54 protein-coding genes and 3 riboswitches (1 of these 57 running past the window's edge) are annotated in these 57,671 nt (G+C 37.1%); of the genes, 39 read left to right on the plus strand and 15 right to left on the minus strand.

Translation table 11 applies throughout. The annotated features are described in order from the left end of the window. The first annotated feature begins 367 nt into the window (after positions 1–367). Positions 368–469, plus strand: a riboswitch (purine riboswitch). Between the two features lie 111 nt (positions 470–580). From purE to purD, 12 genes are all read left to right on the plus strand, one after another. Further along, the gene (gene purE / locus COL05_RS23530; protein WP_000839367.1) at positions 581–1,066 is read left to right on the plus strand and encodes a 5-(carboxyamino)imidazole ribonucleotide mutase; all 486 of its coding nucleotides are present in this window, start codon (positions 581–583) and stop codon (positions 1,064–1,066) included. Continuing rightward, positions 1,063–2,214 carry a 5-(carboxyamino)imidazole ribonucleotide synthase gene (gene purK / locus COL05_RS23535; RefSeq protein WP_098670345.1) on the plus strand — a complete coding sequence of 384 codons (1,152 nt, stop codon included), beginning with the start codon at positions 1,063–1,065 and terminating at the stop codon, positions 2,212–2,214. The genes purE and purK overlap by 4 nt, the downstream gene beginning before the upstream one ends. Then, positions 2,211–3,518, plus strand: a complete 1,308-nt coding sequence (gene purB / locus COL05_RS23540) for an adenylosuccinate lyase (RefSeq protein WP_000625683.1) — start codon at positions 2,211–2,213, stop codon at positions 3,516–3,518. Before purK ends, purB begins: the two co-directional genes overlap by 4 nt. 88 nt (positions 3,519–3,606) lie before the next feature. Further along, on the plus strand, positions 3,607–4,326 hold the full coding sequence (gene purC, locus COL05_RS23545; RefSeq protein WP_098347368.1) for a phosphoribosylaminoimidazolesuccinocarboxamide synthase: 720 nt from the start codon (positions 3,607–3,609) through the stop codon (positions 4,324–4,326). Beyond that, entirely contained in the window at positions 4,319–4,573 is a 255-nt protein-coding gene (gene purS / locus COL05_RS23550; protein WP_000278826.1) for a phosphoribosylformylglycinamidine synthase subunit PurS, read from the plus strand. The genes purC and purS overlap by 8 nt, the downstream gene beginning before the upstream one ends. Then, positions 4,570–5,253 (plus strand): phosphoribosylformylglycinamidine synthase subunit PurQ, encoded by a 684-nt coding sequence (purQ, locus tag COL05_RS23555; RefSeq protein WP_000666779.1) that lies wholly within the window; start codon positions 4,570–4,572, stop codon positions 5,251–5,253. Before purS ends, purQ begins: the two co-directional genes overlap by 4 nt. Further along, positions 5,237–7,456 carry a phosphoribosylformylglycinamidine synthase II gene (gene purL / locus COL05_RS23560; RefSeq protein ID WP_098670346.1) on the plus strand — a complete coding sequence of 740 codons (2,220 nt, stop codon included), beginning with the start codon at positions 5,237–5,239 and terminating at the stop codon, positions 7,454–7,456. The genes purQ and purL overlap by 17 nt, the downstream gene beginning before the upstream one ends. Beyond that, positions 7,441–8,856, plus strand: coding sequence for an amidophosphoribosyltransferase (gene purF, locus COL05_RS23565; protein WP_098670347.1), 1,416 nt, complete (start codon positions 7,441–7,443; stop codon positions 8,854–8,856). The genes purL and purF overlap by 16 nt, the downstream gene beginning before the upstream one ends. Positions 8,857–8,957: 101 nt before the next feature. After that, positions 8,958–9,998 carry a phosphoribosylformylglycinamidine cyclo-ligase gene (gene purM / locus COL05_RS23570; protein ID WP_098670348.1) on the plus strand — a complete coding sequence of 347 codons (1,041 nt, stop codon included), beginning with the start codon at positions 8,958–8,960 and terminating at the stop codon, positions 9,996–9,998. Beyond that, positions 9,995–10,582, plus strand: a complete 588-nt coding sequence (gene purN, locus COL05_RS23575) for a phosphoribosylglycinamide formyltransferase (protein ID WP_098670349.1) — start codon at positions 9,995–9,997, stop codon at positions 10,580–10,582. The genes purM and purN overlap by 4 nt, the downstream gene beginning before the upstream one ends. Positions 10,583–10,606: 24 nt before the next feature. Further along, on the plus strand, positions 10,607–12,142 hold the full coding sequence (purH, locus tag COL05_RS23580) for a bifunctional phosphoribosylaminoimidazolecarboxamide formyltransferase/IMP cyclohydrolase (protein ID WP_098670350.1): 1,536 nt from the start codon (positions 10,607–10,609) through the stop codon (positions 12,140–12,142). 224 nt (positions 12,143–12,366) lie between these two features. Continuing rightward, positions 12,367–13,638, plus strand: a complete 1,272-nt coding sequence (gene purD / locus COL05_RS23585) for a phosphoribosylamine--glycine ligase (protein ID WP_098670351.1) — start codon at positions 12,367–12,369, stop codon at positions 13,636–13,638. Positions 13,639–13,674: 36 nt separating this feature from the next. On the opposite strand, the gene COL05_RS23590 is transcribed toward purD, so the two are convergent. The 3 genes from COL05_RS23590 to COL05_RS23600 form a co-directional block, all read right to left on the minus strand. Next, the gene (locus tag COL05_RS23590; protein WP_001085171.1) at positions 13,675–13,839 is read right to left on the minus strand and encodes a type II toxin-antitoxin system antitoxin; all 165 of its coding nucleotides are present in this window, start codon (positions 13,837–13,839) and stop codon (positions 13,675–13,677) included. A gap of 16 nt (positions 13,840–13,855) precedes the next feature. After that, on the minus strand, positions 13,856–14,701 hold the full coding sequence (locus COL05_RS23595; protein WP_088231847.1) for an SPFH domain-containing protein: 846 nt from the start codon (positions 14,699–14,701) through the stop codon (positions 13,856–13,858). Positions 14,702–14,921: 220 nt separating this feature from the next. Next, complete coding sequence (locus tag COL05_RS23600) at positions 14,922–15,299, minus strand: YgaP family membrane protein (protein WP_098670352.1); 378 nt, start codon at positions 15,297–15,299, stop codon at positions 14,922–14,924. A 336-nt stretch (positions 15,300–15,635) separates the two neighbouring features. Between COL05_RS23600 and pcrB the strand changes: the two genes are divergently transcribed. The 7 genes from pcrB (at position 15,636) to COL05_RS31515 (ending at position 24,704) form a co-directional block, all read left to right on the plus strand. Further along, positions 15,636–16,325, plus strand: a complete 690-nt coding sequence (gene pcrB, locus COL05_RS23610) for a heptaprenylglyceryl phosphate synthase (RefSeq protein WP_098670353.1) — start codon at positions 15,636–15,638, stop codon at positions 16,323–16,325. Positions 16,326–16,337: 12 nt separating this feature from the next. Beyond that, the gene (gene pcrA / locus COL05_RS23615; RefSeq protein WP_142337634.1) at positions 16,338–18,587 is read left to right on the plus strand and encodes a DNA helicase PcrA; all 2,250 of its coding nucleotides are present in this window, start codon (positions 16,338–16,340) and stop codon (positions 18,585–18,587) included. A 15-nt stretch (positions 18,588–18,602) separates the two neighbouring features. Further along, positions 18,603–20,612 (plus strand): NAD-dependent DNA ligase LigA, encoded by a 2,010-nt coding sequence (ligA, locus tag COL05_RS23620; RefSeq protein ID WP_098670355.1) that lies wholly within the window; start codon positions 18,603–18,605, stop codon positions 20,610–20,612. Between the two features lie 16 nt (positions 20,613–20,628). Next, on the plus strand, positions 20,629–21,810 hold the full coding sequence (locus COL05_RS23625; protein WP_098670356.1) for a CamS family sex pheromone protein: 1,182 nt from the start codon (positions 20,629–20,631) through the stop codon (positions 21,808–21,810). 95 nt (positions 21,811–21,905) lie between these two features. Further along, positions 21,906–22,676 (plus strand): TSUP family transporter, encoded by a 771-nt coding sequence (locus tag COL05_RS23630; RefSeq protein ID WP_098670357.1) that lies wholly within the window; start codon positions 21,906–21,908, stop codon positions 22,674–22,676. Between the two features lie 153 nt (positions 22,677–22,829). After that, complete coding sequence (gene pruA, locus COL05_RS23635; protein WP_098670358.1) at positions 22,830–24,377, plus strand: L-glutamate gamma-semialdehyde dehydrogenase; 1,548 nt, start codon at positions 22,830–22,832, stop codon at positions 24,375–24,377. Between the two features lie 177 nt (positions 24,378–24,554). Continuing rightward, a complete protein-coding gene (locus tag COL05_RS31515) occupies positions 24,555–24,704 on the plus strand; it encodes a hypothetical protein (protein ID WP_098670359.1) in 150 nt (49 codons plus the stop codon). A 231-nt stretch (positions 24,705–24,935) separates the two neighbouring features. Here the strand turns inward: COL05_RS31515 and COL05_RS23645 are convergent, their stop codons facing one another. Next, a complete protein-coding gene (locus tag COL05_RS23645) occupies positions 24,936–25,499 on the minus strand; it encodes a cysteine hydrolase family protein (RefSeq protein ID WP_098670360.1) in 564 nt (187 codons plus the stop codon). Between the two features lie 241 nt (positions 25,500–25,740). After that, positions 25,741–25,846, plus strand: a riboswitch (SAM riboswitch). A 123-nt stretch (positions 25,847–25,969) separates the two neighbouring features. Between COL05_RS23645 and COL05_RS23650 the strand changes: the two genes are divergently transcribed. From COL05_RS23650 to COL05_RS23660, 3 genes are read left to right on the plus strand one after another with little or no spacing between them, the layout of a single operon-like run. Continuing rightward, on the plus strand, positions 25,970–26,989 hold the full coding sequence (locus COL05_RS23650; protein ID WP_098670361.1) for a methionine ABC transporter ATP-binding protein: 1,020 nt from the start codon (positions 25,970–25,972) through the stop codon (positions 26,987–26,989). Continuing rightward, positions 26,979–27,644 (plus strand): methionine ABC transporter permease, encoded by a 666-nt coding sequence (locus COL05_RS23655; RefSeq protein WP_098670362.1) that lies wholly within the window; start codon positions 26,979–26,981, stop codon positions 27,642–27,644. The genes COL05_RS23650 and COL05_RS23655 overlap by 11 nt, the downstream gene beginning before the upstream one ends. Before the next feature lie 21 nt (positions 27,645–27,665). Then, on the plus strand, positions 27,666–28,520 hold the full coding sequence (locus COL05_RS23660) for a MetQ/NlpA family ABC transporter substrate-binding protein (RefSeq protein ID WP_098670363.1): 855 nt from the start codon (positions 27,666–27,668) through the stop codon (positions 28,518–28,520). Between the two features lie 166 nt (positions 28,521–28,686). On the opposite strand, the gene COL05_RS23665 is transcribed toward COL05_RS23660, so the two are convergent. The 4 genes from COL05_RS23665 to COL05_RS23680 all read right to left on the minus strand — a co-directional run bounded on the left by COL05_RS23665 (position 28,687) and on the right by COL05_RS23680 (position 31,140). Continuing rightward, entirely contained in the window at positions 28,687–29,154 is a 468-nt protein-coding gene (locus COL05_RS23665; RefSeq protein ID WP_142337638.1) for an HXXEE domain-containing protein, read from the minus strand. Positions 29,155–29,215: 61 nt separating this feature from the next. After that, on the minus strand, positions 29,216–29,407 hold the full coding sequence (locus COL05_RS23670; protein WP_098670365.1) for a DUF3926 domain-containing protein: 192 nt from the start codon (positions 29,405–29,407) through the stop codon (positions 29,216–29,218). Next, positions 29,400–30,581, minus strand: a complete 1,182-nt coding sequence (locus COL05_RS23675; RefSeq protein WP_098670366.1) for an ArsA family ATPase — start codon at positions 30,579–30,581, stop codon at positions 29,400–29,402. The genes COL05_RS23670 and COL05_RS23675 overlap by 8 nt, the downstream gene beginning before the upstream one ends. A gap of 76 nt (positions 30,582–30,657) precedes the next feature. Continuing rightward, positions 30,658–31,140 carry a MarR family winged helix-turn-helix transcriptional regulator gene (locus COL05_RS23680; protein WP_098670367.1) on the minus strand — a complete coding sequence of 161 codons (483 nt, stop codon included), beginning with the start codon at positions 31,138–31,140 and terminating at the stop codon, positions 30,658–30,660. Between the two features lie 295 nt (positions 31,141–31,435). Here COL05_RS23680 and COL05_RS23685 point away from each other — a divergent pair, with 295 nt between their 5' ends. From COL05_RS23685 to COL05_RS23730, 10 genes are all read left to right on the plus strand, one after another. Beyond that, positions 31,436–31,672: a YiaA/YiaB family inner membrane protein gene (locus tag COL05_RS23685; RefSeq protein ID WP_001254393.1), complete on the plus strand. Its 237-nt coding sequence runs from the start codon at positions 31,436–31,438 to the stop codon at positions 31,670–31,672. A 141-nt stretch (positions 31,673–31,813) separates the two neighbouring features. Next, positions 31,814–32,104, plus strand: a complete 291-nt coding sequence (gene gatC, locus COL05_RS23690; RefSeq protein WP_071729694.1) for an Asp-tRNA(Asn)/Glu-tRNA(Gln) amidotransferase subunit GatC — start codon at positions 31,814–31,816, stop codon at positions 32,102–32,104. A gap of 15 nt (positions 32,105–32,119) precedes the next feature. Next, entirely contained in the window at positions 32,120–33,577 is a 1,458-nt protein-coding gene (gene gatA / locus COL05_RS23695) for an Asp-tRNA(Asn)/Glu-tRNA(Gln) amidotransferase subunit GatA (protein ID WP_000051441.1), read from the plus strand. Positions 33,578–33,591: 14 nt separating this feature from the next. Next, on the plus strand, positions 33,592–35,019 hold the full coding sequence (gatB, locus tag COL05_RS23700; protein ID WP_098670368.1) for an Asp-tRNA(Asn)/Glu-tRNA(Gln) amidotransferase subunit GatB: 1,428 nt from the start codon (positions 33,592–33,594) through the stop codon (positions 35,017–35,019). A 471-nt stretch (positions 35,020–35,490) separates the two neighbouring features. Next, positions 35,491–36,396 (plus strand): diacylglycerol kinase, encoded by a 906-nt coding sequence (locus tag COL05_RS23705; protein WP_002174630.1) that lies wholly within the window; start codon positions 35,491–35,493, stop codon positions 36,394–36,396. A gap of 137 nt (positions 36,397–36,533) precedes the next feature. Further along, complete coding sequence (locus tag COL05_RS23710; protein ID WP_098670369.1) at positions 36,534–37,280, plus strand: HAD family hydrolase; 747 nt, start codon at positions 36,534–36,536, stop codon at positions 37,278–37,280. Between the two features lie 154 nt (positions 37,281–37,434). Then, a complete protein-coding gene (gene gabT, locus COL05_RS23715) occupies positions 37,435–38,799 on the plus strand; it encodes a 4-aminobutyrate--2-oxoglutarate transaminase (RefSeq protein WP_098670370.1) in 1,365 nt (454 codons plus the stop codon). A gap of 117 nt (positions 38,800–38,916) precedes the next feature. Further along, positions 38,917–40,284 carry a sigma-54 interaction domain-containing protein gene (locus tag COL05_RS23720; RefSeq protein WP_098670371.1) on the plus strand — a complete coding sequence of 456 codons (1,368 nt, stop codon included), beginning with the start codon at positions 38,917–38,919 and terminating at the stop codon, positions 40,282–40,284. Then, positions 40,277–41,728, plus strand: coding sequence for an NADP-dependent succinate-semialdehyde dehydrogenase (gene gabD, locus COL05_RS23725; protein WP_098670372.1), 1,452 nt, complete (start codon positions 40,277–40,279; stop codon positions 41,726–41,728). The genes COL05_RS23720 and gabD overlap by 8 nt, the downstream gene beginning before the upstream one ends. Before the next feature lie 47 nt (positions 41,729–41,775). Further along, positions 41,776–42,099, plus strand: coding sequence for a DMT family transporter (locus tag COL05_RS23730; protein WP_000263262.1), 324 nt, complete (start codon positions 41,776–41,778; stop codon positions 42,097–42,099). Between the two features lie 40 nt (positions 42,100–42,139). Here COL05_RS23730 and COL05_RS23735 read toward each other — a convergent pair whose 3' ends face one another. From COL05_RS23735 to COL05_RS23745, 3 genes are all read right to left on the minus strand, one after another. After that, positions 42,140–43,369 carry an aminopeptidase gene (locus COL05_RS23735; RefSeq protein ID WP_098670373.1) on the minus strand — a complete coding sequence of 410 codons (1,230 nt, stop codon included), beginning with the start codon at positions 43,367–43,369 and terminating at the stop codon, positions 42,140–42,142. A gap of 116 nt (positions 43,370–43,485) precedes the next feature. Next, the gene (locus COL05_RS23740; RefSeq protein WP_098670374.1) at positions 43,486–44,568 is read right to left on the minus strand and encodes a polysaccharide deacetylase family protein; all 1,083 of its coding nucleotides are present in this window, start codon (positions 44,566–44,568) and stop codon (positions 43,486–43,488) included. A gap of 175 nt (positions 44,569–44,743) precedes the next feature. Then, a complete protein-coding gene (locus tag COL05_RS23745) occupies positions 44,744–45,940 on the minus strand; it encodes a NupC/NupG family nucleoside CNT transporter (protein ID WP_098670375.1) in 1,197 nt (398 codons plus the stop codon). Between the two features lie 202 nt (positions 45,941–46,142). Further along, a riboswitch (purine riboswitch) is annotated at positions 46,143–46,244 on the minus strand. 121 nt (positions 46,245–46,365) lie between these two features. On the opposite strand from COL05_RS23745, the gene rlmD reads away from it, so the two are divergent. The 4 genes from rlmD to COL05_RS23765 all read left to right on the plus strand — a co-directional run bounded on the left by rlmD (position 46,366) and on the right by COL05_RS23765 (position 50,496). Continuing rightward, complete coding sequence (gene rlmD, locus COL05_RS23750) at positions 46,366–47,742, plus strand: 23S rRNA (uracil(1939)-C(5))-methyltransferase RlmD (RefSeq protein WP_098670376.1); 1,377 nt, start codon at positions 46,366–46,368, stop codon at positions 47,740–47,742. Between the two features lie 96 nt (positions 47,743–47,838). Next, positions 47,839–48,828: a tRNA dihydrouridine synthase gene (locus tag COL05_RS23755; RefSeq protein WP_098670377.1), complete on the plus strand. Its 990-nt coding sequence runs from the start codon at positions 47,839–47,841 to the stop codon at positions 48,826–48,828. Between the two features lie 347 nt (positions 48,829–49,175). After that, on the plus strand, positions 49,176–49,694 hold the full coding sequence (locus COL05_RS23760; protein ID WP_084065566.1) for a YehS family protein: 519 nt from the start codon (positions 49,176–49,178) through the stop codon (positions 49,692–49,694). 94 nt (positions 49,695–49,788) lie between these two features. After that, on the plus strand, positions 49,789–50,496 hold the full coding sequence (locus COL05_RS23765; protein ID WP_098670378.1) for a M48 family metallopeptidase: 708 nt from the start codon (positions 49,789–49,791) through the stop codon (positions 50,494–50,496). A 103-nt stretch (positions 50,497–50,599) separates the two neighbouring features. Here COL05_RS23765 and COL05_RS23770 read toward each other — a convergent pair whose 3' ends face one another. Together COL05_RS23770 and COL05_RS23775 are read right to left on the minus strand one after the other, a co-directional pair. Next, positions 50,600–51,295 carry a GNAT family N-acetyltransferase gene (locus COL05_RS23770; protein ID WP_098670379.1) on the minus strand — a complete coding sequence of 232 codons (696 nt, stop codon included), beginning with the start codon at positions 51,293–51,295 and terminating at the stop codon, positions 50,600–50,602. Between the two features lie 14 nt (positions 51,296–51,309). Continuing rightward, complete coding sequence (locus COL05_RS23775; RefSeq protein ID WP_098670380.1) at positions 51,310–52,419, minus strand: mandelate racemase/muconate lactonizing enzyme family protein; 1,110 nt, start codon at positions 52,417–52,419, stop codon at positions 51,310–51,312. Between the two features lie 92 nt (positions 52,420–52,511). Between COL05_RS23775 and COL05_RS23780 the strand changes: the two genes are divergently transcribed. Further along, complete coding sequence (locus tag COL05_RS23780; protein WP_098670381.1) at positions 52,512–53,783, plus strand: transcriptional regulator; 1,272 nt, start codon at positions 52,512–52,514, stop codon at positions 53,781–53,783. Here the strand turns inward: COL05_RS23780 and nhaC are convergent. Then, positions 53,772–55,193 (minus strand): Na+/H+ antiporter NhaC, encoded by a 1,422-nt coding sequence (gene nhaC, locus COL05_RS23785; protein WP_098670382.1) that lies wholly within the window; start codon positions 55,191–55,193, stop codon positions 53,772–53,774. The genes COL05_RS23780 and nhaC overlap by 12 nt on opposite strands. Positions 55,194–55,471: 278 nt before the next feature. On the opposite strand from nhaC, the gene COL05_RS23790 reads away from it, so the two are divergent. Both COL05_RS23790 and COL05_RS23795 read left to right on the plus strand, forming a co-directional pair. Beyond that, complete coding sequence (locus tag COL05_RS23790; RefSeq protein ID WP_098670383.1) at positions 55,472–56,587, plus strand: M20 peptidase aminoacylase family protein; 1,116 nt, start codon at positions 55,472–55,474, stop codon at positions 56,585–56,587. A gap of 149 nt (positions 56,588–56,736) precedes the next feature. Further along, positions 56,737–57,345 carry an SAM-dependent methyltransferase gene (locus COL05_RS23795; RefSeq protein WP_098670384.1) on the plus strand — a complete coding sequence of 203 codons (609 nt, stop codon included), beginning with the start codon at positions 56,737–56,739 and terminating at the stop codon, positions 57,343–57,345. Between the two features lie 48 nt (positions 57,346–57,393). Here COL05_RS23795 and ahpF read toward each other — a convergent pair whose 3' ends face one another. Then, positions 57,394–57,671, minus strand: the 3' end of a protein-coding gene (ahpF, locus tag COL05_RS23800; RefSeq protein ID WP_098670385.1) for an alkyl hydroperoxide reductase subunit F. The gene runs 1,249 nt beyond the window's last position; only the last 278 of its 1,527 coding nucleotides appear in the window; the start codon falls outside the window, past its right edge; the stop codon is at positions 57,394–57,396.

The raw sequence follows: 57,671 nt of genomic DNA on the forward strand, positions 1-57,671 counted from the left end.
TTTATTCTTATGTGCCAAATATCATAATTCATATATTCAATAACCTGAAAGAAGAAAAAGAATGAAAATGAGGCTATTTAAAGGAATAAATATGAAAAGAGTGTTGATATTCTTTCATTATTATCCTTAGTATAAATAAAAGGAATGAAAATGATATGCTTATATTAAAGCGTACCGAATTAGTATATAAACTGCTATGTGTATGATAGATCTCTAGAAATACATATTCTAATTTCCGATCCTTCTTGTATATAGTTACAATTATTCTTTTGAATATAACTAAAACACGAACGTTATTAATGAGTAATAAAAAAACATTCGATTATTTGTTGACATTGTTTATGAAATATTGTTAATATAGCCATAGAAAGAATAATATATAAGACCTCATATAATCGCGGGGATATGGCCTGCAAGTCTCTACCTAACGACCGTTATTCGTTAGACTATGAGGGAAAGTCACTCGGTATTTTTCTATTCACAAGGGATACGTATGCCTGAGTAGAGCACTTTCTCTCATAGTAAAAAGAGAAACTGTTCTATTTCAGGCTTTTTTTATTTGAATCGGGGGGATTCTAATATGAAATCACTAGTTGGAGTCATAATGGGAAGCACGTCAGACTGGGAAACAATGAAATATGCTTGTGACATTTTAGATGAATTAAATATACCGTATGAGAAAAAAGTTGTATCCGCTCATCGGACTCCGGATTATATGTTTGAATATGCAGAGACGGCTCGTGAACGTGGATTGAAAGTTATTATTGCTGGAGCTGGTGGAGCAGCACATTTACCAGGAATGGTTGCAGCGAAGACGAATCTTCCTGTAATCGGAGTTCCAGTTCAATCAAAAGCGTTAAACGGCTTAGATTCATTATTATCCATCGTCCAAATGCCAGGAGGGGTTCCAGTTGCAACTGTTGCAATCGGTAAGGCTGGTTCAACAAATGCTGGTTTACTTGCTGCACAAATACTTGGATCATTCCATGATGATATACATGATGCATTAGAATTGAGAAGAGAAGCAATTGAAAAAGATGTGCGTGAAGGTAGTGAGCTAGTATGACGAGAATCATTTTACCTGGAAAAACAATCGGCATTATTGGAGGCGGCCAGCTAGGAAGAATGATGGCATTGGCAGCTAAGGAGATGGGATATAAAATTGCTGTTTTAGATCCTACAAAACATTCACCATGTGCACAAGTTGCTGATATTGAAATTGTTGCATCATATGACGATTTAAAAGCAATTCAGCATTTAGCGGAGATCAGTGATGTCGTCACATATGAATTTGAGAATATTGATTATAGTTGTTTACAATGGCTTGAAAAACATGCTTACTTACCGCAAGGCAGTCAGTTGTTAAGTAAAACGCAAAATCGTTTTACAGAAAAGAATGCGATTGAGAAGGCGGGGCTACCAGTAGCAACGTATAGATTCGTTCAAAATCAAGATCAGCTTACTGAAGCAATCACTGAGTTATCATATCCTTCCGTATTAAAAACGACGACAGGCGGATATGATGGGAAAGGTCAAGTTGTTTTAAGAAGTGAGGCTGACGTTGATAAAGCGCGAGAGCTTGCGAATGCAGCAGAGTGTATTTTAGAGAAATGGGTGCCTTTTGAAAAAGAAGTATCAGTTATTGTCATTCGTAGTGTAAGTGGTGAAACGAAAGTATTCCCGGTAGCGGAAAATATTCATGTAAATAACATTTTGCATGAATCTATCGTTCCGGCTCGCATTACAGAAGAACTTTCTCAAAAAGCAATTGCTTATGCAAAAGTGCTCGCGGATGAACTAGAACTTGTGGGAACACTAGCGGTAGAGATGTTTGCTACAGCTGATGGTGAGATTTACATTAATGAACTGGCACCAAGACCTCACAATTCAGGACACTATACACAGGATGCATGTGAAACGAGTCAATTCGGTCAACATATTCGAGCAATCTGTAATTTACCTCTTGGAGAAACAAATTTGTTAAAACCAGTTGTCATGGTAAACATTTTAGGCGAACATATAGAAGGGGTCCTAAGACAAGTGAATAGATTAACCGGGTGCTATTTACACTTGTATGGAAAAGAAGAAGCAAAAGCGCAGCGAAAAATGGGGCATGTTAATATTTTAAATGATAATATTGAAGTCGCTCTAGAAAAAGCGAAGAGTTTGCATATTTGGGACCATCAAGAACAACTGTTGGAGGGAAAAAGATGATTAGTCGTTATACACGCCCAGAAATGGGTGCAATTTGGACGGAAGAGAACAAATTTAAAGCGTGGTTAGAAGTTGAGATTTTAGCTTGTGAAGCATGGGCTGAGCTTGGCGATATTCCAAAAGAAGATGTTAAGAAAATTCGTGAGCATGCATCATTTGATATTGATCGTATTTATGAAATTGAAAAAGAGACACGTCATGACGTAGTTGCATTCACTCGTGCTGTATCAGAAACACCAGCATTAGGCGAGGAACGTAAATGGGTTCATTACGGTTTAACATCTACAGACGTAGTAGATACAGCGTTATCTTATATTTTAAAACAAGCGAATGAAATCATATTAAAAGACTTAGAAAACTTTGTAAGCATTTTAGCTAACAAAGCAAAAGAGCATAAATACACGATCATGATGGGAAGAACACATGGTGTTCATGCAGAACCAACAACATTTGGTTTAAAACTTGGTCTTTGGTATGAAGAAATGAAGCGTAACGTAGAGCGTTTCAAGCAAGCTGCTAATACAGTTCGCGTTGGTAAATTATCTGGTGCGGTTGGTACATATGCAAATATCGATCCATTCGTAGAAAAGTATGTTTGTGAGAACTTAGGATTAGAAGCAGCACCAATTTCAACACAAACATTGCAACGTGATCGCCATGCTCATTACATGTCAACACTTGCATTAATCGCAACATCTATCGAAAAGATGGCAGTTGAGATTCGTGGTTTACAAAAGAGTGAAACACGTGAAGTTGAAGAAGCTTTCGCCAAAGGTCAAAAAGGTTCTTCTGCAATGCCACATAAGCGTAATCCAATTGGATCTGAAAATATGACTGGTTTAGCTCGTGTTATCCGCGGTTATATGATGACAGCTTATGAGAATGTTCCATTATGGCATGAGCGTGATATTTCTCACTCTTCAGCAGAACGCGTAATTTTACCAGATGCTACAATCGCGTTAAATTACATGCTAAACCGCTTTGGTAATATTGTTAAAAACTTAACTGTATACCCAGAGAATATGAAACGCAATATGACAAGAACATACGGCTTAATTTATTCTCAGCGCGTAATGCTTACATTAATCGATAAAGGTATGGTACGAGAAGAAGCTTACGATATCGTACAACCTAAAGCGATGGAAGCTTGGGAAACACAAGTACAATTTAAAGAGCTTGTAGAAGCTGATGAGCGTATTACAAGCAAGTTAACACAAGAAGAAATTAATGAATGCTTCAACTATGAGCATCATATGCAACACGTTGATACAATCTTTGAACGCCTAGGATTAAACGAAGCGTAAAATTTCATATGGCACAGAATAGAGTCATTCTGTGCCATTCTTTATAAAAACATTATTCACATTTTTCAAACTACAGGGGGCTTGCGAAATGCAAAAGCTAGAATTGCTGTATGAAGGTAAGGCAAAAAGAATTTATCGTACAGAATCAGCAGATATGGTTTGGGTAGAGTACAAAGATAGTGCGACTGCTTTCAATGGGGAGAAAAAAGAGACGATTACAGGAAAAGGTCGTTTGAACAATGAGATTACAACCTTATTGTTCAGAAAGTTACAAGAAGTGGGAATTAAAACGCATTTTGTTGAGAAGTTATCTGAGACAGAGCAACTTGTTAAAAAAGTGAGTATTATTCCTTTAGAAGTTGTCACAAGAAATGTAATTGCAGGAAGTCTTTCAAAACGATTAGGAATGGAAGAGGGAACTGTACTTGCAGAACCAATCGTAGAATTTTACTTCAAAGATGATGATTTAGGAGATCCGCTTGTAACGGAAGATCATATTCGTGTATTAAACGTTGCGTCGCCAGAGCAAGTAAGCGTATTACGAGAGATGGCTCTACAAATCAATCAAGTGTTGATTGATCATTTCGCAAGCTGTCGTGTAAGATTAGTAGATTTCAAATTAGAGTTTGGTGTAACGGAAGCAGGAGAAATTATTTTAGCGGATGAAATTTCACCAGATACTTGCCGTTTATGGGATGAAACGAGCAATGAAAAGTTCGATAAAGACGTATTCCGTCGCGACCTTGGAAATTTAACAGATGCTTATGAAGAAATTTTAAAACGTTTAGGGGGAATTTCACATGTATAAAGTTAAGGTATATGTAACATTAAGAGAAAGCGTATTAGATCCACAAGGAACAGCCGTAAAAGGAGCACTTCATAGCCTTTCATTCACAGAAGTACAAGATGTTCGAATTGGAAAGTACATGGAACTAACAATTGATAAATCGGTAACTGACTTAGATAGCAAGGTAAAGGAAATGTGTGAAAAACTATTAGCAAACGTTGTAATGGAAGACTTCCGTTATGAAGTTGAGGAGGTTGTCGCACAGTGAAATTTGCCGTAATAGTATTTCCAGGTTCGAACTGTGATGTTGATATGTTCCATGCAATTAAAGATGAGCTTGGCGAAGAAGTAGATTACGTTTGGCACGATACAGAGAATTTAGATGAGTATGATGCAATTCTACTACCTGGTGGATTCTCTTACGGTGACTACTTACGCTGCGGTGCTATCTCTCGCTTTGCAAATGCAATGAAAGCAGTGCAAAAAGCCGCTGAGCAAGGAAAGCCAATTTTAGGTGTATGTAATGGATTCCAGATTCTTGTTGAATCAGGATTACTACCAGGAGCGTTAATGAGAAACGAAAACTTAAAATTTATGTGTCGCACTGTTCAGTTACGTGTTGAAAATAATGAAACGATGTTTACATCACAATATGAAAAAGATGAAGTAATCAATATTCCAATTGCACATGGTGAGGGGAATTACTATTGTGATGAAGAGACTCTTAAACAATTAGAAGAGAATAATCAAATCGCATTCCGTTACGTGGAAAACCCGAATGGTAGCGTTTCAGATATTGCAGGTATTGTGAACGAAAAAGGAAATGTACTTGGTATGATGCCACACCCAGAGCGTGCTGTAGATGAATTACTTGGCGGTGCTGAAGGGTTAAAAGTCTTTCAATCTATCTTAAAACAGTGGAGGGAAACATATGTCGTTAATGCTTGAACCAAATCCAACACAAATTAAAGAAGAGCGCATATATGCGGAAATGGGGCTAACAGACGAAGAGTTTGCCATGGTTGAAAAGATTTTAGGTCGTCTGCCAAATTATACAGAAACAGGTTTATTCTCTGTAATGTGGTCAGAACATTGTAGTTATAAAAATTCAAAACCAGTGCTTAGAAAATTCCCAACAACAGGTGAGCGCGTCTTGCAAGGACCTGGGGAAGGTGCTGGAATTGTAGATATCGGTGATAATCAAGCGGTTGTATTTAAAATGGAAAGCCATAACCATCCTTCTGCTATTGAACCATATCAAGGAGCAGCAACAGGCGTTGGTGGTATTATCCGTGACGTATTCTCTATGGGAGCACGTCCAGTAGCTCTATTAAACTCACTTCGATTTGGGGAATTACAATCACCACGTGTGAAATATTTATTCGAAGAAGTAGTAGCAGGGATTGCAGGATACGGTAACTGTATCGGTATTCCGACTGTTGGCGGCGAAGTACAGTTCGATCCATGTTATGAAGGAAATCCACTTGTAAATGCAATGTGTGTAGGTTTAATTAACCACGAAGATATTAAAAAAGGGCAAGCACACGGTGCTGGAAATACAGTAATGTACGTAGGAGCATCAACTGGTCGTGACGGTATTCACGGTGCAACATTCGCATCTGAAGAGTTATCTGAAAGCTCAGAAGCGAAGCGTCCAGCAGTTCAAGTAGGAGACCCATTTATGGAGAAACTTCTTATTGAAGCTTGCTTAGAACTTATTCAATCAGATGCACTTGTTGGAATTCAAGATATGGGTGCAGCTGGTTTAACATCATCTTCTGCAGAAATGGCAAGTAAAGCAGGAATGGGTATTGAAATGTACTTAGATGATGTACCACAGCGTGAAACAGGAATGACACCATATGAAATGATGCTATCTGAATCACAAGAGCGTATGTTAATTGTTGTGAAAAAAGGTAGAGAGCAAGAAATAGTAGATTTATTTGAGAAGTATGGTCTTGCAGCCGTTACGATGGGGAAAGTAACGGAAGACAAAATGCTTCGTTTATTCCATAAAGGTGAAATGGTAGCTGAAGTGCCAGCAGATGCCCTTGCAGAAGAAGCGCCAATTTATCATAAACCATCAAAAGAAGCAGCATACTTTGCTGAATTCCAGCAGATGAAAATGGAAACACCAAAAGTAGAAAATTATAAAGAAACGTTATTCGCTCTATTACAACAACCGACGATTGCAAGTAAAGAGTGGGTTTATGATCAATATGATTATCAAGTTCGCACAAGCACAGTTGTTACACCAGGTTCAGATGCAGCGGTTGTACGTGTACGCGGTACAGAAAAAGGATTAGCAATGACGACAGACTGTAACTCTCGCTACATTTATTTAGATCCAGAAATGGGCGGTAAAATTGCAGTAGCAGAGGCAGCACGTAATATCGTATGTTCTGGAGGAGAGCCACTTGCAATTACAGATTGCTTAAACTTCGGTAATCCAGAGAAACCAGAAATCTTCTGGCAAATTGAGAAATCAGTAGATGGTATGAGTGAAGCTTGTCGCACATTACAAACACCAGTTATTGGCGGAAACGTATCAATGTATAACGAACGTAGTGGTGAAGCGGTATATCCAACACCGACAGTTGGGATGGTCGGACTAGTACATGACTTAAAACATGTAACAACACAAGAGTTTAAGCAAGCTGGCGATTTAGTTTATGTTATCGGAGAGACGAAAGCCGAGTTTGGTGGAAGTGAATTACAGAAAATGATCCACGGAAAAATTTTCGGCCAATCACCAAGTATCGATCTAGACGTAGAATTAAAACGTCAAAAACAAGTATTAGCAGCAATTCAAGCTGGCCTTGTTCAATCTGCTCATGATGTTGCTGAAGGTGGTTTAGCAGTTGCAATTTCAGAAAGTGCAATTGGTGCTAACGGCTTAGGTGCTACTGTGAAATTAGGTGGAGAAGAAACAGCAGCATTATTCGCTGAATCACAATCTCGCTTCGTGATAACAGTAAAACGTGAAAATAAAGAAGCGTTCGAGAAAGCGGTAGAAGCAATTCAAGTTGGAGAAGTGACAAATACAAATGAAGTAACAATTCATAATGAAGAAAATGAAGTATTACTTACAGCAAATGTAGATGAAATGAGAAAGGCTTGGAAAGGGGCAATCCCATGCTTGCTGAAATAAAGGGGTTAAATGAAGAATGTGGCGTTTTCGGAATTTGGGGGCATGAAAATGCGGCACAAGTTTCATACTACGGATTGCATAGTTTACAGCACCGTGGGCAAGAAGGCGCGGGCATCGTCGTAAATAATGGGGAAAAAATCGTCGGTCACAAGGGGTTAGGTTTAATATCGGAAGTGTTTTCAAGAGGTGAGCTAGAAGGATTGAACGGAAAATCAGCAATCGGACACGTACGATACGCGACGGCTGGTGGAAGTGAAGTAGCTAACGTTCAACCGCTATTATTCCGTTTTTCTGATCATAGTATGGCATTAGCTCATAACGGGAATTTAATTAATGCAAAAATGCTTCGCCGCGAATTGGAGGCAGAGGGAAGTATTTTTCAAACAAGTTCAGACACAGAAGTACTTTTACATCTTATTAAACGTAGTACGAAAGATTCATTAATTGAAAGTGTAAAAGAGGCTTTAAATAAAGTGAAGGGTGCGTTTGCGTATCTTTTACTAACTGGAAATGAAATGATTGTTGCGTTAGATCCAAATGGGTTCCGTCCTCTTTCAATTGGAAAGATGGGTGATGCTTACGTTGTAGCATCAGAAACATGTGCTTTTGATGTAGTAGGTGCAACATACATTCGTGATGTAGAACCGGGTGAATTACTTATCATTAATGATGAAGGAATTCACGTAGATCGTTTCACAAATGATGTAGAACATGCAATTTGCAGTATGGAATACATTTACTTCGCACGCCCAGATTCAAATATTGCTGGTGTTAACGTCCATGCAGCACGTAAAAACATGGGAAAACGTTTGGCGGCAGAAGCTCCTATTGAAGCTGATGTTGTTACTGGTGTACCAGACTCTAGTATTTCAGCAGCAATTGGTTATGCGGAAGCGACAGGCATTCCATATGAGTTAGGATTAATTAAAAATCGTTATGTCGGACGTACATTTATTCAACCTTCGCAAGAACTGCGAGAGCAAGGGGTTAAGATGAAGCTTTCAGCAGTAAGAGGTGTAGTTGAAGGAAAACGGGTTGTTATGATTGACGATTCTATCGTACGAGGAACAACGAGTAAACGAATTGTTCGTATGCTTCGTGAGGCTGGAGCGACAGAAGTTCACGTAAGAATAGCTTCACCACCTTTGAAATATCCATGTTTCTACGGCATTGATATTCAAACGAGAAAAGAATTAATTGCAGCAAATCATACAGTAGAAGAAATTCGTGAAATGATTGGTGCAGACTCATTAACATTTTTAAGTGAAGATGGATTAGTAGATGCAATTGGACGTCCATATGAAGGGAAATACGGCGGCCTATGTATGGCGTACTTCAATGGAGATTATCCAACAGCCCTTTATGATTATGAGCAAGAGCTTTTTGAAAGTATGAAATAAGAAGGAAAAAGCTTCTACTTCTTTTGAGGTAGAAGCTAGCTTCTTTCTTAAAATGTCCCGCACAGGATAGGGAGAAATTAAAAGACGAGGTGTAGATAACGATGGCGAATGCATATAAGCAAGCAGGAGTAGATATTGAAGCTGGATATGAAGCGGTATCTCGCATGAAAAAACACGTACAAACAACAATGAGAAAAGAAGTACTAGGCGGTTTAGGCGGTTTTGGAGGTATGTTTGATCTATCAAAATTTGCATTAGAAGAACCTGTATTAGTATCTGGAACAGATGGCGTGGGAACGAAATTGATGCTCGCTTTTATGGCAGATAAACATGACACAATTGGTATTGATGCAGTAGCGATGTGTGTAAATGATATTGTTGTCCAAGGAGCAGAGCCGCTTTTCTTCCTTGATTATATTGCTTGTGGTAAAGCTGAACCTAGTAAAATTGAAAACATCGTCAAAGGTATATCAGAGGGCTGTCGCCAAGCTGGTTGTGCATTAATCGGTGGGGAAACAGCTGAAATGCCAGGAATGTATTCTACGGAAGAATATGATTTAGCTGGTTTTACAGTTGGGATTGTTGATAAAAAGAAAATTGTAACAGGTGAAAAAATTGAAGCTGGTCACGTGCTAATTGGCTTAGCATCTAGCGGTATTCATAGTAACGGTTATTCTTTAGTACGAAAAGTGTTACTAGAAGATGGAGAACTATCTTTAGAGCGTATTTATGACCGCTTAGAACTACCTCTTGGTGAAGAGTTATTAAAACCAACGAAAATTTATGTCAAACCTATTTTAGAACTATTGAAAAAATATGAAGTATACGGTATGGCGCATATTACAGGTGGCGGATTTATTGAAAATATTCCACGTATGTTACCAGAAGGAATCGGTGCAGAAATTGAATTAGGATCTTGGGAAATTCAACCGATCTTTAGTTTACTTCAGGAGATTGGAAAACTAGAAGAGAAAGAAATGTTCAATATTTTTAACATGGGTATTGGTATGGTAGTAGCGGTGAAGGAAGAAGATGCAAAAGATGTTGTTCGTCTTCTTGAAGAGCAAGGAGAAATTGCTCGTATTATTGGACGTACTATACAAGGAGCTGGCGTTACCTTCAATGGGGGCACAGCACTATGAGTAGATTAGCAGTTTTTGCTTCTGGAAGCGGATCTAACTTTCAATCTCTCGTTAATGCGGTAGAAGAAAAAAGATTGGATGCAGAAATTAGTTTATTAGTATGTGATAAACCAGAAGCACGCGCTGTTGGACGGGCAAATTATCATCATATTCCGTGTTTTGCTTTTTCAGCGAAAGCATATGAGTCAAAAGAAGCGTTTGAAAAAGAGATATTAAAGAAGCTAGAAGAATATGAAATTGATTATGTTATTTTAGCTGGATATATGCGTTTAATCGGGCCGACGTTACTAGAAGCATATGGCGGGAAGATTATTAATATTCATCCATCATTACTACCGAGCTTTCCGGGTAAAGATGCTGTCGGTCAAGCGTTAGAAGCAGGTGTGAAAGTAACTGGAGTAACAATTCATTATGTAGATGCAGGTATGGATACAGGGCCAATTATTGCGCAAGAAGCAGTGGTTGTTTCTGAAGGGGATACGAGAGAAAGTTTACAAAAGAAAATTCAACAAGTTGAACATAAATTATACGTAAATACAGTGAATCAAATCGTTCAATCTGTGAAAGAACCAACTGTTAACTAACATACAACCAGGGGTGAAGGATAAATGAAGAAGCGTGCATTAGTAAGTGTTTCAGATAAAACAGGAGTAGTAGAATTTGTTAAAGGGTTACTAGAACAAGGGATTGAAGTTATTTCAACAGGTGGTACGAAAAAGTTACTAGAAGAAAACGGTTTACAAGTAATTGGTATTTCTGAAGTAACTGGTTTCCCTGAAATTATGGATGGCCGTGTGAAAACATTACATCCAAATATTCATGGTGGTCTATTAGCAGTTCGCGATAATGCAACGCATGTAGCACAAATGAATGAGTTAGGTATGGAGCCGATTGATTTTGTTGTTGTTAACTTATACCCATTCAAAGAAACAATCGCTAAGCCTGATGTAACATTTGCTGATGCAATTGAAAATATTGATATCGGTGGTCCAACAATGATTCGCTCTGCTGCGAAAAATCATAAATTTGTATCGGTAATTGTAGATCCAGTAGATTACGATGTTGTATTAGCAGAACTGAAAGAGAACGGTGAAGTAAAAGAAGAAACAAAACGTAAATTAGCAGCAAAGGTATTCCGTCATACAGCGGCATATGATGCGTTAATCTCTAACTACTTAACAGAGCAAATGGGTGAAGAAAGCCCAGAAACATTAACAGTGACATTTGAGAAAAAGCAAGATTTACGTTATGGCGAGAACCCACATCAAAAAGCAACTTTCTATAAAGCACCATTCGCAGCAACTTCTTCTGTTGCGTACGCAGAACAATTACACGGTAAAGAATTATCTTATAACAATATTAACGATGCAGATGCAGCGCTTAGTATCGTGAAAGAATTTACAGAGCCAGCAGTAGTAGCAGTAAAACATATGAATCCATGTGGTGTTGGAGTAGGAACTGATATTCATGAAGCATACACGCGTGCTTATGAAGCAGATCCAGTATCAATCTTTGGAGGTATTATCGCAGCAAATCGTGAAATTGATAAAGCTACAGCAGAAAAGTTACATGAAATTTTCTTAGAAATTGTTATCGCACCTTCGTTCTCGCAAGAAGCTTTAGAAGTGCTACAAAGTAAGAAGAACTTACGCTTACTAACTGTAAATATTGAAAAAGCGACAAATGCAAGCAAAAAACTAACTTCTGTACAAGGTGGACTTCTCGTTCAAGAGGAAGATACGTTATCGTTAGATGAAAGTACAATTTCAATTCCAACGAAACGTGAACCTTCAGAGCAAGAATGGAAAGATTTAAAACTAGCTTGGAAAGTTGTAAAGCATGTGAAGTCAAATGCAATTGTTTTAGCGAAAGATGATATGACAATTGGTGTCGGTGCGGGACAGATGAACCGTGTAGGTTCTGCAAAAATCGCAATTACACAAGCTGGTGAAAAAGCACAAGGTAGCGCGCTTGCATCTGATGCTTTCTTCCCAATGCCAGATACATTAGAAGAAGCAGCAAAAGCAGGGATTACAGCAATCATTCAACCGGGTGGATCAATCCGTGATGAAGATTCTATTAAAGTGGCAGATACGTATGGGATTGCTATGGTGTTCACTGGCGTACGTCATTTTAAACATTAATAGAGGATGTTTAAAAAGTCCGGTCAAGATAACAGTCGCATGTCGTCGTTGCATTGCCAGTGCGGTACTCATGTAGGAAAACTACACTCCGTGTCCTCCTGTCAAATGCGCCTCGACCTGCTCGGTTCTCTTGATCCTCTTTTTTAAACTTTTATTTATATGAAAACAAACTAGGAGCAGCATAGCTTCTAGTTTGTACTTATTTAAGTATCGGGGGATGAAATATGAATGTTTTAGTAATCGGTCGCGGTGGGCGTGAGCATGCTTTAGCTTGGAAGTTCGCGCAATCTGAAAAGGTAGAAAAGGTATATGTAGCACCGGGTAACGAAGGTATGCGCGATGTTGCAACGCCAGTTGATATTGATGAAAATGATTTTGATGCATTAGTTTTATTTGCTAAAGAGAATCATGTAGAATTAACTTTCGTTGGACCAGAAATTCCACTTATGAATGGAATCGTTGATCGTTTTAAAGAAGAGGGGCTTCGCGTATTTGGTCCGAATAAAGCGGCTGCTGTTATTGAAGGTAGTAAAGCTTTTACGAAAGAATTGATGAAAAAGTATAATATTCCAACTGCGGCATATGAAACTTTTACAGATTATGAAGAAGCAGTACAGTACATTCAAAAAGTTGGTGCACCAATCGTTATTAAAGCGGATGGCCTAGCTGCTGGTAAAGGTGTAACAGTAGCGATGACGCTTGAAGAAGCATTACAGGCTACGAAAGAAATGCTACAAGATGTAAAGTTCGGCGAAGCAAGTAAAAAGGTTGTTATTGAAGAATTTTTAGATGGACAAGAATTTTCATTAATGGCATTTGTGAATGGAACAACTGTGTATCCGATGGTAATCGCTCAAGATCATAAACGAGCTTTTGATGGTGATAAAGGTCCAAATACAGGCGGAATGGGTGCGTATTCTCCGGTACCACAAATTCCGGAATCAGCAGTTGAAGAGGCGATAAAAACGGTATTGCATCCAACTGCTAAGGCGATGATCCAAGAAAATCGATCGTTTACAGGAATTTTATATGCGGGACTTATTTTAACAAATGATGGTCCGAAGGTAATTGAATTTAATGCACGCTTTGGTGATCCTGAAACAGAAGTTGTATTACCCCGCTTAGAAAATGATTTAGTTGATGTATGTAACGCCATATTAGATGAAAGTGAGTTAACGTTACAATGGTCAGAGGAAGCGGTAATTGGTGTTGTACTTGCTTCGAAAGGATATCCGGAAGCATATAAAAAAGGTGACATTATTAACGGGTTAGATGCATTGCAAGATGTGATTGTTTTCCATGCGGGTACAGCAATGAAACATGGTGATTTTGTAACAAACGGTGGCCGTGTACTATTTGTTGCTTGTAAGGCAAATAGTTTACAAGAAGCGAAAGATAAGGTGTATAAAGAAATCGGTAAAATTGAGAGTGATGGTCTGTTTTACCGAAGTGATATAGGATATCGTGCAATTGGTCATGAGATGATGAGAAGCTAATATGTAAAAATCCCGCTGATTTCTCAGCGGGATTTTTTATGCATCTTTATCTTTCTTCAATTTCCCTTTTTGCTTTGCCATTTCTCGAAGTAAATATTCGATGTGTGCATTGACGCTACGAAACTCATCATTCGCCCATTTTTCGATGACTGCGTGTAATTCAGGATCAATACGTAATGGAAAGCTTTTCTTTTTAGCCATAATGATTTACAACCTTTTAGTATAGGCTTCCTGTATTAATAACCGGTTGCGCACCTTTATCTGAAACGATGGCAACTAATAAGTTGTTTACCATATTTGCTTTACGCTCGTCATCTAATTCCAGTACGCCTTCTTCATCTAGCATATGGATTGAATCTTTTGCCATCTTCACAGCACCTTCAACAATCTCTTTTCTAGCAGCTAATACTGCTTTTGCTTGTTGACGTTGTAGCATTGCATGGGCAATTTCTGTTGCATAAGCTAAATGTGTTAAACGAGTTTCTAATACTTCTACGCCAGCAATTTCAAGGCGTGCTTCTAATTCACGTTTTAATTCTTCAGAGACTTCTTCAGTATTTCCACGCAATGTAACGCTGGTTTCATCTTGGAAATTGTCATAAGGATATTTCGTTGCAACGTGGCGGATTGCCGTTTCACTTTGAATTTCTACAAATCGATCATAATGTTCAACGCCGAACATCGCTTTTGCAGAATCAACAACCTTATAGACGATAACAGCTGCAATTTCAATTGGATTTCCGTCAACATCATTTACTTTTAATTTCTTACTATTAAAGTTTTCAACACGTAACGATACAGTTTGACGGAATGCGAACGGAATCGTTAAAAATAAACCGTTTTGACGAATTGTTCCTAAATAATTACCGAAAAACGTAATGACTTTTGCTTGATTTGGTTGAACAATACCAATACCTGTAGCAAGAACTGCAGCTAAAATAATAGTTAATGCTGCTCCTATGAAAATTTCTTGCGCGAGGAAAAATACACCGATAGCGGCTAAAATTAAAATGCCAATAATCCCAAGAAAACCATTAACATAAAATACTTGTTTTTCTTTCATATGATCGCCTCCTGATATAAAAATGATATCACTTTTATATTATTTTAAGCAAGAGGTTTACACCTAATTTTCTGAATTTTATTGATTAGGTATATCTTATGTATATTTTAAGGATTAAGATAAGAATGTACGTTCTGTTTTGTGGTAAAATAAAGAAGACTTAACCGCCCACTGCAGCAGCTAAGTCCCTTTGAGAGCATCTTACATCGTGACAAATGATTCAAAGCGGTTTTGCCAGGATTATATCTTCAATCGCTGACTCAATCTCTTTGTCAGAAGCGTCATAACTTCCATTTGACCGTGGTTTGTCATGATTGGAAGTTTGGTTCACTTCTTCTTTAGTATGTCCCTTTTCAGCGAAATTCATGCTAGGCATTTTAAATGCCCCCATATTCATGTATTTTCCGAATTTCCACATTTCAACAACAGGGCAGAAACGAACAATTCCCTCTGCAATTTTCATTGCACCAATCCATAGCAAAATGTTAGACCAAGTGCACCAAGGTTTGCGTACGAGTTTCGTGGCACTACAACCGAAGAGGACAAGTCCGAGTGTAATTCGAATTAGGGCATTTATTGTACCGATATTTTGCTTCATTAGAAAAACACTCCTTTTTATGAAAGTTGAAATAGATAATACTATTTCTCTTATTAGTATCCCGTTTGATTTTTGGGATATGTAATCCAACATTTGACGTGGAAAAAGATGTTGGATTGTGCGTGTGTGTAAGTAGCTTTTTTTGTTATAATGAAAGAATGCATAAAAGGAAGTTCAAAATTAAATCCTCTCGTTTAAAAAATGCGGAAAAGGGAATTCCAAACTTAATTCTCCGTTTTAAACAAATATTTAAAATGAAGTTAAAAAATCCTAATGAAAATAAACTGTTATTTTGAACAGAAATATATACAACTTGAGAAAAGAAAGGGTGTTTTCATGTACGATATTTCCGGGTGGAAACATGTATTTAAGCTTGATCCAAATAAGGAGCTAAGTGACGAACATTTAGAAATGATTTGTGAGTCTGGAACAGATGCTGTTATTGTAGGCGGAAGTGATGGAGTGACAATTGATAATGTACTACACATGTTAGTTAGCATTCGTAGATATGCAGTTCCTTGTGTGTTAGAGGTTTCTGATGTAGAAGCAATTACACCAGGATTCGATTTTTATTATATCCCAAGCGTTTTAAATAGCCGAAAGGTAGAATGGGTAACAGGCGTTCATCATGAGGCTTTGAAAGAATTTGGGGATATTATGGATTGGGACGAAATTTTCATGGAAGGGTATTGTGTTTTAAATCCTGAAGCGAAAGTAGCTCAGCTTACAGATGCGAAATGTGATGTAACAGAAGATGATGTGATTGCATACGCGCGTTTAGCAGACAAGCTATTACGTTTACCGATATTTTACTTAGAATATAGCGGTACGTATGGAGACGTTGAACTTGTTAAAAATGTAAAAGCACAATTGAAACAAGCGAAGTTATATTATGGCGGTGGTATTTCTAATGCAGAACAAGCGAAGGAAATGGCGCAGTACGCTGATACGGTAGTTGTTGGAAATATTATTTACGATGATATAAAAGCAGCGATAAAAACGGTTAAAGCAGTAAAAGGAGAGTAGGTGCAGGCGTATATGAGTATGACAGATAAGTTATTAAATGGTTTAAATCCGCAGCAACAAAAAGCAGTACAAACAACGAACGGACCACTTCTATTAATGGCAGGTGCAGGTAGTGGTAAAACACGTGTGTTAACACATCGTATTGCGTATTTACTTGGTGAAAAAGGTGTAGCACCGTGGAATGTACTAGCTATTACCTTCACAAATAAAGCCGCTCGTGAAATGCGCGAGCGTATTGATACACTTGTCGGACCAGAAGCGGAAGATATTTGGATTTCTACGTTCCACTCTATGTGTGTTCGTATTTTACGACGTGATATCGATCGTATTGGTATTAATCGTAACTTTACAATTTTAGATTCAGGCGATCAGTTAACTGTAGTCAAAAAAATTATGAAAGAGCGCAATATTGATCCGAAGAAATTTGAGCCTCGCTCTATTTTAGCTGGCATTAGTAATGCAAAAAATGAATTGCTATCTGCGGATAAATACGCAAAAAAAATTACAATTGCTGATCCATATGAAAAATTAACGAGCGATGTATATACAGAATATCAAAAGCGTCTTCTGAAAAATAACTCATTAGACTTTGATGATTTAATTATGACAACGATTCAATTATTTGAACGTGTTCCAGAAGTACTAGAGTTTTATCAGCGTAAATTCCAGTATATTCACGTGGATGAGTATCAAGACACGAATAAAGCACAGTACCTTCTTGTTAAACATTTAGCGGCACGTTTTAAAAATTTATGCGTTGTAGGTGACTCTGATCAGTCTATTTATCGCTGGCGTGGTGCGGATATTTCTAATATTTTGTCATTCGAAAAAGACTATGAGAATGCGCAAGTTATTTTGTTAGAACAAAACTATCGTTCGTCACAAAATATTTTAAATGCAGCGAATGCTGTTATTGAAAAAAATACGAATCGTAAACCGAAGAAGTTATGGACTGATAATGAAGTTGGAAGCAAAATCTCATATTATCGTGCTGCAACGGAAAAAGACGAAGCGTACTTTGTTGCGAAAAAAATTCGTGATGATATTCAAATGGGGAAACGAAAATATACTGATTTTGCAGTGTTATATCGTACGAATGCGCAGTCTCGTATGGTCGAGGAGATTTTTCTGAAATCTAATATTCCTTACAAAATTGTCGGCGGTACGAAGTTCTATGATCGTAAAGAGATTAAAGACATTTTGGCGTATTTACGTTTAATTGGAAATCCAGATGATGAGATTAGTTTCGCACGTATTATAAACGTGCCAAAGCGCGGAATTGGTGCGACTTCTATCGATAAAATTATTAATTACGGTGTGCAAAATGGAATTTCATTAACAGCTGTATTTGATGAGATTGAGCATGTTGGAGTAAGTGCAAAGGTTACAAAGGCAGTAAAAGAATTCGCAGGTTTATTACACAACTGGGTAAATATGCAAGAGTATTTATCTGTTACAGAATTAGTGGAAGAAGTTATTGAAAAAACAGGCTATCGCGATATGTTGAAAAACGAGCGTACTTTAGAAGCGGAGGGTCGTCTAGAGAACTTAGATGAGTTTTTATCTGTTACGCAAACATTTGAATCTCAAAGCGAAGATAAGAGCCTTGTTGCATTCTTAACAGACTTAGCACTTGTTGCTGATATTGATCGTGTAGATGAAGATCCAACTGCTGGTGAGGAAGTTATTTTAATGACGATGCACTCAGCAAAAGGATTAGAATTCCCAGTTGTCTTTATTGTTGGTTTAGAGGAAGGAATATTCCCACATACTCGCTCTCTAATGGAAGAAGATGAAATGCAAGAAGAGCGTCGTCTTGCTTATGTAGGTATTACTCGTGCAGAAGAAGAGTTATATTTATCCAATGCACAAATGCGCACTTTATTTGGTAGAACAAGTATGAACGCCGCATCTCGATTTATTACGGAAATCCCGGCAGAACTAGTGGAATCATTAAATGAAACAGCACCAAAGCGTGAAACTTCGTTTGGTACAAAAGGAAGAACGGCTAGTAGCAGTAAAACGACAGTCACAACTACAACACGCTCTCGTTCAGCTTTCGCGCGTCCTGCAGCTAAGACGACAGGCGGCGAGCAAATTGGCTGGGCAGTAGGCGATAAAGCTTCCCACCAAAAATGGGGAGTCGGTACAGTTGTCAGTGTAAAAGGTGAAGGTGATGCAAAAGAATTAGATATTGCGTTCCCAAGCCCAATTGGTGTTAAACGTTTGTTAGCAAAATTTGCACCTGTGACGAAACAATAGGAAAGGAATGAAGATATGTCAAAAGAGATAGCAAAAAAACGTATAGAAGAATTACGTGATTTGTTAAATACATTTAACTATCAATATCACGTATTAGACAATCCTTCTGTTTCTGATGCGGAGTACGACCGTAATATGCAGGAGCTTATAAAATTAGAAGCAGAGAACCCAGAGTTTATGAGTGAAGACTCTCCCTCCGTTCGCGTTGGGGGGACTGTTCTTGATATATTTGAAAAAGTAACACATAAGTCACCGATGTTAAGTTTAGGAAATGCATTTAACGAAGGAGATTTACGTGATTTCGACCGACGAGTACGCCAAGGAATTGATGGTGCGAATGTAAGATATATATGCGAATTAAAAATTGACGGGCTTGCTGTTTCACTTCATTATGAAAAAGGACGCTTTATTCAAGGGGCAACACGTGGTGATGGTGTAACAGGTGAAGATATTACCCAAAATCTAAAAACGATTAAAGCGATCCCGCTTCGTTTAAATGAAGAAGTAACGTTAGAAGCACGAGGCGAAGCTTATATGCCGAAGCGTTCATTCGTTAAATTAAATGAAGGAAAAGAGCAAAATGGTGAAGATGTATTTGCGAATCCGCGTAATGCAGCAGCGGGATCAATACGTCAACTGGACCCAAAAATTGCAGCGAAGCGTAACTTATCTATGTTTGTATACGGTCTTGCGAATGTAGAGGAAAAAACAATTCCATCACATAGTGAATCGCTTAATTTCTTAGGTGAACTTGGATTCAAAACAAATCCAAATCGACGCACATGTGAAACAATTGAAGAAGTTATAGCTTATGTAGAAGAATGGCAAGAAAAACGCCCGCATCTTGATTATGAGATTGATGGAATCGTTATAAAAGTAGATGATGTTGCTCTTCAAGAAAGTCTAGGAACTACAGCAAAGAGTCCAAGATGGGCAATTGCTTATAAATTCCCGGCTGAAGAAGTTGTAACAAGATTAACAGGTATTGAATTAAGTGTTGGTCGCACGGGGGTTGTAACACCGACTGCAGAGCTAGAGCCAGTGAGAGTGGCTGGTACGATCGTTCGTCGTGCTTCTTTACATAACGAAGATTTAATTCGTGAAAAAGACATTCGAATTGGTGACTACGTAGTTGTAAAGAAGGCCGGAGATATTATCCCTGAAGTTGTGAACGTTATTTTTGATAAGCGTACTGGTGAGGAAGAAGAATATCATATGCCAACGCATTGTCCAGCATGTGAGAGTGAACTAGTTCGTTTAGAAGAAGAGGTAGCTCTTCGTTGTATAAATCCAACTTGTCCAGCTCAAATTCGAGAAGGGTTAATCCACTTCGTTTCAAGAAATGCAATGAATATTGATGGACTTGGAGAACGTGTCATTACACAACTCTTTGATGCTGATTATATTCGTACATTCGCTGATTTATATTCGTTGACGAAAGAGCAATTATTGCAGTTAGAACGATTCGGTGAAAAATCAGCAACGAATTTAGTACAAGCAATTGAGAATTCTAAAGAAAACTCATTAGAGCGATTATTATTTGGTCTTGGTATTCGCCATGTTGGAGCGAAAGCAGCACGTACATTTGCAGAGCATTTTGAAACGATGGATGCACTTGTGAAAGCGACGGAAGAAGAACTAAAAGCAATTAATGAGATTGGTGAAAAAATGGCTCAATCTGTTGTGACGTATTTTGATAATGAAGACGTATTAGAGTTATTACAACAATTTAAGGAATACGGCGTGAACATGACATACAAAGGTATAAAAATCGCTGATTTACAAAATGTTGAGTCGTACTTCGCAGGAAAAACTGTCGTTTTAACAGGTAAATTAGAAGTGATGGGACGTAGTGAAGCAAAGAAAAAGATTGAGGCATTAGGTGGAAAAGTAACAGGAAGTGTTAGTAAAAGTACGGATTTAGTTGTTGCAGGTGAAGCAGCAGGTTCGAAATTAGCACAAGCAGAGAAGCATAATGTTGAGGTTTGGAATGAAGAGAGGTTCTTACAAGAGCTAAATAAGTAAGAGGTGCAAACTTACCATGAAAAAAATAGCATTAGCGGTATTAAGCCTTGGCCTACTTGTAAGTGGGTGTAGTTCAGGTGCCGATAAAGATGAGAAATCGGGGAAAGCAAAAGAACAAGCAATCGTTCCGAAGTACGCTATTTCGGATGAATATTATAAAGCGACTATTCCATTTGAAGCAGGAGCGGCACGTGGATTAGTTGTACAAGGAGTAAGTAATCGCCTTGATATAGATGAATTTGAAACAGGATTAATGCGTATTGCGAAAGAATCCTTTAGTACGAAAGATCATTTCTTTAAAGGTGGAGATGTTCTAGATGCTCAAACTATACAAATGCTTGTTAAAAGAAAGCGTACAGATGCTGAGCAAAAGGAACTAGAGGACAAATTAAAAAAGGATGCAGTTAAATTTCCAAACATTGGTTTAAACCCAGCGTTAGGCGGAGGATCTGAATCATTAGAGGCAAAGAATCAAAAAAATCCAATATATATTTCAAATATTTTAGAGCATGATTATTATGTGAAAAAAGGCGAAAAAGATGAACGCCAAGGGATTGTAGTTGGTTTAGCAATGAATTCGGTTCATTATTACGAGGAAGAGCATGGTTATCCGCGTGAAGCTAAAATTGAGCAAGCAAAAATATTAGCTGAAGGGAAAAAAATGGCGCAAGAAATTTTGAAAGTTATGCATCAAAAAAAACCTGAAACAAAAACCCTTCCGATAACATTTGCAATTTATCGTCAGGCTCCAAAGGCTTCACTCGTGCCAGGTAACTTTGTTTCTTATGCGAATGTTGAAAAAGGCAGTGAAACGGTTGAGGATTGGCAACAAATTAATGAGAAATATTATTTGTTCCCATCTGAACAAGCGAAAACAGATAATAAACGTGAAGATCTGGCGAGAGTATCAAACTTCAAAGCGAAATTAGGAGATTATTTCCAAGGTGACTATACAGCTGTTATCGGTACTGGTATGTATAGAGACGATGAATTAAGAGAAGTAAAGCTTGATATTCCTGTCCAGTTTAATGGGAAAGCAGAAATAATTGGCTTTACACAATATGTAGCTGGGCTTGTTATGGAATACTTCCCGAATTATATGAAAGTACAAGTAACGATTAAATCTGTAGAACGCCCAGAAGCGATTATTATACGTGAAGCGAAGCAAGATGAACCATTTGTGAAAATTTTAGATTAAATAGAAGGGCCGTTCCTTTGTGGAACGGCTTTTTTTCTTGGTTAATTTTGTTATAATTTAAAATGTTATAAATAATGGGGTAAGGGGTAAAGCGCATGGACGAATTAAGTTTTCAAGTCATTATTTTATTAATTGCATTCGGCTTTTTAGCAGCTTTTATTGATTCAGTTGTTGGCGGCGGAGGATTAATCTCGCTTCCGGCACTTATGTTTGTTGGTTTACCACCAGCTTCGGCAATTGCAACAAATAAATTAGCTGCAACGATGGGGACGTTTACGAGTGCGATTTATTTCATTCGATCGGGAAAGGTCGATTTTAAAATTGTAGGAAAGTTAATCCCGTTAACTATTATAGGAGCAGTCGCAGGTGCTTTAGTAGTAAAGTTTATTCCGCCGGATATTTTACGACCGTTAGTGCTTGTGATGTTGGTATTCATTGCTATTTATATTATTGCGAAAAAAGATTGGGGAAGTGTATCTACCTATAAGAAGATGACGAAAAGAAAAATATTAATATTTTTCTTTGTTATTTTAATGATAGGGTTTTACGATGGATTTTTTGGGCCAGGGACAGGATCCTTTTTAATTTTTGCATTTTTATTAATTGGTTTGGATTTTATTCAAGCGGCAGCATCTGGAAAACTTTTGAACTTTGTTAGTAATATCGTATCGTTAATCACTTTTTTATTTTTAGATGTAATTCATTTTGAATACGGTATTATTATGGGATTATCAATGATTTTGGGCGCTTATTTTGGATCGAAGTTTGCGGTTCAAAAAGGTGTTGGATACGTAAGAACTTTATTTTTGTTAGTAACTATTTTATTGATTAGCAAAAACATTTTGGAATATACTCATATTTTGTAGAGTTATACATTTGTATAACTCTGTTTTTTTATTATATTTTAAAAATTAATTAATTTTTAAAATATAAGTCTAGGAATATTTGAATAAATCTAAATTATCGTGTAGAATAATGTTGTAAAATGTAAACGTTTTTCTAAGGGGAGGCTAAAAAGAATGGTAGTAGCATACAAACATGAGCCATTTACAGATTTTTCAGTGGAGGCTAACAAATTAGCGTTTGAAGAAGGTTTAAAGAAAGTAGAATCTTATCTTGGACAAGACTATCCATTAATTATTGGGGGAGAAAAAATCACTACAGAAGACAAAATTGTTTCTGTAAACCCTGCAAATAAAGAGGAACTTGTTGGTCGCGTTTCAAAAGCAAGCCGTGAGTTAGCTGAAAAAGCAATGCAAGTAGCGGATGAAACATTCCAAACTTGGAGAAAATCAAAGCCAGAAATGCGTGCAGACATTTTATTCCGTGCTGCAGCAATCGTTCGTCGCAGAAAACATGAATTCTCTGCTATCCTTGTAAAAGAAGCAGGTAAACCATGGAATGAGGCAGATGCTGATACAGCAGAAGCAATCGACTTTATGGAATATTATGGTCGTCAAATGTTGAAATTAAAAGACGGAATTCCAGTAGAAAGCCGTCCAATTGAATATAATCGTTTCTCTTACATTCCATTAGGAGTAGGTGTTATCATTTCTCCTTGGAACTTCCCATTCGCAATTATGGCAGGTATGACAACAGCTGCTTTAGTTTCTGGTAACACAGTATTACTAAAACCAGCTAGTACAACTCCTGTAGTAGCAGCGAAATTTATGGAAGTATTAGAAGAAGCTGGCTTACCAGCTGGTGTAGTAAACTTCGTACCGGGTAGCGGTTCTGAAGTTGGTGACTACTTAGTAGATCACCCTCGTACACGTTTCATTAGCTTCACTGGGTCTCGTGATGTAGGTATCCGTATTTATGAGCGCGCAGCGAAAGTAAACCCAGGCCAAATTTGGTTAAAACGCGTTATCGCTGAAATGGGCGGTAAAGATACAATCGTTGTTGATAAAGAAGCAGATCTTGAATTAGCAGCTAAATCTATCGTTGCATCAGCATTTGGATTCTCAGGACAAAAATGTTCTGCATGTTCTCGTGCAGTAATCCACGAAGATGTATACGATCAAGTATTAAATCGTGCTGTTGAATTAACGAAAGAATTAACAGTTGCTAACCCAGCTGTATTAGGTACAAATATGGGTCCTGTTAATGACCAAGCTGCATTCGATAAAGTAATGAGCTATGTTGCAATTGGTAAAGAAGAAGGTAGAATCTTAGCAGGTGGCGAAGGAGACGATTCTAAAGGCTGGTTCATCCAACCAACAATCGTTGCTGACGTTGCAGAAGATGCTCGCCTAATGAAAGAAGAAATCTTCGGACCAGTAGTAGCATTCTGTAAAGCAAAAGACTTTGACCATGCACTTGCAATTGCAAATAATACAGAATACGGTTTAACAGGAGCAGTTATTTCTAACAACCGTGACCATATTGAAAAAGCACGTGAAGACTTCCACGTAGGTAATTTATACTTCAACCGTGGATGTACTGGTGCAATCGTAGGTTACCAACCATTCGGTGGCTTTAACATGTCCGGTACAGACTCTAAAGCTGGTGGCCCTGACTACTTAGCACTTCACATGCAAGCAAAAACTACTTCTGAAACTTTATAAGAAATAGTAAAAGAGATCTTCGCAGTCTGCGAAGATCTCTTTTTTTGAAAAAATTATCTATATATGGATCAAGATAGATATCAGTAGAAAAACTAATAAGGTTTACTTCAGTAAAATAAGGTATATTATATTGGTTAAATAAATTCTCTTTAAAGACAAGAAAAGTAGGTGAACAAAGTGGGAAAATATCAATTGGATTATAAAAGCCAAGTAGCTGTGGCAAAGTTTCATGAAAAACAGACGCCTGTCAAATTTGATAAAAAGCAGCAAATTGAAAAATTGCGTGCGGAATATTTGAAAAAGAAGCAAAAACAAACAGATAAATAATAGGGGAGACTAGTTAGTTTGAACGAAAAACGATTTACTATATATTACTAATTGGCGAATAGAACTAGCTAAACCCTATTCATATCGGGATAAACATGTAAATAGAAACAAAACAATGAGAAAAGTTGACTTATTAGTCACATTTTTTAGTATTCATTTTAAGGATTTCCTGTATAATACAATTTGAAAGAAAATCTATGGTTTGACAAGAAACACTCCTTTCGGTTTTGCTCACTGAAGGGAGTGTTTGTTTGTAGCTACAAACTCCTCTGTGCTCATTACATTTGCATATACGCCATTTAAACTAGCCAAAATTGTATTATGAATATAAACGGCTGGTATAGTAGCATTCTTAAAAGAAAGATCTTTTGTAGCACAAGCATCATGTATAACGGTACATTGAAAGCCGAAATCAAAAGCAGCTCTTACGGTAGCATCAATACACATATGAGTCATCATCCCACATATGACGACGTGCTCGATGTTTAAACGTTGTAATTGTTCTAGAAGATCAGTTTCCCGAAAACTATTTGGATAATGTTTGATTATAACGGTTTCATTTCTAAGTGGGCGTACGCTTTTATGAATATGTACACCTTCTGTATTTGGTAGGAAAAAAGTAGCGTCATCCTTTATTGCTACATGTTGAATATGAAAAATAGGTTCATTTCTCGTTCTAAAGAGTTGTAGTAGCTGATTAGCATAGTTGCTTGCTTCTACCGGATTACGTAATTCCATCTTTCCTTGTGGAAAATAATCATTTTGAATATCAACGAGTAAAAGGGCTGTTTTCATATATTTATCTTCCTCCGATTTTATATTCAAATAATGGTATTCAATTAGTAGAGAAGATTATCCTTTTAAAAAATATGCGAGAGGAGAATTTTACATAACTTTAAAAATTACGATTTTCTCACGGAATTTCATCTGAAAATTATAATAAAGAAATAATTAATACTTTTCTAAAAAATGTATTGACTCTTATTATTCTGAGTTCTATAATGAGAATTAATTAAACGACAATTAAATCGATACATTCTTATCCAGAGAGGTGGAGGGACTGGCCCTATGATACCTCAGCAACGGGTTTTTTAATACCGTGCTAACTCCAGCAAGCCTTATAAAGGCTTGGAAGATGAGAAGATGTGAACGAGTACATATAAGTGCTCTCCTTCTTATCTTTATGTTTGATAAGAAGGAGAGCACTTTTTATTTTACCTCGAAAGCTCTACTTCAAGTTTTTACAGCATATAGGAGGGGAAAAAATGATTTCTTTTAACAACGTAAGCAAAGTATATGAATCAGGTGGGCAATCTGTTCATGCGGTGGAGGATGTAACGTTATCGATTGAAAAGGGCGAAATTTTCGGCATTATCGGTTTTAGTGGCGCTGGAAAGAGTACGTTATTACGCTTAGTAAATATGTTAGAGAGACCAACAGCAGGAACGATTTCAATAGATGATAAAGGTATTACATCACTATCGACGAAAGAATTACGGAAGCTAAGACAAAGAATAGGGATGATTTTTCAAAGTTTTAATTTATTTAATTCAAGGACAGTGTTTGGGAATATTGCGTATCCATTAAAATTAGCGAAAGTACCAAAGAATGAGATAAAAGAAAGAGTAAATGAACTGCTGAAGTTTGTCGGGTTAGAAGATAAAGCAGACTATTATCCAGAGCAACTATCAGGTGGTCAAAAACAGCGTGTTGGTATTGCTAGGGCACTGGCGACATCACCTGATATCCTTATATGTGATGAGGCAACATCAGCTTTAGATCCAGAAACAACGACAGAAATTTTGAGCTTATTAAAGAAAGTAAATCGAGAATACAATGTAACAATTCTTCTTATTACACATGAAATGCATGTTGTGAAAGAAATTTGTCACCGTGTAGCTGTAATGGAGAAGGGAAAGGTTATTGAAGAAGGAAAACTGTTTGACGTTTTTACACAACCAAAAACAAAGACGACTCAAAACTTTGTACGCTCTATCATTAATGATCATTTACCGGAAAGTGTTCTAGGGAAAATTCAAAATGGTGGACAGATTTATCGCTTAACATTTACTGGCGAAGAGACAGGACAGCCGGTACTATCGTATATCGCGAAAAACTATAACGTCGATGTAAACGTACTGTACGGAAATATTATTGAACTTCAAAATGTGTTATTTGGAAATCTACTTGTAGAACTGCAAGGTGAGCAGAAAGAAATTCAAAAAGCATTACAACATCTAAGACTACAAGTGCAGCTGAAGGAGGTAGAAGCTCATGCGAGTTGATTGGAGTATATTTTGGCCCCGCATAGTAGATGCGACGGGGGATACCCTCTTAATGGTAATTGTAACCTTAATATTCGCTACAATTCTTGGTATACCCCTAGGTTTACTTTTATATGTAACGAGGAAAGGAAACTTTTTAGAAAATAAATGGATCTTTTCTATTCTTAATATCATTATTAATACAATTCGTCCGGTTCCATTCATCATCTTCTTAGTAGCTTTAAGCCCACTAACAAGAAGTGTTATCGGAACGACGATTGGAACAGCAGCAGCAATTTTCCCAATGACGTTAGTTGCATCAATTGGTATTGCTAGAATGGTTGAAACAAATCTTATTTCAGTTCCAAAGGGGGTCATTGAAGCTGCTCAAGCAATGGGTGCTTCACCATTTAGAATTGTTTTTGAAATTCTTGTACCAGAAGCGTTAGCACCATTAATCTTAGGAGTTACATTTATGACAGTTGGTTTAATTGAATTTTCTGCAGTTGCTGGGCTTGTCGGTGGTGGCGGTCTTGGTGACTTAGCGATGACATATGGTTATCAACGTTTTGATACATCAGTTATGTTCGTAACAGTCGTTTTACTTATTATTCTCGTACAGGTAGCTCAAAATTTAGGAAACTACTTTGCGAAAGTCTTTTTACGCAGATCATAAAAGGGAAGAGGGGAAAAGGAAATGAAGAAAATTTTAGCATTTGCATTATCAGCAATTGTAGGGGTTTCAGCGTTAAGTGGCTGCTCAAGTGGAGACACAGGGGCAGGAGCGAAAGAAAAAGTAGTTCGCGTCGGTGTAACTGGAACGGATGGAGACGTTTGGGAAATTTTGAAGAGGAAAGCTGAAAAAGAAGGGATTAAAATTAAACTGGTTGAGTTCTCTGATTACACAACGCCAAATAAAGCGTTAGCTGATGGAGATATTGAACTAAATTCATTCCAGCATATTGCTTTCTTAGAGCAGTTTAAAAAAGAGCATAAGTTAGATATTACAGCTGTTGGTACAACGCAAATTGCACCAATGGGCTTATACTCTGAAAAATATAAGAAAGCAAATGAAATTCCAGATGGTTCAGAAATTGCGATTCCAAATGATCCAACGAACCAAGCGCGTGCATTAAAACTTCTTGATGCAGCTGGATTAGTAAAGCTTAAGAAAGACTTTGGCTTATTCGGAGATCCAAGCGGCATTGCTGAAAATCCAAAGAAGTTAAAAGTTACACCGGTTATCGCACAGCAAACACCTCGTGTATTAAAAGATGTTGCAGCGTCAGTTATTAATAACGGTGTTGCTGGTCAAGCTGGACTAGATCCAGCGAAGGATCCGATTTTTTTAGAAGATCCAAAGAATGAAAATGCAAAGCCATATATTAATATTTTCGCAGCTCGTACGAAAGACAAAGATGATCCAACACTGAAAAAAGTAATTGAACTATATCATTCAAAAGAAGTAACAGATGCAATTAAAAAAGAAACAAATGATGGTTCCATTTCAGTAGATCTTTCACTTGATGAGCTTGAAAGAATCGTAAAATAATTATCGGGTTTAACGACTAACAGTAGGAACCCCTCCGCTGTTAGTTCGTTCAACATATAATCTACTTAACAAACAAACCCTAATTCTGTACCTTCCAATTCTGTGTAACGTAGAATCCAATGTTTGTTAAGTAGAGTAATGGACCAGGAGTTTTCCTGGTCTTTTTTTATGAATGAAAGTATCTAGCGAATAGTAAGGTAATCCAAATTATAACAGGGTAAGAAAATAAACTGAAAATGAGTGTAATTACGAATTTCTTTTGATAAATTAAGTGTTTTTGGGATGAAAAAAAGAAAATCGAAAAGATAAAAATGAAAGCTGCCGATATTACGCCAGGGTTATAGGAACGGTAAATGAAAAACAAAATAATATGTTGAACGGAGTTGAAGAATATAGCCCCTTGTATAAAAATAACCCAGTATATAGAAGACAAGAAGTTTAGTTGATATAGAAAGACGATAAGTAAGACAAAGATTGTTAATGCGGAAATGGCAATGAAAAATTGTTGGCTTGTTATAAAATGAATTGAAAATTGATTAGCAAGATATTGTGGCATTTGGAAAGATTCTTCTAGGTTATGAATGAAAAATAACAAGGGAATAATCCAAAACATAATAGTGGAATGTTTTTTCAACAACTTAGATCACTCCAATATGGAGATAGAAAGCCTACAAAGGCCCTCTATCCAGAGATATTCATTCAATTATGATACTTTTTAAATTATCTTCATGATGCTCTTGTTCTTGCGGATAAGCAGCTAGCTCCTCTTGTAAAATATTTAGCATTTGCTTAGCTGATTGCTGGATTGGTGCAGGTAACTCTTCTAATATATTCATACCGACTTTTATTTTTGCATGAATGACCTTCCTTAGTAGTTCCTCACGCATGCACTACACCTCCAAATCGAATGTTTAGTACATCATCTTCGAATTTTGCTCCTTGAATAGAAAGATGTGTTAACGTTTTTGGTAATGTGATGTTCCGCTTAACAGAACCAGCACGAATGATAAGCTCATCGCCTTTTTGATTTAATGAAAGTTCACTTTTGTTTGAGAAGGGAATGGAGAGAACGAAAATATACTCATCGCCATCTTTTTTTACATATTGAGTGCGACCGTTAAATTTCACTTCTGTAGGAGAAGAGTCAGATTTAAATAAAGCGTCTCCTACACGTTCTAACATAGATAGACCGACAACCTCTTGTTCAAACATTGGAGCTTCATAAATAGGAAGGGGCTGAAAACTATCTTGAATTAATGTTTTATATTTCTTTTGGGTATCTTTCCATGCTTGAAAATAAGGATCGGTGACAGTGTTAGGGATGACGCGGTTAATCATAATGGCATCTACGTTATAATCGTATAAGTTTAAATAAGTAAAGCTACGCTGAGCCTCTTTAATGACCATTTTTTCGGGATTTACAACGATGCGGATACTCGTTACGTCTCGGTTTGATAAAATATCTCTCATTTCTCCGAGCTGTTCAAGTGTATTTGTTAATTCGTCCATAATATCATCGGTTGGAAGGGGGACACCAAGAAGTGGTTGAGCTACAGGACGAACAACTTTTAAAACTTTTCTTTTAATAGGAAAGAGTTTTTCCATCCACCAGCCGAGCATGTCTGGAAAGCTGAGCATTGCTAATGTTTCTCCTGTTGGAGCGCAATCAATGATAATAACATCAAATGTGTTTTGTTTATAATAATCGAGTACGCGAAGTAAGCTAATTAAATCCTCCATACCAGGAAACATCGTTAACTCTTCTGTGGTAATATCATCAGCTGCTTTTGAAGTGAAGAGTAGTGTAATATATTTCTGTAGCTTTCCCCAGCCTTTTTCCATCTCATAAATCGTATTAATTTCTTGTGCCCACAAATTTTCACGAATTGCTAATGGCTCAGAAGATAGCTTTATACCAAATGAATCTCCTAAACTATGAGCAGGATCTGTACTCATTACTAATGTTTTTAATCCTTGTTTTGCGCTTTGAAGTGCTGTTGCTGCTGAAATGCTAGTTTTTCCTACGCCGCCTTTACCTGTATACAAAATAATTCTCATTATTCTACCCCCTTTGTTTCGAGTATCGAATATTACGAGTTACGAAATATTTTTTTGAATAAAAACCCTATTAGGGTTTTTATTCAATCGGAATGTTTTTCATTTTAGGTGTAGAAACTCTTTCTTCTGTTCTTTGCTGTGACGTAGCAATGTGATTCATAATCTTTTGCAATATTTGTAGTAAGAATGCTTTTTCTTCTTCTGATAATGCTTCTGTCACTAGGTTAAAGTAATGGGCTGCATTTTGTTTTACTTCTTGAACGAGCATTACACCGTTTTCTGTTAAACGAATGAATACAATGCGTCGGTCGCTTTCATTACGGTACCTTTCGATATATCCCTTTTTTACAAGGCGATTTACAACACCTGTCGTTGTACTCATCGGTATATCAAGAAGGTCAGCAATTTTTGTCATTGTAGTATCTGTATTTCGCTCCATCCAAAGTAAACAAAATACTTCTGTTTTAGAAAGTGTTAAATCTAGGCTTACCCATTCTTCAGGATAAAAAAGTTTCTTGGCGTTATCTAGCAGTAAGTCTAAAAAATGTTCGTATTGCAACAATTATTTCCACTCCCGTATATTTCGAGGTTCGTAATATTTGTTTTTATTTTATGCAGAATTGAAATAAATGTCAATAGTTTTAACTGTTTTTTCAGATTAGACAGAAAACTAACTTTAAAATAGTATTCTTTTGTGATAGATTTATAAATATAAAACGAGAATTTACATAAAGTGAAACTTTAATCAGTGGGGGTTTTCTTCATCCCCACTGATTATNNCATTAAAGTGGGATAAAAATCCATCATAGTAAATATACTTATCTATAATGGATGTACAGCTAACGAGGGGGAGAACAATGAGAAGACGTAATACGCAAGCGTTCACGTTTTTAGCATGGACTTCATTTGTTTGCGCGCTTTCAGGTATGCTAATTGGAATTTATACGTTAGATGAAACGCTTAGTGTAAAAGGATATTATTTAATTGGAACATTATTTTTAACGATGTCTTGTTTTGTATTACAAAAAACAATTCGTGATAATGAAGAAGATAACGAGAGATTTCCGAAAAATAAACCGTTGGATAAAGAGTAAATTGTAAAGAAAGGCATTTGCCTTTCTTTTTTTATGTAAAAATGCCGTAAGTGCCGTGTGTTGACTTGCTTGAAGTACTGAAAATTTGGTATCATCAATAGTATTGTAGATTGAACGATATATTATGGAGGTGGCCTAGCCGTGTCAAGAATTTCCGTTGAGAATGTAAAGCACGTAGCACATTTAGCACGTCTTGCAATTACTGATCAAGAAGCAGAAAAATTTCAAAAACAACTAGATGCAATTGTTACATTTGCAGAACAGTTAAATGAATTAGATACAACAGATGTAAAACCAACAACTCATGTATTAACTATGAAAAATGTTATGCGTGAAGATATACCAGAAAAAGGTTTACCAGTTGAAGAAGTATTAAAAAATGCACCGGATCACAAAGATAATCAAATCCGTGTTCCAGCAGTATTAGAATAGAGGAGGGGAATTTCGATGTCATTATTTGATCATTCAGTATCAGAGTTACATAAGAAATTAAACAACAAAGAAATTTCCGTTACGGATTTAGTAGAAGAATCTTACAAACGTATTGCGGATGTTGAGGATAACGTAAAAGCTTTTCTTACATTAGATGAAGAAAATGCACGCGCAAAAGCGAAAGAATTAGATGCGAAAATTGGTGCTGAAGATAATGGTTTATTATTCGGTATGCCAATTGGTGTAAAAGATAACATTGTAACTAACGGTCTTCGTACTACTTGTGCGAGCAAAATGTTAGCAAACTTCGATCCAATTTATGATGCGACAGTTGTGCAAAAGCTAAAAGCTGCTGACACAATTACAATCGGTAAATTAAATATGGACGAGTTCGCAATGGGTTCTTCAAATGAAAACTCAGGTTTCTACGCTACGAAAAATCCATGGAACTTAGATTACGTTCCAGGCGGATCTAGTGGTGGTTCTGCAGCAGCTGTAGCAGCAGGAGAAGTATTATTCTCTCTAGGTTCTGATACGGGTGGTTCTATCCGTCAGCCAGCTGCATATTGCGGCGTTGTAGGTTTAAAACCAACTTACGGACGCGTATCTCGTTACGGATTAGTAGCGTTCGCATCTTCACTTGACCAAATCGGACCGATTACACGTACAGTAGAAGACAATGCATACTTATTACAAGCTATTTCAGGCATTGATCGTATGGATGCAACTTCTGCTAACGTTGAAGTAGGAAACTACTTAGCTGGTTTAACAGGCGACGTTAAAGGTTTACGCATTGCTGTACCGAAAGAATACTTAGGAGAAGGTGTTGGCGAAGAAGCTCGTGAGTCAGTACTAGCTGCTTTAAAAGTATTAGAAGGTATGGGCGCAACTTGGGAGGAAGTATCTCTTCCACACTCTAAATACGCTCTAGCAACGTATTACTTATTATCTTCTTCTGAAGCATCTGCTAATCTTTCACGCTTTGATGGCGTACGTTACGGTGTTCGTTCTGATAATGTAAATAATTTATTAGATCTATACAAAAACACACGTAGCGAAGGTTTCGGTGATGAAGTAAAACGTCGTATTATGCTTGGTACATTTGCACTTAGCTCTGGTTACTATGATGCATATTACAAAAAAGCACAACAAGTACGTACATTAATTAAGAACGACTTTGAAAATGTATTTGCTAACTACGATGTTATTATTGGACCAACAACGCCAACTCCGGCATTTAAAGTGGGCGAAAAAGTTGATGATCCAATGACAATGTATGCAAATGACATTTTAACAATCCCAGTAAACTTAGCGGGTGTTCCAGCGATTTCTGTTCCATGTGGATTCGGTGCTAACAACATGCCACTTGGTCTACAAATCATTGGTAAACACTTCGATGAAGCGACAATTTACCGCGTTGCACATGCGTTTGAGCAAGCAACAGACTATCATACAAAAAAAGCAAGTCTGTAAGGAGGCGAGCATAGATGAATTTAGAAACAATTATTGGTTTAGAGGTTCACGTTGAGTTAAAAACAAATTCGAAAATTTTCTCTGCGAGTCCAACAGAATTCGGAGCGGAGCCAAATACACAAACAAGTGTAATTGACTTAGGATACCCAGGGGTACTTCCTACTTTAAATAAAGAAGCAGTTAACTTTGCAATGAAAGCTGCAATGGCATTAAACTGTGAAATCGCAACGGAAACGAAGTTCGACCGTAAAAACTATTTCTACCCAGATAATCCGAAAGCTTACCAAATTTCTCAATTTGATAAGCCAATCGGTGAAAATGGTTGGATTGAAATCGAAGTAGGCGGTAAAAAGAAGCGTATCGGTATTACACGTCTTCATTTAGAAGAAGATGCTGGTAAATCAACGCATACAGCTGATGGTTCATTAGTAGATTACAATCGTCAAGGTATGCCTTTAATCGAGATCGTATCTGAGCCAGATATGCGTACGCCAGAAGAAGCATATGCATACTTAGAGAAGTTAAAATCAATCATTCAATACACTGGCGTATCTGATTGTAAGATGGAAGAAGGTTCCTTACGCTGTGATGCGAACATTTCCCTTCGTCCAGTTGGACAAGAAAAGTTCGGTACAAAAGCGGAACTGAAAAACTTAAACTCATTCACTTACGTACAAAAAGGTCTTGAGCACGAGCAAGTGCGCCAAGAAAAAGAATTGTTATCTGGCGGTATCATCCAACAAGAAACACGTCGTTATGATGAAGCAACGAAGAAAACAATTTTAATGCGTGTGAAAGAAGGATCTGACGATTACCGTTACTTCCCAGAGCCAGATTTAGTTGAACTTTACATCGATGATGAGTGGAAAGAAGCGGTTCGTGCCTCTATTCCAGAACTTCCAGATGCGCGTAAAGCTCGCTACGTTGCAGAATTAGGCTTACCAGCTTATGATGCACATGTATTAACATTAACGAAAGAAATGTCTGATTTCTTTGAAGCAACTGTTGCAGACGGGGCTGATGCGAAATTAACATCAAACTGGTTAATGGGTGAAGTACTTGCATACTTAAACAAACAACAAAAAGAATTAAAAGACGTTGCATTAACGCCTGCTGGTTTATCTAAAATGGTTCAATTAATTGAAAAAGGTACAATTTCTTCTAAAATCGCGAAGAAAGTATTTAATGAATTAATTGAAAAAGGTGGAGACCCAGAAGAAATCGTTAAAGCAAAAGGTCTTGTTCAAATTTCTGACGAGGGTACACTTCGTAAAGTTGTAACAGAAATTCTTGATAATAATGAGCAATCTATCGAAGACTTTAAAAACGGTAAAGACCGTGCAATTGGCTTCTTAGTTGGTCAAATTATGAAAGCTACAAAAGGACAAGCAAATCCACCGCTTGTTAACAAAATCTTACTTGAAGAGATTAATAAGCGATAATAGTAGTAACTTTTAAAGGTTAAGTAGAAAAACACCCGTACATGGGTGTTTTTCTAGGTTAATCAAACGTTTGTTTAAATGAGAGAAAATCGTTTAAACAAACGTTTGATTAACTGTTAAAAGTGGAAAAATGTTTGTATAGCAACTATGGTATGATAGTTGCAAAAAGGTGGGAATAATGATAAATCTAGACATAGAGGTTTTTTTCATCTCATGAAATAATAGATAATTATTATTCGTTATATGTAAATTGTTAAGAGGAAATAGATGGACATAAATTTTTTTGTTAAATAAAACAAAACCATCAAAATGAATATTTATTTTTGATGGGCTACACGAATCGGGTTCTTACTGCCTGTTTAAGCGAGATAAAAAAAGGATAGGAAGATGAGAGGAGGTAGGCATGGGAATACTGAATAGAAGTTCGGTATGTTCTTTTTTAATGCATAAAGAAATTTCCTGTGCTAATAAATGATGAAGCGAGCAAGAATTATTTATAATCCTACTTCTGGGCGCGAGCTATTTAAGAAGAGCTTACCGGAAGTATTACAAAAATTAGAACAAGCTGGATATGAAGCGTCTTGTCATGCGACAACTGGTCCTGGAGATGCGACTGTGGCAGCGAGGCAAGCTGCGGATCGTAAGTTTGATGTTGTTATCGCAGCTGGTGGTGATGGTACATTAAATGAAGTGGTGAACGGCTTAGTAGGACATGAACATCGTCCAAAGTTTGGAATTATTCCAGTTGGAACGACAAATGATTTTGCGCGTGCGATCGGTGTACCTCGTGCTATTGAAGAGGCTGCGGATATTATTTGTGAAGGGAAAACAGTTCCGTTAGATCTTGGTAGAGCAAACGATACATATTTTATTAATATCGCTGGTGGCGGTCGTATTACAGAATTAACATATGAAGTACCGAGTAAGCTAAAGACAGTATTAGGACAACTTGCTTATTATTTAAAAGGTATCGAAATGTTACCATCATTACATCCAACATATGTTGAAATTGAGTATGATGGAAAATTACTACAAGAAGAAATTACGATGTTTTTAATTACGAATACTCGTTCAGTGGGTGGCTTTGAAAAGGTAGCACCATATGCATCAATTAACGATGGCTTATTTGATTTATTAGTGTTGAAAAAAGGTTCTATTGCTGACTTAATTAAGGCAGCAACACAAGCGCAGCGTGGTGAACATATTAATAATCCAAAAGTGCTATACACACAAGCGAATCGAATTAAAGTACATTCACCAGATAAACTAATGATTAATTTAGATGGTGAATACGGTGGAGACGCACCAATGGAATTCGAAAATATGTATCATTGTCTTGAACTCTTTGTTCCTGAACACCAAGAGGATGCCCTGTAAAGGCATCCTTTTTATTATATAGAGGAATTGTAAATTGGGAGTTAGTTTGATTTTTATGGTATTTTTACAATTCGTTTATTTTATATCCATATTTTATTGATACACTGGAGGAGATAAGAAACGAGAGGTAGGGTGCTATGGAGAAGGTAAAAGCAATACTATTTGATAAAGATGGGACGTTAATGGATTTTCATTCAATTTGGATAAAAGTAGCTGAAGAACTTGTGGCGGAATGTATAAATTTATATGAATTGCCAAAGTCAATGAAGTCTACTTTATTAAAAGAAATCGGCGTGGATGGGGCATTTGTGAACCCTCTTAGCGCAATAGCGGCAGGAACAAGCCTTGATGTTGCAAAGGGGCTTTGTAAGTATATTACGTCATGTAAGGAAGAGGAAATGCATGAGTGGGTAAGTGAAAAATTATTTTCTCTTATGTACGAGCATCGTTCCTATATGAAAATGACGGCGGATTTACCGAGGATTTTACAAGGTTTAAAGGATAGAGGATTTATTTTAGGTGTTGTGACAGCTGATGATTTCGCACCGACAGAATTATTTTTAAAACAGTATCAATTAGATTCTTTTTTTGATTATGTTGTAGCTTCAGATACGTTTCCGGCACAAAAACCAGATAAAAGAATTATAGAATCTTTTTGTGAGAGGTTTCATTTAGAAGCATGTGAGGTGGCAGTCGTTGGGGATACACCAACTGATTTATATTTAGCGAAAAATGGCGGCGATTGTTATGCAATTGGAGTACTATCAGGTACAGGGGATCGTCAAACGTTAGAACCACTTGCTGATTTAGTCGTACAATCTGTTGGGGAGTTTATTTCTCATTCGGGTGAGTTAATCTGGGAACAAGGAAAGTCTAGTGTGTAAGAAAAATAAGTCTATAAGGACTCTTGATGAGTCTTTATAGACTTATTTTTTATGTCGACATAGAAGGTATGTAGGATGAATGCTGGAAAAGAATGTTGGCATACATTTTGCAAAGAAAAGAGAAAACAATGTAAAGAAAAGGATGGGGTACGTAATGAACACAAAAAAATTTGCTAAAGTAAATGAACAAATTCCTGGACCGAAAGCAGCGTCTTTATTAGAACGCCGTCAAAATATAGTGCCAAAAGGAGTAAGTAACGGTATCCCAACGTTTGTACAATCTGCAAATGGTGCTCTTGTAACAGATGTTGATGGTAATCAGTACATTGATTTCGCAGGAGCAATCGGAACAATTAATGTAGGCCATTGTCATCCAGCTGTTAAAGAAGCGCTTCATAAACAAGTAGATCAATACATTCATACTGGATTTAATGTCATGATGTATGAGCCATATATTGAATTAGCAGAAAAACTTGCGGCATTAGCGCCAGGAAGTTTTGATAAGCAAGTACTATTTTTAAATAGTGGTGCCGAAGCGGTTGAGAACGCGGTGAAAATCGCTCGTAAATATACAAAAAGACCTGGTATTATCGCATTTTCTAAAGGTTTCCACGGACGTACATTAATGACAATGACGATGACAAGTAAAGTAAAACCATATAAATTTGGATTTGGCCCATTTGCTCCAGAAGTATATAAAGCGCCATTCCCTTATGAATATCGTCGCCCAGAAGGACTAACTGAAGAGCAGTACGATGACTTTATGATTGAAGAGTTTAAGAATTTCTTCATATCAGAAGTAGCACCAGAAACAATAGCAGCCGTTGTCATGGAACCTGTTCAAGGGGAAGGCGGATTTATCGTACCAAGTAAGAAGTTTGTGCAAGCAGTACGCAATATTTGTTCAGAACACGGCATCTTATTTGTCGCGGATGAAATTCAAACAGGATTTAGCCGTACAGGCAAGTATTTTGCGATTGATCATTATGATGTCGTTCCAGATTTAATTACGGTATCTAAATCATTAGGCGCTGGTGTACCGATTAGTGGTGTTATTGGGCGCAAAGAAATTTTGAATGAGTCTGCACCGGGAGAGCTTGGCGGAACGTATGCGGGAAGCCCACTAGGGTGTGCGGCAGCATTAGCAGTACTGGATGTAATAGAAAAAGAGAATTTAAATGATAGAGCGATAGAATTAGGAAAAGTCGTAATGAACCGATTCGAAGAGATGAAAAATAAATATAATTGCATTGGTGATGTGCGTGGTTTAGGAGCAATGTGTGCATTCGAGCTCGTTCAAGACCGTAAGACGAAAGCACCTGATAAAACATTAACAGCTAATTTGTGTGCAGAAGCAAACAAACGTGGATTACTTCTACTATCAGCAGGAACATACGGTAATGTTATTCGTGTGTTAATGCCATTAGTGATTACAGATGAGCAACTTGAAGAAGGATTAACAATCATTGAAGAATCATTGCAAGTATGCTATGAGAAAGCAAATACTGCTCGTGTTTAAAAGCTAAATAATAAATCGCAAACATTCTAGCTGACTCTATATAAAATGCAGAAAATTCACTTTATAATAAAGGTAGTGAAGTGAATCGATGGATTTTGGAAGTTAGGGGTGGCTAGGATGGTTGCAGAAAAGGAACGAGTGTTAATGGATTTACAAGATGTATTTGAATATGCGTTTGACGAAATTTTTGTAACTGACGAAAAGGGAATCGTTGTGCGTGTAAATAGTACATGTGAAAGACACTATCAATTAGCTGCTAAAGAATTAGTAGGTAAGCATGTAAAAGAGTTGCAGAAGGATGGTATCTTTTATCCATCAGCAACGTTAGAAGTAATTGAAAAAAAGAGGCCAATCGAACTCGTTCAGACGACAAAATCAGGAGAGTATTTACACGTTCGTACAAGACCTGTTTTTGACGATGAGGGAAATTTAAGAAGAGTAATTAGTTATTCTCGTGATCTTACAGAGCTCTACCAATTACGTCAAAAGGTAGAGGAAATGGATAATCAGTTAAAAACATATAAAAAAGAATTAAGAGAAACATATGAACATGAAGGACTTATTTTTAAGAGTATCGCTATGCAAAAAATAGTCGAGACAATTAAGAAAGTATCTGTAGTAGATAGTACTGTTCTCGTTTTAGGTGAGACAGGAGTAGGGAAGAGTCGATTGGTACGTCATTTACATGAAGTGAGTAACCGGAAGAATGAAAGTTTCTATGAAATTAACTGTGCGGCATTGCCGACAAATTTAATTGAATCAGAGCTTTTTGGATACTCAGGTGGATCTTTTACAGGTGCGAATCGTGAAGGGAAAAAAGGACTATTAGAATCAGCGCATAAAGGAACGCTATTCTTAGATGAAATTGGCGAAATGCCGCTTGAAATTCAAGCGAAGCTTTTGCAAGTGTTGCAAGAAAAAACGTTTCGCCCTATAGGCGGAAGAGAATTAAAAAAGGTGGATGTTAGAATTGTAGCGGCAACAAATAGAGATTTAAGTATGATGGTGAAACAAGGAACATTTCGGAAAGATCTATATTATCGTCTGAATGTCATCCCAATTGTAATTCCGCCACTTCGGGAAAGAACAGAAGACATTTTGCCACTCATTTATCATTATTTACAACACTTTAACGAGAAATATGGCCGGAATATAAAGTTAGCACCTAGCACATTACAAATGTTTGTTAGTTACCCGTGGGAAGGAAATAATAGAGAAATTGAAAATGTGATTGAGCGAATTGTTATAACTGCTGATGATATCGTTACGATAGAAGATTTACCAATAGCGATGCAAGAATCAACAGTTGAACAGTCCGGTCAAAGTCTCTATAAAATGTTAGAAGAAGTAGAACGGAATATTATTTTAAAAGCATATAAAACATATGGATCGAGTTATAAAGTAGCGGAGTTTTTAAAAATAAGTCAATCTGCTGCCACTAGGAAAATAAAGAGACTTATAGAGGAGGAAGAAAACATTGGATAAAAAAGCGACGTTTGTAAATGTAGAGAAAAAGGCGATGTATATAAATGGTGAGTGGATTACATTGCAAGAACAAATCGAAGTAAATAATCCAGCAACGAAAGAAATATTTGCAACGGTGCCAAAGGGCGGGGTAACAGAGGCAAAGCAAGCTGTTGATGCTGCCCATGAAGCTTTTAAATCATGGTCTAAGTTAACAGCAGCAGACCGTGCAATGAAGTTAAAAAAATGGTTCACACTTATTGATGAAAATAAAGAAGAGATTGCAGCGATCATGACGAGAGAACAAGGAAAGCCATTTGCAGAAGCGCTTGGTGAAGTGAATTATGCAAATAGCTTTGTTGAATGGTATGCAGAAGAAGGAAAACGCGTATACGGTGAAATGATTCCTGCTTCTCATCCGAATAAACGTATTTTAGTTATGAAGCAACCAGTTGGGGTTATGGCAGCTATTACGCCTTGGAACTTCCCGGCCGCTATGATTACGAGAAAAGTAGCTCCGGCGCTTGCGGCAGGATGTACAGCGGTTGTAAAACCTGCAAGTCAAACGCCGTTAACTGCGTTAAAATTAGCTGAATTAGCTCATGAAGCAGATATTCCAAAAGGCGTAATAAATATTGTGACAGGTAGTGCGAAAGCAATTGCTGATACGTGGATGGAAGATGGACGTGTTCGAAAAGTTTCCTTCACAGGATCAACTGAGATTGGGAAGGAATTAATGGCCAGTGCTGCACAAACGATGAAAAAGGTTTCACTTGAGTTAGGTGGTCACGCGCCGTTTATTGTTATGAACGATGCGGACTTAGATAAAGCGGTAGAAGCGGTAATCGGTTCGAAATTCCGTAACGCAGGACAAACGTGTATATGTACAAACCGAGTATTTGTTCAGGAAGAAGTTTACGAAGTATTTGCAGAGAAGTTTCAAAAGGCAGTAGGGCAGTTGAAAGTAGGAGATGGTTTCGGTGACGGGACGACTGTAGGACCACTTATTGACGAGAATGCAGTTTCGAAAGTACAGGAACATATTGAAGATGCTATTCAAAAGGGTGGAACAGTTTTATATGGTGGTCAAAAGGTTGCCGAGCTAGATGGACACTTTATGCAACCAACTGTAATCGGATTGGCGAACGATACGATGCTTTGTATGAACGAAGAAACATTCGGACCAGTGGCACCAGTTGCGAAATTTAAAACGGTTGAAGAAGTAATTGAACGCGCAAATCATACACCATATGGCTTGGCTGCTTATATTTTCACAAAAGATATTAGTCAAGCATTCCAAATTAGCGAAGCGTTAGAGTACGGTATTATCGGATTAAATGATGGACTTCCATCAGTTGCACAAGCACCGTTCGGTGGCTTTAAAGAAAGTGGTATTGGCCGTGAAGGAGGCCATTTCGGTATCGAGGAATATTTAGAAATTAAATATATTTCATTAGGGCTATAAGTAGTATACTAGAATCTCTATAAGGTAACAGAGAAGGAGATTCTAGTATGGTATATTGGCTATTATTACTCGTAACAATTATTTTTGAAGTAGCAGGAACAATTGCGATGAAGTTATCAAATGGTTTAACAAAGCTTGTTCCAAGTGTACTTATTTTCGTATTTTATGGAATTTGTTTCAGCGTATTTGCTATCGTTGTAAAAAAAATTCATTTAAGTATTGCTTATGCAATTTGGTCTGGCGTTGGAACGTTACTTATTACAATTATTAGTGTGTATTTCTTTAAAGAGCACATTAGCTTATTCCAAGCCTTTTGTATTCTCTTTATCGTTTTAGGCGTAATTGGACTTAAGGTTTCATCGGCATCATAAAAGGCTATCTTCCGGTGTGGAAGATAGCCTTTTATTTGTATTAAAATGCCCAGTTACCTTTACGGAAGATTGGTTCATGTCTTCCGTCAGCTGTAATACCATCGATATCAAGCTCAGCTGAGCCAATCATGAAGTCTTCGTGTGTAATACTAGTGTTTGCTCCGTTTTCCGCCAGTTCTTCTTTAGACATTGTTTTTCCGCCAACTAAGTTGAATGCATAAGCATTTCCGATTGCAAGGTGGCAAGATGCGTTTTCATCAAATAGTGTATTGTAGAATAAAATATTTGTGTTTGAAATTGGTGAATCATGCGGTACTAAAGCAACCTCTCCTAAGAAGTGGGAACCTTCATCTGTTTCCACTAAATGTTTTAAAGCTTCTTCACCAGCTTCAGCTTTGTAGTCTACGATACGTCCGTTTTCAAATGTTAACGTGAAGTTATCGATAATGTTACCTGCAAATGCTAACGGTTTTGTGCTAGATACTTGGCCGTTTACACCTGTTTTAAGCGGCATTGTAAATACTTCCTCAGTTGGAATGTTCGCCATAAATGGTACGTTCTTTTCATTTAAGCTACCAGCACCAGCCCATACATGCTTTTCTGGAAGTTCGATTGTTAAATCTGTTCCAGGACCTGTATAGTGAAGAGCTTTATAATGCTTTTCGTTTAAGTAATCAACTTTTGTATGTAACGTTTTATCGTGTTCTTTCCATGCTTCCACAGGATTTTCTAAATCAGCACGAGTAGCTTTGAAAATAGCATCCCATAGTTTTGCTTCTTGTTCTTCTGGTACAACGTCAGGGAATACTTTCGCAGCCCATTCTTTCGTAGGAACAGAAATGACACACCAGCTTACTTTATCAGCTTGTATGTAATCACGGTATACTTTCATTGCTTCACCAGCTACTTTATGAGCTGTTGCGATACGCGTTGGTTCTACACCTTTTAATAAATCAGGGTTTTCTGCATAAATAGACATAAATGCAGCACCTTCTTTTGCTAATTCTTCACGAGCGTTTGCTTTCCAAGATGGGAACTCAGCGAATGCTTCTTCAGGAGCTAGATCGAACTTTAAGCGTGTTAACGTCTCATCATTCCAATCCACATATACGTGTTTTGCACCAGATTTATATGCTTTTTCTGTAACGAGGCGTACAAATTGTACAGCTTCAAGAGGTGCGCTAATTGATAATGTTTGTCCTGGTTGAATATTAACACCAACATTGACTGCAAGGGCAGCATATTTCTCTAACGTTTGTTCAAATGACATATGTATAATCTCCTTTAATTTGAAAGATTTCTTACTATATATAATACAAGAAAATTCAAAAAATATATATAAATATAGCGTAAAAAGAGAGCTCAAAATATATTGAGCCCTCATCGTTATTTAATCGAAGAAGCAAACTGTTCTACGGTCGTCGTATGGTGTATGCGAACACGCTTCATTTTTAACAATTCATCGGGTTCACCTTTTGTAATGAATTTTCCGGGTTTTGTTGTCGTCGCAAATTGATAATATTTCTTCGTTTCTGCAACGACTTTATCATCTACATGACCGAATGGATAAGCAACTGCGATAACGGGCTTACCTGTTATTTTTTCTAACTTTTCTTTTGATCCTTTTAATTCCTCTTCATAGTTTGTAATTTTCGGTAAGTCTGCATGCGTCGCTGTATGAGATTGCACTGAGAAAATGCCGGAATCGACCATTTCTTTTATTTCAGAAGTAGACAGTGATCCTTCTACATCAACGTTATCAACAATCATATATTCTGTTGCTGTTGGTTTAAATGTATCGTCTTTTAGCTTTTGTAAAACATGGAATGCATTCATATTATTTTTCATACCGTCATCAAATGTAACAAAGATAGGTTTATTTACTTTATTAATATCACCCCAACGTTCAAAAGTTAGTAATGTATAGCCGTTGTCCTTTAAATATTTCATTTGGGCTTCAAAGTTAGCAGGTGAGACGAATAAATCTTTAATGCCTTGTCCGTGATAATCATCGATTGCATGATACATAAGAACGGGAACATTTTGTTCGAAAGTAATAGCAGCTTTTGTGAGTGGGATGGTTTTCCCATCTTCTTTTATTCCTATTGCTTCAATTTGAAATTCACCGCGTTTTCCTTCAAATTCTTTTATGTCAAAGGGAAGTGAAAATTGCTTCTCCTTTTCTTTAGAAGAAAAAGATTTAGCAATTTCCTTCCCATCAGCTGTTCGCCAAATTTTATATTGTACTTCACTTAAAGTATCTTTTATATCTGTCATATGAATAGTAGTATTTGTAGACTCGTGTGTAATGGGCTGATAAGAAATTTTACCTTGTTCTTGCACAGTTTCTGTTTGTTTCTTAACTTCTTGAACCTTTTTCTCTTTTTTAGGTTCCTGGTTTACATTGCTAGTATTACAACCTGCTAGAATGGCAGATGTACATAAAGCGATTGCTACATATTTTCTCATAAAATCACCTTCTATTGTGTATTATGTTACATATTTATATTTAAAATCCCCACCGCTGTAAGAGAGGTGGGGACATACCCTTGTTCATCATAGCATTTGGAGAAAATGTATGGAATGAGAAAAGTAACAATAGATAAAAAAATCACCTTACTTCAACGAGTAAGGTGATTTTTTATTAAATAAACAATCCAGCGATTGTCGCAGATAAAATAGAAGCAAGTGTTGATGCAAATAGCATTTTCCAACCAAATTTAGAAACAACGCTTCCTTGTTTTTCAGAAAGGGCACGGATTGTACCAACGATTGCACCAATTTGGCTAATACTTGCGAAGCTAATTAAGAATACTGTAACGATTCCAACTGTACGTGGAGATAATGTTGATGCAACACCTTTTAAATCAAGTATTGCTACAAACTCGTTTAATACAATCTTCGTACCCATAATACCACCAGCTGGGATAATATCTTGAGTTGGAATACCCATTAAGAACGCGAATGGAGCAAGTATATAACCGAAGATTTGTTGTAACGTAACAGCATATCCCATTGCACCTGAAGCGGCACTAATTACGTAGTTTACAACTTCCATCACACCGATGAAGGCGATCATTAATGCAGCAACGATACCAGCTACTTTTAAACCGTCAAGTGCACCGTTAATCATTGCACCGATAAAGCTGTCACCAAATAAAGTTCTATCGAATTTTTGAATCACTTCATCTTCTTTTTTCGTATCAACTGGTGTTAATAGCGAACAAACGATTAAGCTTGAGAATAAGTTTAACGGAAGAGCTGCTAGTACATATTTCGCATCTAACATCATTACGTATGATGCTGTAACAGAGGCAGAAACTGAACTCATTGCAGAACAACAAATGATAAACATACGGTTTTTATTGAAATGTTGTAAATCATTTTTAATAACGATTAACGCTTCACTTGAACCGAAGAATACAGAGTTTACCGCATGGAATGATTCAACGCGTGGTAAACCAGTGATTTTTGAAATTGCACCGCCGACAACGCGAACGATGAATGGTAAAACACCTAAATAACTAAAGATAGAAAGTAGTGCTGAGAAAAATACGATAATTAATAGTACGTTTAAGAAAAAGACAAAATCTCTTTGAATCCCATTAAAGAGAAAATCGACACCTGTCGTACCAAGTTTAATTAGTTTGTTGAAAACTTTACCAATGAAAATAATGATTTGTTGACCAATCTTTGTGCCAAACATAAACCAACCGATTAAAATTTGAAAACCAATCATAATAGCAATTGCACGGAAGTTGATTTTACTTTTGTTGTTTGACAAAGCAAAACATAAACCTAAAACGACAAGAATACCGATAATGCTCATTACATATTGCATGTGGTTGCCCCTTTCAGAAGTTCGTATAAAGTTTGTACATAAAACGCTCGTTATATTACTAAAAATAAAACAAGGAGGTTTTATGTCATACGTAAGATGTCTGACCTTTTAGAAAAATAAAAATAAAAAAAGACCCATATGGATTCACTTTCATCTATGAGAGAAAGCTAATCAATATGAGTCCTTTTTTGCACGTAGGCTAATATTCATTAGTTTTCCCCATAGTCCAGCAATTTAAGGTTGCCGGGTAGAAACTCTCGATCCATATTATCGAGTATATATGAGGTAACATCGTCCGTATTAAATTAGTAGTAGCGTAACATTAACAGAGAACTATCGTCAATAGCTTTTTTTCTTCCAATAGAAATAGACCATATAAGTATGATAAAATGTAACGCAGTGTTATGAAAAAGAGAGGTCGGAAAATGAGTACAAAAATGACGCCACCAGTTGAAAAAAACGAGTTTATAGATGTAGTATTTGAAGATTTAACACATGATGGTGCCGGTGTTGCGAAAGTAAAAGGCTATCCTATTTTCGTTAAAAACGGATTACCAGGTGAAGAAGCACAAATTAAAATTATTAAAGTGAAGAAAAACTTCGCATTCGGTCGTTTAATGAAGCTTCATACAGAGAGCCCATATCGTAAAGATGCAGAATGCCCAGTGTACAATCAGTGCGGCGGTTGTCAGCTTCAGCATTTAACATATGAAGGACAATTACAAGCGAAAGAAAAACAAGTACGCGACGTTATGCAGCGCATCGGCGGATTAAGTGATGTTCCTGTTCATCCTGTACTTGGCATGAAGAATCCGTGGGTATACCGTAACAAAGCACAAGTACCAATTGGAGAACGTGAAGGTGGACTTGTAGCTGGATTCTATCGTCAAGGAACACATGACATCATTAATATGGAATCGTGTTTAATTCAAGCAGAAGAAAATGATACATTAATTCAAGAAGTAAAACGTATTTTTGAAAAACACGGGATTTCAGCATACAACGAAGAGCGTAACAAAGGAACACTTCGCCACGTAATGGCTCGTTACGGACAAGTGACAGGGGAAATTATGCTTGTCTTCATTACTCGTACAGCAGAATTACCAAACAAGAAAGCAATCATTGAAGAAATTGCTGCGAAATTCCCAGAAGTAAAATCAATTGTTCAAAACGTGAATCCGAAACGTACAAACGTTATTTTCGGAGATACAACGACAGTACTGTACGGATCAGAATATATTTATGACTTTATCGGTGACATTAAATTTGCGATTTCAGCACGTTCATTCTATCAAGTAAACCCAGAACAAACGAAAGTGCTGTACGATAAAACGTTAGAATACGCAAAATTAGATGGCAATGAAACAGTAATTGATGCCTATTGCGGAATTGGATCAATCTCTTTATTCCTAGCGCAAAAAGCGAAAAAAGTGTATGGCGTTGAAATCGTCCCAGAAGCAATCGAAGACGCAAAGCGTAACGCAGCACTAAACAACATGACAAACGCTGAATTTGGCGTAGGAGAAGCAGAAGTAGTCATTCCAAAATGGTACAAAGAAGGCGTAATCGCTGACACGATGGTCGTAGATCCACCGCGTAAAGGTTGTGATGAGGCACTACTTAATACAATCATCGACATGAAACCAAAACGCGTCGTATACGTATCATGTAACCCAGCAACATTAGCGCGTGACTTAAAAGTACTAGAAGAAGGCGGATATAAAACGCAGGAAGTACAACCTGTTGATATGTTCCCACATACGACTCATGTGGAGTGTGTAGCTTGGCTGAAGTTGGTATAATAGGAAAGCAGTTGATATAGGAAAATCTATACCATCTGCTTTTTGGTTTATTGAGAGTTTGAAATTGTATTCATAGTGAGAGGATTTGAATTTGAAATGATAGATAATTTTTGGCGTGATTTACCACGACCATTTTTCGTACTTGCACCAATGGAAGATGTAACGGACGTTGTGTTCCGTCACGTAGTAAGTGAAGCTGGTCGCCCAGATGTATTCTTCACAGAGTTCACAAACTCGGATAGTTATTGTCATCCAGAAGGTATGAAAAGTGTACGTGGCCGTTTAATTTTTACAGAAGATGAACAACCGATCGTGGCGCATATTTGGGGAGATAATCCTGAATATTTCCGTCAAATGAGTATTGGTATGGCAGAGTTAGGATTTAAAGGTATCGATATTAACATGGGTTGCCCTGTACCGAACGTTGCATCAAGAGGAAAAGGTAGTGGTCTTATCTTGCGTCCAGACGTTGCGGCAGAACTTATTCAAGCAGCAAAAGCGGGCGGATTACCTGTCAGCGTAAAAACAAGACTTGGCTTTAAAGAGTTAAGCGAGTGGGAAGATTGGTTAACGCATATTTTCAAACAAGATATTGCAAATCTTTCTATTCACTTACGTACAAGAGAAGAAATGAGCCAAGTGGATGCGCACTGGGAGCTAATTCCGGAAATTAAAAAATTACGTGATCGTATTGCACCCAATACGCTCCTAACAATAAATGGTGACATCCCTGACCGTAAAACTGGGCTGGAGCTTGCTGAAAAATACGGCATTGATGGCGTAATGATCGGACGAGGAATCTTTAAAAATCCATTTGCTTTCGAAAAAGAGCCAAGAGAGCATAGTAGTAAAGAACATCTTGATCTTTTAAGACTGCAGCTGGATCTTCAAGATCAATATGTAGAAGTACTGCCACGCTCAATCACAGGGCTTCATCGCTTCTTCAAAATTTATGTAAAAGGCTTCCCTGGAGCTGCTGAATTGAGAAATCAATTGATGAGTACGAAGTCGACTGATGAAGTACGTACATTGCTTGATAAGTTTGAGGCGAGTTTGAATGTAGTAGAAGGTAGTGAAACGGTGTAGCTTTTAAGGAGTTACATCATTTTATTTGTAGTGTAGCTTGGTTGAACTTAAAATAAGCCATAGAGTTAAAGGGAACAGTGTATTTGAGAAATCAAAGCACTGTTCTTTCTTTTAGTTAATATTAAGAGAGAAATCTTTTTATAGGTATTTAACAAACATGTAAGTGTTCTGTAGATACAATGATAGAGAAAAGTTCGGGTAAGACTATAAAACCTATCTTTAAAATGTTAAAGTATTAATTTAGTGGACAATAACTAAAAGGTTATATTAAGTAAGATAGTTTAAAGCAGATTAAAGGATAAACTTTAACAGCTATATAAATAATTAACATTTCAGGAGGAAAAACAATGGCAATGAGCAATAATGATATATTAAAAAGAGTAAGATATGCTTTAGATATAAAAGATATAGATATGGTAGAAATCTTTAAACTTGGCGGAATGGAAGTAACGAAAGAAGACGTAGTTGATATGCTTACAAAAATAAAGAGAGCGCCTCAGCATGAAGCTGAAAATGATGAGGTAGCTGAAGATGAGTACGTAAAAACATGCGATATGATGATGTTAGAGGCATTTTTCAATGGGTTTATTACTTTAAAAAGAGGGAAGCAAGATCCGAAACCTGGGCAGCCAGCCCCTGTACAAAGCAAAGAGAGTGCTAACAACCTTCTACTAAAGAAAATGAAAATTGCACTATCTTTAACGAGTGAGGATGTACTTGATATATTAGATAGTGTAGGCGTTACGGTGACTAAGGGAGAACTAGGCGCTCTATTAAGAAAAAAAGGCCATAAAAATTACAAAGAGTGCGGCGATAGATATGCAAGGAACTTCATTAAGGGATTAGCTGTAAAGTATAGAGGATAATGAGTCCGCCAAAGCGGTAAATGATATAATAGATAGAGTAGGACTTTCGTATCCTACTCTTTTTTATTTGCAAAATAATACGTTAGGTGATGAAATGATACATACTTATTTAGGTGAGACGATTAATTTTCATATAACTTATAAAAAGAAAAAGTCGGTGCGTCTTTTTGTAGATTCGTACGGAAATGTGGAAGTGCAAGCTCCGAAAGGCACACCTGTTGAATACTTAGTTCAGTTGCTAGAAGAGAAGTGGGATTGGATTCAGACAACACGTAAGGAAATGGCGGAGCGAGCGCGTGGACCACAGGAAAAGGATTATGATCAAGGAGAAGGCTTTTTGTATTTAGGAAGTACGTATCCGATACAAATTTCTCAAGACGCAAACATTAAGCAAGACAATGCAGTGTTTGAAAAGGATAAGCTACATATTTATGTGAAAGAGCTTAAATATGAGAAAATACAGCAAGCTTTAAAACGATTTTACTATAAGCAGTGTAAGTCATTAGTAGAGAAGAGTATTAAAGCACATCAAAGTAACTTTAAAACAAAACCGCGTTCTATTCGTATTACAGATAGTAGTCGTACGTGGGGCACTTGCGATTCAAATTTACAGCTAACATTCAATTGGAAGCTAGCGATGGCACCACAGCGAGTAATTGATTATGTAGTTGTTCATGAAATGTGCCATATGGTTCATTTAAATCATGATCGCTCTTTTTGGCGCCTTGTCGGGAAGATCATGCCTGATTATAAGGAAATGGAGAATTGGTTAGCGTTATCTAGTTGGAAGATGACGGTTTAGTGGTTAGTGGTGCACTTTATATAGGTTGCGATCGATATGCTCAATCAAGAGAAAGTGAAAGGAGAGGTCACAGCAGACATCTCCTTTTTTTCAGGTATATAAATCATCGTCCAAACTTTACAACAAAATCTCCGTCTACTTTCTCCATTCCATACCCACGATAACCGTTCGAAAGCAATGCCTGCTGTCCACCAGCATCACTCATCGGAAGGCTCTTAATCTCCGTCCAATCTCTTTCCTTGTCCCCACGCAATTCCTTCACAAAAACATACCGCATACTCCCGCCATATTTCTCTTTCAATGCAGCAATCTCCATCCCTTGCGCAAACTTATCCTTCAAACTTGGAATGTTAAAAGGGGCAACGGTGCAGCAAACATAGTCGTATTTGCTGCCTTCTTTTTGTAATTCGTCCATGATGACTTTCGCTAATATTTTTTGCATTCCATTTCCTCGGCAGTTCGGGTGAACGTTTGAGATTTCTTGATAGATGACGCGATGTAGTTCGTTTTCTAGTATGCCAATATCAAGTCCTAAATGTTCTTCGTCGATAGGAGGGACGAGTAGGGCACGAAATGCGATGAGTTCGTTTTCGATAAAAGCACCGATCATCATGCCGTTTCCTTCTAGAATGTATTGAAATTCTTCTAATGAGAGTGGTTGTAAGCGACTTTTATCTTCTAGTGCTTCAACTACAACGTTCTGTAGTAATAAAATTTGTTCGATGTGCTCTTTGGATAGTAATGTAACATGAAATGGATCGTTATTTTGTTTTAATGATCCTTTGTATAGAACTGTCATGCGTTAGTCCTCCTTTAGCGTACAACGTCTTGAAATACGGTTAGTTCTTGTAATGTATCTTCGTTTATTTCAATGCCGAGTCCTGGCTTTTCGTTTAAGCGAATAAATGGTACATCGTAATGTAAGTTTCCGATGTCTTTCGTGAACTTTAATGGACCTGTAAGTTCAACGCTCGTAATGATTTTCTTTGAGAAAGCGACATGGAATCCTGCGGAAGAGGCAATAGATGATTCGACCATGGATCCAACTTGGCATTCAATGCCTCCCATTTCTGCTTGATGAGCAAGTTTTACAGCTGGATATATGCCACCGCATTTCATTAGTTTTATATTTACTTTATCAGCAGCGTCTAATTTAATAATTTGGCGCATTTCACGAGAGCCCTTTAATCCTTCATCAATCATAAGCGGAAAGTCTGTTTTAGAACGAATGTGGGCCATTGCGTCAATATCGTCAGCGACAACAGGCTGTTCAATCCAGTCGATGTTTACATGACCTAATGAACGAAGTGCTGTTAATGTGTTTGCGCTATTCTTCCAACCTTGGTTTACATCAACACGGATTGCGATATCATTTCCTACACGTTCACGTACAGCTTCAATTCTTTTTACATCCTCTTTTACATTTGTACCAACTTTCATTTTGAAAGATAGGTAACCTTTTTGAATCATAGAGGCAGCCTCTTTAGCCATTTCTTCAGGTTCGGCGATACTTAAGACGTGAGTGACAGGAAACTCTTCATGGTAGCGTCCGCCAATTAATTGATATATAGGTTGATTTAATTTTTTACCCATTATATCGAAACAAGCGATATCAATGGCAGCTTTCGCAGTAGGAACACCATAAATTGTATTATCCATCATATCGTGTATTTTCTCGATATTCATTGGATTGCATCCGATGAGCGCAGGAGCAAGTGTATGTTTTAAAGTATGGAAAGTACTTTCCCATGATTCCCCTGTAACGTGATCATCAGCAACGCCTTCACCGTAACCGATAATGCCTTCATCTGTTTCCATTTTGACGATAATAGAAGGCATATCAGAATAAGAACCATAACTAATAACAAACGGATCGCGAAGCGGTAAACGAATTGCATAAAGATGAATAGCTGTAATTTTCATTAGGTAGAGACCCCTTCCTGTTTACAATAGTTTTGTACATTTGATATAGTTGACGTTAAATAGTCGTTAATTGATGATAAGGAGTTAGAGAAATGATGATAAAAATTGCAGTCGTCGGTTCAAAAGAGTTTATGGAGACACTTTTACCTGTTGCTCATAAACTAGAAGAAATAGAGATTGATCCATATATTTACCTTCATCCGGCAGAATCTTCTGAACTATTAAAGCGTTTAAAGCCTTGTGATTTCATCTTTTTCTCAGGTGCTTTACCTTATTATATGGCAAAAGAAATAAGAGAACAATTACGAATTCCAAGTACGTACTTACAGCAAGACGAGGCAACTGTCGCATCTTCCATTCTTTCTGTCATGTATCACCAAGGTATTCAACCACATCAAATTTCAATTGATTTAGTAGACTGTTCATTCATTACAAATGTGTTCCATGATATCGGTATAAAAGAAAGGCCACAAGTGTTTGATTATCAAAATATGCTGTGGAGTAAAGATGAAATAAATAGAGTTATCGATTTTCATGTAGCTAAATATCAATCTGGAAAGGCTCATTTAGCTTTAACTAGTATTCACGCTGTTTACGACGAGCTTCAAAAAATAGGTGTTCCTTCAGAGCGTATGATTGATCCAACACAGTCCATTATACATGGGCTAAAAGATGCAAAAATAAAAGCTGAGTTAGCAAAAAGCCATTCAGCTACTGTTGGCGCTTGTATGATTTCTTCTTTAGAATTACGAGAAGGTTTGCTTGAGCAATTAGATGTCATTTCAAAAGAACTGCATGGTTCATTTAAAAAAATTGATGAAATGACGTTCATTTTGTATACGACTCGTGGTGATATAGAATCGATTATAAAAACAAATATGATAAATAATTTATTTGCGAGTATAGAAGGAACGATAGCTATTGGATTTGGTTACGGAAAAACCGTAAAAGAAGCGGAGCAAAATGCTAAAATCGCTCAAGATTTTGCTAAGAACAATCTAATAGACCACTGTTTTTATATACTAACAAGTGATAAAGAACTATTTGGTCCGTTCCCGAAAGAACAGAGAGTACAAAGTTTGAAGAATGAAAACCCGGAACTAATGAAAATAGCGAAGGAAACGAAACTTAGTCCAGCAAACTTATCAAAAATTATTCAATTTAGTCAATCACATTCTTCATTGAAGTTTACAGCAGCAGATCTTTCTGAATACTTACAAGTGACTCGCCGATCAACAGAAAGGTTATTAAAGAAACTAGTTGATTATGGGTATGCTCATATTTGCGGCGAGGAAATGCCCTATCAACAAGGACGCCCTCGCGCAATATATGAACTGAATTTACCGTTATCTTTAAGCTTCTAATTGAGCTTTTTGTTTTTTTAATAGTTCTGCTTTTTCAATGTCAGATAGTTTTGTAATTGTGAGACCAGTTATACCGTAAATGATCGAGATAATAGGTACGATGAAATTCAATATAGCATAAGGAGCATATTCGAATGCGCCAACTCCAAGTGTTGCGAGTATAAATACACCACATGTATTCCAAGGTACAAAAACAGAAGTTAATGTTCCGCCATCTTCTAATGCTCTGGATAAATTTTTAGAATGTAGTCCTTTTTCTGTGTATGCATTTGCGTACATTCTTGAAGGAACAACAATCGAAATATATTGTTCAGAGCAAGTAAGGTTTGTTGCAAAGCAAGATGCGATAGTAGAAGCGATAAGCCCTTTTGCTGATGTCGCTAATTTTAAAATTTGATTTACAATTGAGCGAAGGATGCCAGTATGTTCTAGTACTCCTCCGAAAGTCATAGCGACAATTGTCATAGAAACGGTATTCATCATCGAATCTAAGCCGCCGCGGTTAAAGAGTTCATCTACTAGTTTGTTACCAGTGTCTATAACAAATCCATTATGGAGCGCACCGACAGAGGCGGAGACAGAACCACCTTGAATAAAGACTTGTGATAAAAAACCTAAAATAATACCTACGAGAATAGCTGGTATAGCAGGGACCTTTTTAGCGACCAATACCATAACGACTACAGGGATAATTAATAGGAAGGGCGAGATAACAAAGTTTTGTTGCAGTACTTGTAACGTTTGATCAATACTTTTTGCATCAATATTGTTATCGCCGAAGTTTCTTCCTAAGAGAGCATAGACGATAAGAGTAATAATTAAACCTGGAACTGTAGTAAATAACATATGACGAATGTGTGCGAATAAATCTGTATTTGTTAATCCTGCGGCTAAGTTAGTTGTATCTGAAAGCGGTGACATTTTATCGCCAAAATAAGAGCCTGAAATAATGGCACCAGCAACCATTGGAGCTGGGATTCCCATACTTAGGCCAATTCCCATTCCAGCAACACCAATTGTGCCCATTGTAGACCAAGAGCTACCAATTGCTAATGCAACGATAGAACAAATGACGGTAATGGAAACTAAAAATAGTGATGGAGTTAAAATTTTTAAACCGTAATAAATCATCGTTGCGACGATTCCGCCGCCAATCCAAGCACCAATTGTTAAGCCAACAAGAATAATAATGACGATAGCAGGTAATGCAAGACGAATCCCTTTATACATTGCTTCTTCAAGATCATTCCATTTGTAACCGTAACGCCCAGCGACAATAGAAGCAACGGTTGTACCGATAATAAGTGGAACGTGAGGGCTTTGTTTTAATACAACAATTGTAACCATCATAACTGCAACGGTAATGATAATAGGGATTATTGCTACGCCAAAAGGTATTTCTTTTTTCATAAACTTCCTCCTCATTATGTATGTTTGTATTTTTTAGAATTGTCGCAAAATAGACGTTATTAAGTTATAATAACTAAAAATTAACGTAAGCGTCAATAAAAAAACAGAAAATAGGGAATGTTCTATCGTTATAAAGTGAGTATGAATAAGTTGTCGATTGTATTTAAAAATAAACAATTGACTTTTTTCTTAAAATTCAATATGTTCATAAAAACATCTGTTTTTCATAAGTATAATTAACCTGAATGGTTTTGGAATTTGGGAAGGAGAATGTAGCTTTGAAAACATTAGAATTACAAGAGCGTTTAACTGAAATTTTTCAGCATTTACATGAAAACCCTGAAGTGAGTTGGAAAGAGTATGAAACAACAGCGTATATTACTAACTTTTTAAAAGAAGAAGGAATTTCATATAAAATATTTGATGATTGTCCAGGCGTGATCGCAGAAATCGGAAGCGGAACCCCAGTTATTGCGATTCGTGCCGATATGGATGCATTATGGCAAGAAGTAGATGGAGAATTTAAAGCGAACCATTCATGTGGTCACGATGCACATATGACAATTGTGATGGGGCTTATTTTACAATTGAAAAATATGAGATGGGATAGCGGAACGGTTAGATTTATTTTTCAGCCGGCAGAAGAGAAAGGAAATGGCTCTTTAAAGATGGTAGAGAAGGGTGCTGTGGATGATGCTGACTTCTTATTTGGTGTTCATTTAAGACCGATTGAAGAACTGCCTTTGAAACAAGCTGCCTCATCTATTCGTCACGGAGCAGCAGGATTTTTAGAAGGAACAATTCATGGAGATGATGCACATGGGGCACGCCCACATCAAGGGATAAATGCAATCGATGTCATTTCTATGATCAACATTGGTTTGAAAAATATATGGCTACCACCGCAAAGTTCCTATTCAGTGAAGATGACGAGATGCCAAGCTGGTGGAGATAATTTAAATATTATTCCGGGAAATGGCCATTTTAGCTTAGATGTCAGAGCGGAGAGTAATACATTATTAGATGAATTGAAGAAAAAAATAGAACATGTAATAGAATCGGCCGCATCGATGGGATCGGAAACTTCATACAAATGGATTGACCTTGCGCCAGGAGCTGAAGTGTCAGAAGAAGCTGAGCGCTTTATGCGAAAAGGTATTCTTGAAGTATACGGGGAAGAGGGGGGCACTGGACCGCTGTATACGACAGGAAGCGATGATTTTCATTACTACACAGTGAAGAGACCACATTTAAAAGCTGTCATGCTCGGACTCGGGGCAAACTTACAACCTGGATTACACCATCCGTATATGAAGTTCGATCATAGTTGTATTATGGATGGAGTAGAAATATTGAAACAAACTGTATTAAAGGTATTAGAGGACAGGGGCTAGAGAGCTCCTGTTTTTTCGTGAATTGTCGGTAAGTCGATATATTAAAAAAATCGTCGATATAATTTCACGCACCAATTAATGCAATGAAAAATCCCTCTCCGGTACATGGTGTATAATAATAAGTACCATTTTCTAATAGGAGAAAACAAATGAACGAACAATATTATGATGCTGTATTACATATAAAAACTGTCGGCGAGCAAAAGGGCTTTAACAAGTCTATGCATTATCACCGTTATGAACCGACGCCATATAGCGGATTAGATGAGCTATTGAATCAATATGAAATAAGAAGTAGCGACAGGGTTGTAGACTTTGGATGTGGAAAAGGACGATTAAACTTTTACATGCACCATAAGTGTGGCGCTTCAGCGGTTGGAATTGAAATGAATGAAGAGTTTTATAAAGAAGCAATGGATAATCTTGAGCGCTATGCACGCAAGGTAAGAAACAGTAAAGATAAAATAGAGTTTGAATGCTGTTTAGCGCAGGAATATGAGATTGATCCACGTGATAACCGTTTTTATTTCTTCAATCCATTTTCTGTACAAGTGTTTATGAACGTAGTAAATAACATTTTGCTTTCGGTAGAGGAAATAGAGAGAGAAGTGGATATTATTTTGTATTATCCTTCTGAGGACTATATTTTCTTCTTAGAAAATCAGACTGCGTTTGAGCTGAAGAAAGAAGTTAGATTGCCAGGTGCTTATGAGAAGAATGGGAATGAGAGATTTTTAATTTATACATTAAGATTATAAAAAAGCAGGTGCCAAGGCACCCGCTTTTCTTTACTCACGTCTATATAATTAGTTACGGATTAAGTAATCAAATGCACCTAAAGCTGCGTTTGCACCTGAACCCATAGAGATGATGATTTGTTTGTACGGATTATTTGTACAGTCACCTGCAGCAAACACTCCTGGTACGTTTGTAGCGCCGTGCTTGTCTGTTACGATTTCACCGCGAACGCGTTCAACTGTTTCGCCTAACCAGTCTGTGTTTGGAACAAGACCGATTTGTACGAATACACCTTGTAATTCAATGTGATGAACTTCTTCAGTTTCACGATCGATGTAAGAAATAC

Source organism: Bacillus sp. AFS059628 (genome assembly GCF_002571225.1).
GTDB lineage: Bacteria > Bacillota > Bacilli > Bacillales > Bacillaceae_G > Bacillus_A.

Bases quoted from the DNA above. Each gene is read 5' to 3' on its own strand.
- purE (WP_000839367.1), top strand. From the start codon at position 581: ATGAAATCACTAGTTGGAGTCATAATGGGAAGCACGTCAGACTGGGAA.
- purK (WP_098670345.1), top strand. From the start codon at position 1,063: ATGACGAGAATCATTTTACCTGGAAAAACAATCGGCATTATTGGAGGC.
- purB (WP_000625683.1), top strand. From the start codon at position 2,211: ATGATTAGTCGTTATACACGCCCAGAAATGGGTGCAATTTGGACGGAA.
- purC (WP_098347368.1), top strand. From the start codon at position 3,607: ATGCAAAAGCTAGAATTGCTGTATGAAGGTAAGGCAAAAAGAATTTAT.
- purS (WP_000278826.1), top strand. From the start codon at position 4,319: ATGTATAAAGTTAAGGTATATGTAACATTAAGAGAAAGCGTATTAGAT.
- purL (WP_098670346.1), top strand. From the start codon at position 5,237: ATGTCGTTAATGCTTGAACCAAATCCAACACAAATTAAAGAAGAGCGC.
- purF (WP_098670347.1), top strand. From the start codon at position 7,441: ATGCTTGCTGAAATAAAGGGGTTAAATGAAGAATGTGGCGTTTTCGGA.
- purM (WP_098670348.1), top strand. From the start codon at position 8,958: ATGGCGAATGCATATAAGCAAGCAGGAGTAGATATTGAAGCTGGATAT.
- purN (WP_098670349.1), top strand. From the start codon at position 9,995: ATGAGTAGATTAGCAGTTTTTGCTTCTGGAAGCGGATCTAACTTTCAA.
- purH (WP_098670350.1), top strand. From the start codon at position 10,607: ATGAAGAAGCGTGCATTAGTAAGTGTTTCAGATAAAACAGGAGTAGTA.
- purD (WP_098670351.1), top strand. From the start codon at position 12,367: ATGAATGTTTTAGTAATCGGTCGCGGTGGGCGTGAGCATGCTTTAGCT.
- COL05_RS23590 (WP_001085171.1), bottom strand. From the start codon at position 13,839: ATGGCTAAAAAGAAAAGCTTTCCATTACGTATTGATCCTGAATTACAC.
- COL05_RS23595 (WP_088231847.1), bottom strand. From the start codon at position 14,701: ATGAAAGAAAAACAAGTATTTTATGTTAATGGTTTTCTTGGGATTATT.
- COL05_RS23600 (WP_098670352.1), bottom strand. From the start codon at position 15,299: ATGAAGCAAAATATCGGTACAATAAATGCCCTAATTCGAATTACACTC.
- pcrB (WP_098670353.1), top strand. From the start codon at position 15,636: ATGTACGATATTTCCGGGTGGAAACATGTATTTAAGCTTGATCCAAAT.
- pcrA (WP_142337634.1), top strand. From the start codon at position 16,338: ATGAGTATGACAGATAAGTTATTAAATGGTTTAAATCCGCAGCAACAA.
- ligA (WP_098670355.1), top strand. From the start codon at position 18,603: ATGTCAAAAGAGATAGCAAAAAAACGTATAGAAGAATTACGTGATTTG.
- COL05_RS23625 (WP_098670356.1), top strand. From the start codon at position 20,629: ATGAAAAAAATAGCATTAGCGGTATTAAGCCTTGGCCTACTTGTAAGT.
- COL05_RS23630 (WP_098670357.1), top strand. From the start codon at position 21,906: ATGGACGAATTAAGTTTTCAAGTCATTATTTTATTAATTGCATTCGGC.
- pruA (WP_098670358.1), top strand. From the start codon at position 22,830: ATGGTAGTAGCATACAAACATGAGCCATTTACAGATTTTTCAGTGGAG.
- COL05_RS23645 (WP_098670360.1), bottom strand. From the start codon at position 25,499: ATGAAAACAGCCCTTTTACTCGTTGATATTCAAAATGATTATTTTCCA.
- COL05_RS23650 (WP_098670361.1), top strand. From the start codon at position 25,970: ATGATTTCTTTTAACAACGTAAGCAAAGTATATGAATCAGGTGGGCAA.
- COL05_RS23655 (WP_098670362.1), top strand. From the start codon at position 26,979: ATGCGAGTTGATTGGAGTATATTTTGGCCCCGCATAGTAGATGCGACG.
- COL05_RS23660 (WP_098670363.1), top strand. From the start codon at position 27,666: ATGAAGAAAATTTTAGCATTTGCATTATCAGCAATTGTAGGGGTTTCA.
- COL05_RS23670 (WP_098670365.1), bottom strand. From the start codon at position 29,407: ATGCGTGAGGAACTACTAAGGAAGGTCATTCATGCAAAAATAAAAGTC.
- COL05_RS23685 (WP_001254393.1), top strand. From the start codon at position 31,436: ATGAGAAGACGTAATACGCAAGCGTTCACGTTTTTAGCATGGACTTCA.
- gatA (WP_000051441.1), top strand. From the start codon at position 32,120: ATGTCATTATTTGATCATTCAGTATCAGAGTTACATAAGAAATTAAAC.
- gatB (WP_098670368.1), top strand. From the start codon at position 33,592: ATGAATTTAGAAACAATTATTGGTTTAGAGGTTCACGTTGAGTTAAAA.
- COL05_RS23705 (WP_002174630.1), top strand. From the start codon at position 35,491: ATGATGAAGCGAGCAAGAATTATTTATAATCCTACTTCTGGGCGCGAG.
- COL05_RS23710 (WP_098670369.1), top strand. From the start codon at position 36,534: ATGGAGAAGGTAAAAGCAATACTATTTGATAAAGATGGGACGTTAATG.
- gabT (WP_098670370.1), top strand. From the start codon at position 37,435: ATGAACACAAAAAAATTTGCTAAAGTAAATGAACAAATTCCTGGACCG.
- COL05_RS23720 (WP_098670371.1), top strand. From the start codon at position 38,917: ATGGTTGCAGAAAAGGAACGAGTGTTAATGGATTTACAAGATGTATTT.
- COL05_RS23730 (WP_000263262.1), top strand. From the start codon at position 41,776: ATGGTATATTGGCTATTATTACTCGTAACAATTATTTTTGAAGTAGCA.
- COL05_RS23735 (WP_098670373.1), bottom strand. From the start codon at position 43,369: ATGTCATTTGAACAAACGTTAGAGAAATATGCTGCCCTTGCAGTCAAT.
- COL05_RS23740 (WP_098670374.1), bottom strand. From the start codon at position 44,568: ATGAGAAAATATGTAGCAATCGCTTTATGTACATCTGCCATTCTAGCA.
- COL05_RS23745 (WP_098670375.1), bottom strand. From the start codon at position 45,940: ATGCAATATGTAATGAGCATTATCGGTATTCTTGTCGTTTTAGGTTTA.
- rlmD (WP_098670376.1), top strand. From the start codon at position 46,366: ATGAGTACAAAAATGACGCCACCAGTTGAAAAAAACGAGTTTATAGAT.
- COL05_RS23755 (WP_098670377.1), top strand. From the start codon at position 47,839: ATGATAGATAATTTTTGGCGTGATTTACCACGACCATTTTTCGTACTT.
- COL05_RS23760 (WP_084065566.1), top strand. From the start codon at position 49,176: ATGGCAATGAGCAATAATGATATATTAAAAAGAGTAAGATATGCTTTA.
- COL05_RS23765 (WP_098670378.1), top strand. From the start codon at position 49,789: ATGATACATACTTATTTAGGTGAGACGATTAATTTTCATATAACTTAT.
- COL05_RS23770 (WP_098670379.1), bottom strand. From the start codon at position 51,295: ATGACAGTTCTATACAAAGGATCATTAAAACAAAATAACGATCCATTT.
- COL05_RS23775 (WP_098670380.1), bottom strand. From the start codon at position 52,419: ATGAAAATTACAGCTATTCATCTTTATGCAATTCGTTTACCGCTTCGC.
- COL05_RS23780 (WP_098670381.1), top strand. From the start codon at position 52,512: ATGATGATAAAAATTGCAGTCGTCGGTTCAAAAGAGTTTATGGAGACA.
- nhaC (WP_098670382.1), bottom strand. From the start codon at position 55,193: ATGAAAAAAGAAATACCTTTTGGCGTAGCAATAATCCCTATTATCATT.
- COL05_RS23795 (WP_098670384.1), top strand. From the start codon at position 56,737: ATGAACGAACAATATTATGATGCTGTATTACATATAAAAACTGTCGGC.